Origin of the sequence: Streptomyces sp. NPDC058880 (assembly GCF_042742535.1) — a bacterium.
GTDB lineage: Bacteria > Actinomycetota > Actinomycetes > Streptomycetales > Streptomycetaceae > Streptomyces.
The window spans coordinates 1-49746 of sequence record NZ_JBHYMC010000053.1 but is presented as its reverse complement, the minus strand read 5'-3'; the positions used below and the strand labels follow the sequence as shown (position 1 = coordinate 49746).

Genomic DNA, 49746 nt, shown 5'->3' with positions numbered 1-49746 from the left:
GGCGGGCGGGCAGAAGCCGTCCGTGACGGCATCCTGCCCGCTACACTCCCACCGCTCGACGTTTCCCCAGGTCAAGCCACGAAGTACTGCTGGAGTACTAGGCCAGCCCCAGCGCGAACAGTCCGAAGCCCGCCGCCAGCAGTCCCACCACCGTACGCCGCGCCGCGCTCGGCGGCCGGCCCGGCGCCGGCGGCGCCTCGAACCGCCGCGCGTACCGGGCGATCGCCACCAGCAGTGCCGCGAACACCGGCATCCACGCCATCCGCGCCGCGATCCAGCCCGGACTGTCCGGCGCCGCGGTGAGCCCGGCCACACCACCCGCGAACGACGCCGGCACGGCAGCCGCCAGCATCGCCGTCTGGTGCCAGCACAGGATCGTCATCGCACACAGGTTGACCACCACCACCGGGGCCCACAGGGCGGGCCGGGCCAGCAGCCGGGCCAGCCGGTCGCGCAGCAGGATCGCCGCACCCGACTGCGCCGAGGCCAGGGCGAGCACGAGCAGCGACGGCGGGTGCGAGTTGGTCCGGGCCGCACCCGGCACCCCCACCATCGACGCCGGATAGTGGAAGACCGCCAGCAGCACCGCGAACAGCAGCACCCCGCCGACCAGCAGCAGCCGGGCCCCGCGGCGCCCGATCCGCCGCTCGCCCCAGGCAACGCCCAGCTGGTACGCGAACAGCCAGCCCGGCAGGACGTTCAGCACCGGCAGCCACGACGGCACGGACTGCGCGGTCGGGCCGTAGCGCAGGAGGTCCACCACCGCGACCGAGACCAGCATCGGCGCCGCCGCCCAGCCTCCGAGCCGCTGCGCGGCCCGCGCACAGTACGGGGTCAGTGCGGTGACCACCACGTACACGGCGACGAACCACAGCGGTTGGACGACCAGCGTCGCGCCGGTCCGCAGCGTCGCCTCCGGCACCCCGGCCGCGTACAGCACCGGCGCGGCCAGTCCCCACACCGCGGTGACGCCGAGCACCGGCCGCCCCAGGCGGACGATCCGGCCCTTCAGCCAGGCGCCCGTCGACCCCGAACGGCGCCGGTGGGAGAGCACCGAGGCGTACCCGCCGACGAGGAAGAAGACTCCCAGCATCTGCAGCAGCCAGCTCGCCGGTGCCAGTTCGCCGAAGGACGACAGCGGACTGGAGTTGTGCAGAGCGCCGTCGGCGTCGAGGGTGAAGCCGCCGAGTATCCAGTGGCCGGTCGGTACGGCCAGCAGCGCCAGGGCGCGCAGCCCGTCGACCGCCCGGTCGCGGTGGGCCGGGGTCCGCCGGTCGATCCGCCCGACGGTCCGGCGCAGGGGTGCCAGGACCGTGGCCGGGCTCATCGCGGCTCTCATCGGGCCTCCCCCTTGGCGATCGCCGCGAACGCCGCGAGGGACTGCGTGCCGGGCGCGAAGTAGCCCGCGTGGCCCCGCACATCGGCCGCGGGTACCCGGCGCGCGCCGAAGGCCGCGGAGGTCGGGTCCGCGCCGTGGCCGATCCCGGCGAGGCTGACGTTCGGAACATCCGCGATCCAGTCCGAGGGCCCCCGGGCCGCCCAGACACGGGCGCCGGTGTGCAGGGCGTCCGCGGTGTCCGCCCGCATGCCCGGAGAACCGAAGGCGACGAGGTCGGTCGCGTCGGTGTGCCGGGCTGCCAGTCCGCAGACCACCGAGCCGTAGCTGTGGCAGAACAGCACCGGGTCGGGTGCGCCGACCGCGTCGAGCCCCGCGGTGAAGCGGGTCAGGCGGCTCGCCCCGGCCGCGGCCAGCCGTCCGCCGGCGGCGTCGAGGCCGACGCCGACCGGAGTGGTGTACCCCGTCCACGCGACGACGGCCACCGAACCGCCGGGCGCGGCCCCCTCGGTCGCCGCGCGCAGCGCCCGGGCCATTCCGGCCGGGCCGGTGTGCGGCGCGCGCCGGGCGTCGTAGGAAGCGGCGTCGTTGTCGTTGCCGGGCACGATCACCGACACGTGCGCGGCGTGTTCCAGATCTCCGAAGACCTCGGCGACCTGCCCCCGGCCGCGCGGGTCGAAGGCCAGGATCTGCCGGTCGGGCGCGGCCAGGGACGCGTACCGCGCATCACCCGTGGCGGCCGCGGCGATGCGGTTGGCCTCGTACCGCAGGGGCACCGGAGCCCCGTCGAGATTGCCGACCACCAGCGGATGGGACCGTACGAGCGCCGTGCGCGCCGCCGCGTCGAGCCCTGCGAAGAACCGGGCCACCTCGTGCGGCGTCGCCGTCGCCGGATCGGGCAGCGCCCGGCCGTAGGCCGTGTCGGCACGCCAGGCGGCGCTGCCCGGCGGCGGCCCGGTGACCGCCGACTGGCTGTCGCCCGAGGCCCAACCGGCCGTCCCCCCGGCGGCGGCCACTGCCAGCGCGGCCGTGACCAGTGTCCTTCCCAAGCGGCGCATGCCCCTTCTCCTCTCCTCGTGACGAGGGCGAAGGTAGGAAGACGGCACCTGCGGGCACGTCCGACCGTGGAGCCAAGCCGGATGTCATACCCCGGTAGGGGGTGGAGGAGGACGCGGCCTCGCGCGGACCCGCCGCGGGCCGATGCCCGGCGGACGTCCCGTCCGCTCCGCGCGCCGGGCTGCCCGTCGGCTCAGGCCGAGCCGCCCGGCCGCACCAGGCCCGCCTCGTAGGCGAAGATCACCGCCTGGGCTCGGTCCCGCAGGTCGAGCTTGGCCAGCACCCGCCCGATGTGCGTCTTCACCGTCTGCTCCGCCAGGACCAGGTGACCGGCGATCTCCTGGTTCGACAGCCCCCGCGCGATCAGCTCCAGCACCTCGGTCTCGCGCGGGGTCAGACCGTTGAGCCGTAGCGCCGGGTCCCTGCGCGGCGCGGGCCGCTGCCGGACGAAGTCCGCGATCAGCCGCCGGGTCACCGAGGGCGCCAGAAGTGCCTCGCCCGACGCCACGACGCGTACCGCCGCGATCAGATCGGCCGGCGGGGCGTCCTTCAGCAGGAAGCCCGAGGCCCCGGCGCGCAAGGCCTCGTACACGTAGTCGTCGATGTCGAAGGTGGTCAGCATCAGCACCCGCGGCCGGTGCACCACCCCGGGCGGCGGTTCGAGGATCTCCCTGGCCGCCGTCAGTCCGTCCATCTCCGGCATCCGTACGTCCATCAACACCACGTCGGGATGCATGGAGCGGGACACCTGCACCCCCTGCCGGCCGTCCGGGGCCTCGCCCACCACGTCGATGTCGGCCTGCGCGGACAGCAGCGCGGCAAATCCCGCCCGCACCATGGCCTGGTCGTCGACGATGACCACGCGGATGGTCAACTGCGCTCCTCGTACGTCTCGTTCGCTTCGCACGCCGCGGCGTTCCCGTCACCGCCGCGCACCGGCAGGCGCGCGGCGACCCGGAAGCCCCCGTCGGGCAGTGGCCCGGTGTCCAGCGTCCCCCCGGTCAACCGTACGCGCTCCCGCATCCCCACCAGACCGTGCCCCGTGCCCGGACCCCGCGGCTCCACCAGCGCCTCCCGGTCCGCCGGCCCGTTGACGACGAGCACCAGCACTTCGTCCTCGTCGGCCGTGACCGAGACCCGGGTCGGTGCGCCCGGCGCGTGGCGCACCACGTTGGCGAGTGCCTCCTGCACGATCCGGTACGCCGACAGGTCCACCGCGGGCGGGGCCGCCTGCGCCGCGCCGGCCGCCAGCGACAGTTCCACCGGCTGGCCCGCCCGTACGGTGGCCTCCACCAGCTGCTGGAGCCGGCCGATCCCCGGCTGCGGAGCCCGCTCGCCGGCGGCGGCGCCGTCGCCTCCACCGGGGCCGTCCGCGGGACCCGCCCCGTCGGGGGCCCGCAGGACGCTCAGCAGCCGGCGCATCTCCGCGAGCGATTCCCGCGCGCCGGCCGCGATCGCGGCGAACTCCTGCTGCACCGGTTCCGGCATGCCCGGCAGCCGGTAGGGCGCCGAATCGGCCTGCACAGTGATCACCGACATGTGGTGGGCCACGACGTCGTGCAACTCGCGTGCGATCCGCGCGCGTTCTTCCAGCAGGGTGCGCCGGGACCGTTCGGCCTCGCTGATGACCTCCTGCTCGGCGATCCGCCGGCGCGCGTCGCCCAGCCCGCGCAGGGCGCCCGCCAGCGCCAGCACGACACCGGCGAGCACCAAGAGCAGCGCTGCGCTGTTCATGGTGTGCCGGGGCTGGAAGAAGCCCAGCACCGCACCGACGACGCCCGTCGCCAGCCACACCCCGACCAGGGTCCGGACGGACTCGCGCAGCCCCAGGCAGGCCATCAGCACGAGGTAGCCGACGATGGCCATCGGCGTCCACGGCCAGGGGTGTCCGGCCACCTCGTCGGCCAGGGCCAGCGGGACCGCACCGGCGGTGTCCGCCACCAGGACGAGCAGCCAGGCGGGCAGCGCCCGGGTCACCGCGAGAAGCAGCGGCACCGTCTGCGCCACTGCGAACGCGCCCGCCCAACCCCCGTTCATGCCGTAGTCGTTGGTGAGCACCGATATGGTCGTCGGCAGCAGCGCGACCACGAAGACCCCGGTCACGAGGTAGGGGAGCGCGCGCTGCCAGGCCTTGGGAGCCCGTGCGAACAGCGGCGGGGTCGGAGCGGCGCCGGCGCGCAGGGCCTCGCTGATTCGGGTCCGGGCGCCGGGCCCCCACGGGTCGGCGGTGCGGGCGGGCGCCCCTGCCGGGGGGTGGCTTCCGGTCCGTTCGCGGGCTCTGTCGCTCATGATCGCACCAGCCTATGATCCGCCGGGCCCGCGAGGGCGCCGGGGTACGCTGCACCCGAGCCGATCATGGGGGAGATGTTGGCATGGGCGGGGCGGCCGCGCTGGAGAAACTGGTGCCGGTGCTGCTGGCCTTCGGCGGCGGAGTCCTCCTCGCGCGCCGCAGGGCCGTTCCGGCAGCGGCGTCCAAGGTCTTCTCCGACTACGCCTTCCTCTTCGCGGTGCCGTGCTATCTCTTCGGCAACATCTACACGAGCGACCTCGCCACCCTGTTCGACCGGCGGTCGATCAGCGGCTACGCAGCGGCCGCGACGATCGCCGCGGCGGCCGTCGCGCTGGCGGTGGTCGCCCGGGGGCTGCGGGAGCCCCGCGATGTGGCCTTGCGCGTGATGGCCGCAGTCCAGGTGAACACGGCCTACTTCGCCGTCCCCGTGTTCATCACCGTCTTCGGGACGGCCGCGCCGATCTTCCCGATCCTGCTCTTCCAGGTCTGCGTCCTGTCCCTGGTCGTCATCGCCCTCATGGAGCTGGGCCGGTCCGCCCCCGACGGGGCCGGACCGGGCCGGCGGCTGTACCGGGCCGCCGGCACCTCGCTCACCACCCCGCTGGTCCTCGCCTGCAACACGGGCATCCTGCTCAACCTGTTGTCGGTGCGGGTTCCGGCCGTGCTGCTCGACGGAGCCGCCTTCGTCGGCAACAGCGCCTCGCCGGTGGCCCTGTTCGCCCTCGGTCTGCACCTCGGCGGGGTCGGTCTCCGCCTGCGGGGCACCACGCGCGAGGAACTGGCCCTGATCGGCTTCAAGTGCCTGGCGTTCCCCCTGCTGACGTGGGCGGTCTGCGGGCCGGTCTTCGGTGTGCGGGGCGACTGGCTGGCGTACCTGGTTCTGATCGCCGCGATGCCGACCCAGCAGAACCTGTTCATCTTCGCCCAGCGCTACGGCGTGGGCGTCGACCTCGCCGCCTCGGTCGTGATCAAGACCTCGCTCGTGTCGCTGGTGCTGCTGCCCCTCTGGCTGCGGACGTTCGCCTTCTGAGCGGCCCGCGGTACGAACGGCACCGGTGTTCACGTACCCCCGGGCGGGACCGGCTCGTTGATCCGGCATGGAACTGCCGACCATCGCGGCGCCGGGCGTCGGGGAACGGGCCGACGCCGCGGCCGATGCCGCCTGCCACCTCTACGACAGCGTCGCGCCCTGGGGGTCCGGCGCGCCCGGCGGGTGGAGCCGGACCGCGGCCGAGGACGCCGCCGAGGCGATCGAGACCACCGCGTACGCCCTCGCGTCCGCCGCGCCGGGCGCCGAGGTGGTCCTCGCACCCGTCCACGCGGCCTTGGCCGACCTGCGCCGCCGGCTCGGCCTGGCGCCCGCCGAGCCGCTGACCGGCGACGGGCTGCCGGCGACCCCGCGTTCGGTCGGCAACCCGCGGCGGACGCGGTGGGTACGGGCCCTCACCGCGCCTTCGCCCCGGCAACCGCCTTCTCGTACAACTTCCTGATGTCCGTGCCGAAGGAGGAGCTGTATGACACGTCGGGCGTGTTCCCGCCCGTCTTCCAGCCGCCGATGACGCCGACCACGTCGCCGGTTCCGGTGCGGTCGTTCAGCCGCAGCAGGAAGGGGCCGCCGCTGGTGCCGCCGGGGTAGCCGGTGCAGGCGATCCGCAGGAACGAGCCCGGGATCCGGGCGTCGGTGCTGGTGTACTTCGTCGTCCGGTTCACGCACCGGCGCGGCCGGGCGGCGGTGGACGGGTGCCCGATGAGCGTGACCCGCGCGTGGGTGAAGCCCGCACCGGTGACCAGTCGGTTGCCGCCGACCACGTCCTGCACCCGCCGCCCCTTCGGACCTGGCCCGACCTGGGCGAAGGCCACGTCGAGCGCGGCCGCGCGGTTGACGCCCTGGGTGCGGTAGCGCTGGTCGATCCAGATCTTGGAGCGCCCCGCCGCCGTGCGCACGACCGGGAACATGCCGAAGGGCCGCGGCGTGGCCCGCGTGTACCGCGGGACGAAGGCCACCTGCCGGGTGTCGGCCCCGAGCAGGCAGTGCGCGGCGCTGATGACCAGATTGCGGCCGGGGGAGGCGACCACGCTCGCGGTGCAGAAGTAGGAGCCGCCGCCCTTCACGAGGAACATCCGGCCGACGACCGGAAGACCGCCGAAGTCCTGCCCGACACCGGGGCCGGCGGCGGGGATCCGGGGCTGGGCCGGTCCGGCGGGAGGGGGAGCGGGTGCCGGGAGGGGGACCGGCGCGGTGGGGGAGGGCGGCGGCGTCTCCGGCCGCGTTCCCGCCGGTCCCGCCGGTGGGACCGGTGGGACCGGCGGGACCGGAAGCGGCGGCGCAGGTGCCCCGGGTGGGGCGGGCGACGGCGGTACGACGGGGGGCCCCGGTGCCACGGCCGCCTCCGGCGCAACGGGCGGCAGGGGGCGGGCCACCGCCATCCGCTCGGGCGTCCAGAAGGACTCCGCGTCGTGCGCGCTCCAGCGGCCCGGGGCCACCGCGGCGGCGACCTCCGCCCCGGCCACGGGCAGCGGCCCCGCGGACACCAGCAGGGCGGCCGCGGCCGCGGTCACCGTCAACGTACGTCGCATGCCGGACACTCCCTAAACGGCCTGGGGGAAACGGAAGAGCCGGTCCGGATCGTGGGTACGCCGGACCTCCTCCAGCCGGGCGAGGTTCGAGCCGTAGTAGGCCTCGCGCCAGCCACTGAGCTTCGGGTCGATGTAGTTCTGGTAGGCGCGGCCGCTCGCCCACGGGCGGAGGTCCTGCCACAGCCCGTCGAGCCAGGCCTCGTGCCGGGCCGTGTCGGAGGCGGAAGCGGATTCCGGCCAGTAGACGAGGTACTGGGCGAGGAAGGCGCTGTCGCGGTGCGCGAAGGCGGTGTCGCCGACCGCGACCCGGTTCACGGCGCCGCCGCAGACCCCGTCGAGCTGGACCACGCCGAGCCCGCCGCGAGGAGCGTCGGCCCCGTATCGCCGGACGGCGTCCAGGACCGCGCCGATCGCCGCGTCCGGCAGACCCGCGCCGTCCCAGAAGTCGGAGCGGGCGGCGTACGAGTCCCTGCCGAGGCGCCCCCGGGGATCCCGACCGGGCAGGATGCCGGGCAGCCGGCACTCCGGAGCGCTCAGGTCCAGGCACCCGGACATGGCCCGCAGGGTGTCCCCGTGGCTGCGTACGACGATCCAGCTGTCCTGCGGCACCGCGCCCACCAGGTCGGACAGCCGCGTCAACTGACGTTCCAGTTCCTGGCGTCCGTCGAGGCACACCACCCGGACGGAGGGCGCCACCGCGGTGGCGCCGCGCGGCCCGGACGCCGGCCCGGGTCCGGGTGCGGACCCGGACCCTGCCTCGACCGTGAACTCCACCTGGCTCCAGAACGGGTCCGGCAGACCGCCCAGCCAGCGCTGCCAGCCGCGCAGGACGTCCGCGGAAGCGGCGGCGGGCCAGTGCAGTTCCGCGAAGGCGCAGTCGCCGGCGGGGTGGGTGCGGAAGCGGAACTCGGTCACCACGGCGAAGTTGCCACCGCCACCGCCGCGCAGCGCCCAGAACAGGTCCGGATCCCGGTCCGCCGCGACCTCGCGGACGGTCCCGTCGGCGGTCACCACCCGCGCCCCGGTCAGCCGGTCCGCGGTGGTCCCGTACGCCCGGGAGGCCAGGCCGAGGCCACCGCCGAGCGTGAGCCCGGCGATGCCGACGGACGGGCACAGCCCGGCCGGCACGGCCCGCCCCCGGGCGGCGAGGGCGGTGTGCACGTCGCCGAGCCGGGCGCCCGCCCCGATCCGTACGCGGTCCCCCTCGACGCTCACCGCGGCCATCGCTCCGGTGTCGACGACCAGGGCGCCGGTTCGGGCGGACCAGCCGGCGTAGCTGTGCCCGCCGCCGCGCGGTACCACGGGCACGGCCGAGCGCCGGGCGAAGTCCAGGCAGACGGCGACGTCCCCGGCGTGCGCGGGATAGGCCACCGCGGCCGGCGCGACGGTGTCGTAGCGGGGCTGGAACAGCCGCCGGGCCTCCGGGTAGTCGCGGTCCCCCGGAAGCACCAGCCGCCCGTCGATCCCGCGGGCCAGTGCGCCGAGGTCGGGGCCCCCGGCCGCCGCGCCGACGGTGGCGAGGACGGCCGCGGCCGCACCGCCGAGGACCCGGCGCCGAGGGAGGCTCATGCCTCCTTCCTGCCACCGTCCACCCGGATCCCGGTGCAGGCGGGTCCCACGCGCACCGCGCTGACCCCCGAACGGCGCATCGCGGAGGCGGTTTCCACTCGTCGGGCCCGCGGCCCGGATCGCGCTCGCATGAACGCCCGAACCGACCCCCGCCCGGCGAACCCGCCGCCGTAGGCTGCCCCCCATGAGTCTTGTGGACCTCACAGCGCACGCCGAAGAGTTCAACGCCGACCCGTACCCCTTCTACGAGGCCCTGCGCGCCGCCGGCCCCGTCCACCGGCTGGTGCTGGGCGGTGAACGCGCCTGGTTGGTCGTCGGCCACGAAGAGGCCAGAGAGGCCCTGAACCACCCGGCCCTGTCGAAGAACTGGCTCGGATCCGAGCTGATCGAGGTCACGCAGGTCCCCGCCGTCGCCACCAACATGCTGGACACGGACCCGCCGCACCACACCCGGCTGCGGCGTCTGGTGGCCCGCGAGTTCACCGCCCGCCGGGTCGAGTCCCTGCGGCCCCGGGTCCAACAGATCACCGACGGGCTGCTGGACGCGATGGAGGCCCTGCCCGGACGCCGGGCCGACCTGATCGCCTCCTTCGCCGTACCGCTGCCGATGACCGTCATCTGCGAGCTGCTGGGCGTCCCCAACCTGGACCGCGCCCGTTTCCGCTACTGGTCGGGCGAGATCGTCGCCCCGCTCGACGGCGCCGGCGCGGACCCCCGCGTCCTTGAGGAGATGACCGCCTACCTCTTCGAACTCGTGGCGGCCAAGGCCCAGGAGCCGGGCGAGGACCTGCTCAGCGCCCTGATCCGGACCCGCGACGAGGACGGCGATCAGCTCTCCCCGGACGAGCTCATCGGAATGGCCTTCCTGCTGTTGGTCGCGGGCCACGAGACCACCGTCAACCTGATCGGCAACGGGGTGCGGGCCCTGCTCGCACATCCCGGGCAGCTCGCCGCGCTCCGTGCCGACCCGGACGGGCTGATCGGCAGCGCGGTGGAGGAGATGCTGCGCTACGACGGGCCGGTGCAGCATGCCACGTACCGGTTCGCCGACACCGATCTGGAGCTCGGTGGCGTTTCCATCCCGGCCGGATCCTCCGTCATGGTCGCCCTCGCCGCCGCCGACCGAGATCCGGCGCGGTTCACCGCGCCGGGGCTGCCCGGACCGGAGGTGTTCGACATCCGGCGCACCGGCCAGGGCCACCTGGCCTTCGGCCACGGCATCCACCACTGCCTCGGCGCACCGCTCGCCCGGTTGGAGGGCCGTATCGCGATCCGCTCGCTGCTGGAACGTTTCCCCGGCCTGGCCGAGGACCCGGAGGCCGGACCGCGCGACTGGCTCCCGGGCACCCTGATGCGTGGCGTGACACGGTTGCCCCTGTGCTGGTGACCCGGCGCCTGGATCGGTCCGGGGCGGCGGACCGTGTCGGCACCCGGTCGTGCCCGAGGGGTGCAGGGCGTCAGGGAGCCGGCGTTCAGAGGGGGTGCGGGGCGTCAGGGAGCCGGTGGCCCGAGGGGCGGCAGGCGGCGCTGGAGCAGGCAGAACTCGTTGCCTTCGGGGTCGGCCAGGACGTGCCAGTTCTCCGTGCCGTCCTGGCCGATGTCGACGGGCCGGGCACCGAGGGCGAGCAGCCGTTCCAGCTCTGCGGCCGGGTCCCGGTCAGTGGCGTTGACGTCGATGTGCAGTGGGAGCTTGCCGGTCCGCGGATCGTCGCTCGGGCTGAGGACGAGCGTGGGCTGCGGGCCGCCGAACCCGGCGCCGGGCGGCCCGATCTCGATGCTCCCGTCGTCCTCGCGGCCGAGCTCGACGTAACCGAGGACCTTGCCCCAGAACTCGGCGAGCCGCTCGGGCTCGGCACAGTCCAGGACCAGCTCACTGATGCGGCATGCCATGCCGGGCAGTGTACGGAGCCGCCCCGCCGATCGCCGAGGGCCGGACCGGCCGGGCTGCCGGGCGGGTGGACAGGTGACCACCGGTCCGCCTCGAAGCGTCCTGTGGCCGCGGTTCCGACCGACCGGCAGCGGTGCGCGATCAGGGGCGTCAGCCCCGGCGGCGGGCCGTCGGCCGCCGACCGGCGAGGCCTGCGGCCGGGGGTGGTCCGGGGGTCCCGGACGGGTCCGCGTGCCGGGCGGAAGCGGCGGCCGGCTCCGAGCCCGTCCGTCCCTTGCGGGCCAGCAGGAAGGCCTGCGGGGAGGTTTCGCAGGGGGTCGGTTCGCGGAGGAGGCGGGCGACCTCTGCTAGGCCGGCCCCGGACAGCAGGGCGGCGATGCGGTCCGGCGGTATCCGGTACACGTCCAGGCCGACGGGGTCCCCGGCCGTGCGTTGCGGCCGGGACCGCTCGTCGCCCGGCTCGAAGGCGATCAGGGCGTGACCGCCCGGCGCCAGCACGCGCGCGAACTCCGAGAAGACCGAGGGCAGTTCCGTGGGCGGCGTATGCACCGTGGAATACCAGGCGACGACCCCGCCGAGCACCCCGTCGGCGATGTCCAGCGCGGCCATCGACCCCACCTCGAACCGCAGCCCCGGATACGTCCGGCGGGCCACGGCCACCATCGCCGGGGACAGGTCCACGCCGAAGGCACGCACCCCGATGCCGTCCAGATGTGCCGTCACCCGCCCCGGACCGCAGCCCAGGTCGGCGACCGCGCGGCCAGCCCCGCCGTCCTCGCCGCGCACGCACGCGGCGAATGCGGCCAGCATGGCTCTGTCCAGCGGCTTCCCGGCCAGTTCCGTGCGGTGTCGCCGCGCGTGGTCGACGGCGACGGCGTCGTAGTACGCCCGTACGGAGTGCAAGTACGAGGAAGCTGTCATGCCCCTGAACAGTAGCCCGCCCGGGGCCCCGGATCATCCTCCGCTCAGCGGATTGGGCAATTCCGCCCACTGGTCGCCCGGGACGTCCGGGCTCAGCCGCATGAGGGTGAGGGCCTTGGTGGGCAGCAGGCCCGTGAGCAGGGCCTCGGTGTCGGAGGTGGCCGGCAGGCCGGCCACCTCCGCGAGCACCTCGGCGAAGACTCCGGCCGAGCCCGCCGTGGCGCCGAGCGCCCCGGTCAACAGGGACCCGAAGAGCTTGCGGCGCAGCACGGCCACGTCGTCCGTCACCAGCCTGCCCGACAGCGGCGGCACCGGCAGTCCGTGCGCCCGCAGCCGGGCCGGGCTGATCCGGATGTCGGCGAGGTCGCGGTAGACCAGCCGCAGGGGCGCGCCCGTGGGGGACAGGACGACCAGGAGGTTCTGCCCGTGGGCCTCCAGCGCCACCCCCAGTTCCAGCACCTGCAGGCACACCGACAGCGCGAGGCGGGCGAACCGCGCCCGCCACGCCGCTGACCGGGCGGGCGGATAGCAGGCCAGGGCGGCCACCGGCAGCACGCGCTCACCGGCGGCGGCGTCCGCGTACAGCTCGGGCGGCTCGCGCAGCACGGCCGCGAGGTCAGGGCTGTGCGCGGTCGCCGCTCCCAGCGTGCGGGTGATGTGCAGCCGCCCGTCGAGCCGCTCGGCCAGCCCCTGCGCGAAGCCGGACACGGCCGCCGCCGTCTCGATGGAGTACACCGAGATGTCCCGGACGGAGGAGGTCAGCCGGGCACTCAGCGCGGTCTTCACGTGCGCGCCGTCGTCGGCGGGAGCCAGCGTGCGCAGCGCCATCAGCGGGTGGGCCGCGAAGCCGGACCGCACCCGCTCGCGCCCCACTACGTGCGCCGCCTGCCACGGATGTACCGGGACCAGGATCCGCCCGTCCTCCCGCAGCCGCTCCGGCCAGTTGCCGGTGACCAGACACTCCTCGGCCCGCACGGGGACCAGGCCGAGCTCCACCACCGGCCGGTGCTCGGGTGCGTAGGCCAGCTCCTCGGCGACCGAGAAGCCGGGCCGGGAACGGCAGTTGGGATGGTAGGGATGGCCGTCGACCACCCGCTGCTCCCACTCCCGGGTGCTCTGCGGCACAGAGTCCTGCCCGTCGGACGGCTGTCCGGCCCGGGAGAGGGCCAGGGAGGCCGTACTGGCGTCCAGCTCGGCAGCGAAGTCCTCCCCGTGCGGGATCCCGAGGGCGCGGACGAGCTGTCCGGCCCGGTGGTGGGCCGTGCCGTCCAGCAGCAGCTCCTCCACGTAGGGCCGTGTCGCGTACGGGTCCGGCGGTGGACCCTCCAGCCGGCCGCCCCCCGCCAGCAGCAGCGTCAGCCCGTCCGGCGCCCCCTTCCGGCCCGCGATCCAGGGCAGGGGCTCGAAGGCCAGGGCCCGCCACAGCCGGGTGAGCACGGCCGCCCGGGCGCCGCCCAGCGAGGCGGCGTAGGCGGGCACGAGCGCGGGCCGTACGGCGGCCAGTTCGGCGGCGACGGCTTCTTCGGCCGCGGAGGAGGGAAAGGGCATGCTGGGCTCCGCCTTCGGAATGGCGCTTCGAGTTTCGCTTCGAATGTCGCTTCACGGGATGATCAAGTAATCATTGCGGATACCGACGATCACGGCCGGTGGTCCCGCTCCGCGGACCTCCTGCCCACCGGATGGACCGAATGGAACCAGTGGACCTCAACGCCGCCGCAGACGCCTACGCCGCCACCCCGCTCCTGAACTGCCTGCTCCGCGAGGCGGCCGAGCCCGCGGGGCCGGACGGGCCCGCCGGCACGGCCGTCCACCGGCTGCGGGGCAGCGGGCGGCTGCTCCGCGTGCGTGGCGGCCGCCGCCCCGTGTGCCCCGAACTGCGCACGGCCAGCGGCTGGCACCCGCTCCGCCACACCGAACTGGTCAAACTCGTCTCCGACGAGCTCGGCCGGTTCACGGGCGTCACCAACGACGAACTGCCGGTCGAGATCACCGACAGCCGCGACGCGCTCGCCGCGCTGCTCGCCGCCCGGGCCTGCGCGGAGCCCCCGGCCGACCCGTATCTGCTCTCGGAGCAGTCCCTGGTGATGGGCCACCCGCACCACCCCGCCCCCAAGGCCCGCGGCGGGGCGCCGGCCGGGAGCTGGCTGCCGTACGCACCCGAGGCGCACGCCCGCTTCCCGCTGGTCTTCCTGGGGCTGCGCGAGGACAGCTGCTGGGAGGAGGGGGGCGCGGCCGCGACCGGTGCGATCGACTCCCTCGCCGATCTCCTCGACGGGCCGCGCCCTCCCGCCGGCTACCGGTTGCTGCCCGCCCACCCCTGGCAGCTCCGCCTGGCGGGGGACCGGCCCGCGGTGCGCGAGGCGTTCGCCGACGGGCGGCTGCTGCCGCTCGGTGAGAGCCGGCGGCCGGCCTGGCCCACCGCGTCCATCCGGACCCTCCACGTTCCGGATCCGTCGGCGGACCTGTTCGTGAAGTTCAGCCTCGACGTGCGGATCACCAACGACGTGCGCCGGCTCTGGCGGCACGACCTGCTCAAGCTGCGCCGGACCGACGCGGCCGTGGAGGCCGGGTTCGCCGCACTGCGAGAGGCCGGCTCGGACGCCGCCTGGCTCGCCGACCGCGGATACCGCACCGCCGCCTTCGCCTTCGAGGAGCTCGCGGTCCTCGTACGCGACGGCCTGCGCGCCCACACCGTGCCCGGAGGCACCCCGCTGCTGGCCGCAGCGCTGGCGGAGGGCGGTCCCGGAAGCCCTCCGCCGGGTGCCGGCGACCCGCTGGCGTGGTGGCGGGCCTACCTGCGCCAGGTCGTGCCGCCGGTGCTCGAACTCTTCGCCCGGCACGGCGTCGTACTGGAGGCGCACCTGCAGAACACCCTGGTCGCGGTCGACGCGTCGGGCATGCCCGTGCAGGCCCTCTTCCGGGACGCCGAAGGAGTCAAACTCCTCCCGGACCTGTCGCGCGCGGACGCCTGGCAACGCCTGGTGTACTGCCTGGTGGTCAACAACCTGGCGGAGATCGCGGGGGCGCTCGCCGGCCGGTACCCGGACGTCTCACCGCTCCTGTGGCCCGCCGTACGGGAGGAACTGCTGCGCTACGAGGAACAGCGCGGGCTTCCCGAAATCGCCGCGCTCCTCACCGCCCCCGCGCTGCCCGCGAAGACCAACCTGCTGCTGCGCTGGACCCGCGCCGACGGGGCGGACGCCCGCTACCGCCCCCTGCCGAACCCCCTGCGTACCTAGGGTCTGTCCGTCGCCTCCGTCGCCGGGCGCGCGATCCGGGCGGGTCCGGCCGACGGCCCGCTCCCGGGCGCCGGGCGGTGAGGATAGGTTGGAGGGGTGATCGATTTCCGCCGGGGCGCCCCGGTCGCAGGCAGCCTCGACGTCGTCTGGCACGCGGGCTGGCCCTCCCCGAAGCACGACCCGGCTCCGGAGATCCAGGTCCACGCCTACTCCGAACACACGGTGATTCTGCGGCAGAACAAGTCCGTGCACTTCGAAGCTCCGTTCCTCTTCCTGCTCTTCGGCAACGAACGGGCCCTGCTCCTCGACACGGGCGCCTCCACCGACCCGGCCCACTTCCCCCTGCGGGACACCGTCGACCGGCTCGTCGCTGACTGGTTGGAGCGCCATCCGAGGCCGGGGTACTCGCTGGTGGTCGCCCACACCCACGGGCACGGCGACCACGTCGCGGCGGACGGGCAGTTCACGGACCGGCCGCGCACCACGCTGGTGGGCCCCCGGCTGGCCGAGGTCACGGCCGCTTTCGGTCTCACCGACTGGCCGCACCGCACCGGGACGTTGGACCTGGGAGGTCGGGTCCTCGACCTGATCCCCGGCCCCGGCCACCACCGGGCCGCCCTGGTCTTCCACGACCGCCACACCGGCCTCCTGCTGACGGGCGACTCCCTCTACCCCGGGCGGCTCTACATCGAGGACCGGGAGGCCTACTCGGCCACCGTGGACCGGCTGCTGGACTTCTGCTCCACCCGGCCGGTCCGCCACGTCCTCGGCTGTCACATCGAGATGACCGCCACGCCGGGCGAGGACTATCCCAGGGGCACCACGTACCAGCCGGACGAGCCGCCGCTCCAGCTCACCGCGGACCATCTGCGCGCCCTGCGCAGGGCCCTGGACGAGACGGCGGACCGCCGCGGCACGCACCCCTGCGGGGACTTCGTCCTCGTCTACCGCGATTGACGCTCGGGTCGGGCGGCGCGGGGTCGGGAACCGGCCAAGGTGGGCGACGTGCCCGATCCCCTCTCACTCAAAGGTATAGACCAATGCTAGGTTGGTCGGGCAGACCGCGCAGTCCTTGACCGCCCGTCAGAGGAGAAGCCATGCCCTCCCCTTCACGGGGCGGCGGCCCGGCCGCCGTGCCCAAGTACCAGCGGATCGCCGCAGCGCTGCGCCGCGATCTCGACCGAGCCGCGCGCACCCCCGGCGGAAGGCTGCCCTCGGAGCGCAGCCTGGCCGCCCGCTACCAGGTCAACCGGCAGACCATCAGGGCCGCGCTGCAGCACCTGCGCGAAGGCGGACTGGTCGTGACCGGGCGCCGCGGCTCCCGCCCCGCCGTCACGGCCGAGGTCCTCCCCACGGCGGCCGATCCGGTGGACTTCGGGCCCGCGTCCCCCGCGCCCGGCCCCACTCGGAGCTGGGTCACGGTGGTCACCGTCCCGCCGTCGATCGCCGTGCCGCTCGGCATGTCCGGCGGGGAGCGCACCCTGGTCCATCACCGGCGGGAGCAGGGCCGGGCGGGGGAGACCCTCCGGCACGCCGTCACCTACTTCAGCCCGGACGCCGTCGCGCGCACCCCCGAACTGGCCGCCTGCCGCAACCGGGCGGAGCACTCCCGCGACGCGGACCCGGCTCCTCTCCGGGGCTGGCTGGAGCGGGTCTCGGCGGCCGGGCGGGTCGCCGAGACCATCACCATGACCCGCACGGTCCACCCGCCGGCCCCGGGCCCCGCCTGCGGCCTGACCGTACGCCGTACTGTCCAGGATCCTTCCGGCAGGCTGCTGGCCGTGACCGACCTGGCCTTCCCCACCTGGGACCACCTGACCTTCCATCGCGACCGCCGCCACCCCGCCGTTGCCGGATTCCGCGTCCTGTAGTCCGGCCGCCCGGCCGAGGCGGCGCGGTCGCTATCCGGCCGGGCCGCCGCGCTCAGGGCACCAAGGCGCGTTCGGGCGTCCCGGTCTCCGATGCCGGCTCGGCCGCCGCCGGCCGGGGCTTCGCGGGCCACCACAGAGACCGGCCCAGGAGCACCGCGCACGCCGGGACCAGCACGATCGACAGGACGAAGGCGGAGAGCAGGATCCCGAGGGCCGTCGCGAAGCCGATCTGCTGGGTGGCCGCGACCGGATTGACCGCGAGGCTGCCGAAGGAGGCGGCCAGTACCACCCCGGCCGTCGCGACGGCGGGCGCGGTGTGCCGCACCGCCCGAGCCACCGCCTCCCGGGCCGGACCGGGCCGCTCCATCTCCTCCCGGATCCGGTCGGTCACCAGGATGTTGTAGTCGGTGCCCAGCGCGACCACGAACAGGAACAGCACCAGTGGCAGCGTGAAGGCCACACCCGGCTGGTCCAGCCCGTGCTGGAAGACGAGCGCCGCGGCACCCAGCGTCGCAGCGAATCCCAGACCCACCGCCAGCATCAGGATCAGCGGGGCGAGGAGGCTGCGCAGCAGCAGGAAGAGGATGAGCGCGATCAGGGCCGCCGCGACCGGGAACACCAGCCGCAGGTCCCGGTCCACGGCCGCCGACACGTCGGCGAACACCGCCGCGGTGCCGCCCACGTGGGCCTCGGTGCCGTCCGGCCGGCGCGCGGAGACCGCGTCGCGAACCGTGCCCGATGCCAGGTCGCGGGCCTCCTGGCCGTGCGGGTCGACGTTCGGGAACAGGTCGAGGCGGGCTGCCCGACGGTCCTCGCTGAGCACCGTCGGGGCGACCTGCCCCACCCCCTCCAGCCGGGACAGTGCGCCGGACAGACCCTCGACCCGGCCGACGGTCAGCGGTGCGCCGTCCGACGTCGTGACGTAGACGCTGATCGGGTCCGACACCCCGGCCGGCATCGCCCGGGAGATCTCGGCCGCGGTGGCCGCGGCGGCCGTCGGCTCACCGCCCGCGTCACCCGACCCGTAGTCCATCCGTATGCCGGCCATGCCGGCGGCGAGGGCGCCGAGCAGGAGGACGGAGGCGACGGCCGCCGTGAGGGGACGCCGGGCCAGCCAGGTGCCCAGCCGGGCGGCCGAGCCGCCGCGGGGCTCGCGCCGGTGGGCCTGGGACGGCCAGAACATCCTGCGCCCGGTGACCGCGAGCAGGGCCGGCATGAAGGTGAGACTCCCGAGCAGCATCACCAGCACGGACGCGGCGATGGCCGGACCGAGCACCCGGAACTGTCCGAAGGAGGCCACTCCGAGCGTGGCGAACGCCGCGACGATGGTGAGCGCCGCCGAGGTCACCGCCGTACCCACGCGCCCGGACACCTCGGCCGCGGCGGCCTTGCCCGACTGCTCTGGCCTGCGGCGCAGCTGCTCGCGGAGGCGGAACAGCAGGAAGAGGAAGTAGTCGATGCCGATGCCCACCAGCACGACGTTGATGAGCTGAGGGGTGGACGGGTCGAGGGCGGTACCGGTCAGCATCGCGACACCGACTACCGTGCCCGTCGCGGCGCCGCCGATGACGGACACGGCGATCAGCGGGAGCAGCGCGGCGAGCACGCCGCGGAACACCAGGATGTGCAGCAGGACGATCACACCGAGCATCACGACGCCGATCACCCGGGCCCGGCTCTCCTCGGCGTCGACGCCGTCGACGGCCGAGGCGAGCCCGCCCGTGAAGCCGGTCCGGAACCCGGCCTCCGCGAATCCGGCCCGTGACTGCTCGCGAAAGGCCCGGTAGGTGTCCTGGACTCCTGGGTCCATGGGGTTGCCCTTCAGCTCCACGGACAGGAGCCGGAAGCTGCGGTCGGGAGCCGTCACGAGTCCGGCGACCTCCGGGGTCTGCGAATGGTCCTGGGCGAACGGCACCTCCTTCTCGGGTGTGGGCATGACCACCCGGTGGCGTCCCTGCTCCGCGGCCTCCTCGTCGATGCGCCGCTCGTCGTCGGCGCTCAGCTGCGCCCCGTCCGGTCGAGCCACCAGCACGGTGAGCGTGTTGGCGTCCGGTTCCACCCCGAACCGCTCCTCGGCGACCTTCAGGGCCGCCGCCGAGTCGTAGGACGGAGGCAGGAAACTGCCGGTGCTGCTCTGGGTGGCGCGGAAGACGAACGCCTGGCCGGCGATGGCCAGGGCGATGCCGAGCACGGCCCAGAGGGCTATCACCTTCCACGGATTCCTCGTCGAGAACCCGGTCAGGGCGCGGATCACGGTACTCCTCAGGTTGCGGGCGGACCGGGGGCTCCCGGCCGGTCTCCAGACCATCAGGAGCGGGCGGCCGACACGTCGGCGCACGGGAGGAACCGCACCCGGGAGCAGGGTCCGGGGTCCGGCCCCGACCAGGACCACGGTCCTGGTCCGCGGCAGGCCCACGGGACGACGGCAGCGGTCCGCCGGGCTGCCAGAATGGAACGAGAGGAACCGGCACGAACCGCTCCCCGCACCGGTGGGAGGCCCGCCGGCGGGGAGGACCGGCAGGGATGGACACAGGCGCCGACAGGCTGCGCTGGACGCGCAACGACGCACTGGTGGCCCTCGGGGTCGCCGCGGTGGACCTGTTGGGCTTCTCGCTCGGCATCCGGACAGAGGGGGCGTCCGTGCCCGTTCCGGCCGTCTGCGCGCTGGTGGCGGCGGCCGTGTGCCTGCTCGCCCGCCGCAGCCGCCCGGTCGCCGTGCTCGCGGCGGTGCTGCTCCTGGGGGTCGTGCCCAACTTCGCCGTCCCGGATGCCGCACCGCACATCCCGCTCGGCCTCGCCGTTGCCCTGTACTCGGTGGTCCGGTTCAGCAGACCCGCGGTCGCCGCGTCGGCCGCCGTCCTCACCGTGCCGCTGGCCACGGTGGGCCAGGGCGGCCGGCTGGTACCGGCCGGCTGGACGCTCGTCGCCGGCGCTGCGGCCACGGCCCTGGTCGCCGGCGCTGCCCTGGTCGTCAACCGCTGGCATCGGGAGGCCGCAGCCGACCACGCCCGCCGGGCCGAGCGCGCGGTTGCCGAGGAACGCCGCCGGATCGCCCGCGAACTCCACGACATCGTCGCCCACTACATCACCGCCATGCAGCTGATGGCGGGCGGCGCCCGGGCCAATCTGGCACACGACACCGAGGCGGCCCGCGAGGCCCTCGTCAGCCTGGAGGACTCCGGCCGCACCGCCCTGCGCGAGATGCGCCAACTCCTCGACGTGCTGCGCGCCGGAGAGGAACCGGACGACACCCCTCCGGCGCCCCAGCCGGGCGCCGCCGACCTGGAGCGGATCGTCACCGAGTCACGGCTGGCGGGCACCGAGACGGACTTCACCGTGGGCGGCACCGTGCGCCCGCTGCCGCCCAGCGTCGGCCTCACGGTCTTCCGCATCGTGCAGGAGGCGCTCACCAACACCCGCAAGCACGCCGATCAGGCCCGGGCCCGGGTGCGGCTGACCTACGGACGGGACGAGATCTGTGTGGAGGTGTGCGACGACGGGGCCGGTGTGTCCCCGCCGCCCGCCCGGCCCGCAGCGGCCACCGGGTACGGTCTGATCGGTATGCACGAACGCGTAGCACTCCAGGGCGGAACCCTGGAGGCGGCCGCACGGGACGGCGGCGGATTCCGGGTGGCGGCCTGCCTTCCGGCACCGTCGGGGCGGGGCGGCGAGGGCGGGGAGCCACACCGATGATCCGCGTGCTCATAGCCGACGACCAGCCGCTGGTCCGGCGGGGTCTCGCCCTGATCCTCGGCCCCGACCCCGAGATCGAGGTGGTCGGCGAGGCCGAGGACGGCGCCCAAGCCGTCACCCTCGCCGGGGAGCTGCGGCCCGACGTGGTGGTCATGGACATCCGGATGCCCGTCCTCGACGGCGTCCGGGCCACAACGGAGCTGGCACGGACCCTCCCCGACGTCCGCGTCCTGGCGCTCAGCACCTTCGACATGGACGAGTACGTCGTTTCCGCCCTGCGCGCGGGAGCGTACGGCTTCCTCCCGAAGGACGTCTCCCCGGAGGAACTCTCCGCCGCGGTCCGCACCGTGTACGACGGCGAGGCGGTCGTCGCACCCCGGCTGCTCACCCGGCTGCTCTCCGCCTACGTACGCACCCCCGCGCCGGCCCGCCCGGCCGCGGCCGCCGTGGCGTCCGTCCCACCCGGGATGACTCCGCGCGAACGGGAGATCTGGCGGCTCCTGGCCACCGGCCTCGACAATACGGAGATCGCCGCGGAACTGGACATCAGCGTTTCCACGGTCAAGAACCACATCACCGGCGTCTTCGGCAAGCTGGGCGTCCGCGACCGTGCTCAGGCGGTCATCGCGGCCTACGAATCGGGCCTGGTGGAGGCAGGTTGCGGGAGCGGTTGATCACCAAGTGCCCGCAAGAGGATCGGAATCCTCCTGGTGTCCCTACCTCTGACCAGCCGGAACACTGGATGATTCGCCCGTGCGGAGGAGGCCTCGGCCATGGCACAGTGCGATCAGCCCGCCCGCACGACCAGGGAGCCACCATGCGCGATCCGCACGTCACGCCGCTCGCGGCCGCCCCCGGCTGCCTGCCCGGGGCCGGTCCGCTGCCGTGCTGTCCGGTGTGTGGCGGAGTGCCGGAGCGCATCTCCTGGCGCCAGCGACCGGCACAGCCGGTACGGCTGGTCTTCGACCCCTGCGGTCACCACTGGAGCACCCCCGCTCCGCCCGTCCTCGCGGTCACCCCACCACGGGCGCACGGTCACGCCGACGCCGGCTGAGCCGACGGATGCGCGTGCCTCGTACCCGCCCGGGAGCACCTGAGCGACCCGGTCGCCGCCGACCGCGATGCCGGCCCTGGTGGAGTCGCGTTTCCAGGTGCTGCCGGACGCCGGACGGTGCGGGGGCACAGCCGGGCCGGGCGCGCCGGGCCCGACGGGGAAGGCCGCGGGGGAGCCCGCCGGGGCGGTCATGAGCTCCTGAGGACGACGAGCCGGCGGGTCGCGCGGGTCATGGCGACGTACCGGTCCACGGCTCCCTCGATCCCCTGGCCGAACCGATCCGGGTCGACGAGGACGACCAGGTCGAATTCGAGCCCCTTCGACAGCGACGGCGTCAGCGAACGGACGCGCGGGGTCGGCCGGAACGCCGGGTCGCCGATGACACAGGCGATCCCCCCGCGGTGCGTGCTGAGCCAGCTCTCCAGGAGCGGTTCCAGGTCGGTGACGGATCCGTGGACGACGGGGATGCCGCTGCTGCGGATGGACGTCGGTACGTTGGCATCGGGGAGCACGGCCCGGATGGCGGGCTCGGCCTCGGCCATGACCTCCTCCGGGGTGCGGTAGTTGATGCTCAGGGAGGCCACCGTGATCCGGTCGAAGCCGACGCGTTCGAGTCGATCCGTCCAGGACTCCGCGAACCCGTGCCGTGCCTGGGCCCGGTCGCCGACGACCGTGAAGCTCCGCGATGGGCAACGGGCCAGCAGCATCTGCCATTCGGCGTCGGTCAGCTCCTGCGCCTCGTCCACGACGACGTGCGCGAACGGGCCGGCCAGGAGGTCCGGTTCGGCACCGGGCAGCGCGCTCCGGTCGACCAGGGCCTCCTGGAGGTCGCGACCGTGCAGCATCCCCATCGCGCCCTCGCTCTCGTCGATCTCGACGTTCTGCAGCAGACTGTCGATGACGTCGGCCCTGCGTGCGCGCTCGGCGGCCGCGGCCGCCTCGTGCCGGCGCCGGCGCACGGATGCCTCCGCGTCCCCCAGCCGCTGCCGGGCCGCGTCCAGGAACGGCAGGTCGGACACCGTCCAGGCTTGGGCCTCCGCCCGCTGCAACCTGGCCACGTCCTCGGGCCCCAGCCAGGGCGCGCACCTGCGCAGGTAGGCCGGCACCGACCACAGGTCCCCGACGACGTCGGTCGCCTCCAGCATCGGCCACGCCCGGTTGAGGGCCCTGGTGAACTCCCTGTCCTGCAATAGGGACCGCCGCAGCAGCTCCGGCGGGACGTCGTGGCCCTCGCCGCCGTCCTCGTGCCGGGCCATGAGGACCGTGAGCAGTTCCTCCAGGATCTGCTCACGGGCCTCGTTGTGCGGGGTTCCCGGCTCCACCGCGTCGAACGCCGCCGCCCAGTCGTCCGCGCTCAGCCAGACGTCGGACCAGTGACTGGAGACGGTCATCCCCCGGGTCGGCGGTTCCTCGTGGACGCGGACGGCCGCGTCGATCGCCTTCACCAGGTCCGCCGAGGACTTGAGCCGGGCCACGGCCGGGTCGCGCTCTTCCGCCGCCCCGGCGCCCTCCGCCACCAGGTCGCGCAGCGTGCAGGTCTGTACGCCCTCTTCGCCGAGGCTGGGCAGCACGTCGGCGACGTAGGCCAGGTAGGGCTGGTGCGGGCCGACGAACAGGACGCCGCCGCGGCGGTGGCCGAGGCGGGGGTCGGAGTAGAGGAGATGGGCCGCGCGGTGCAGTGCGACGACGGTCTTGCCCGTACCGGGTCCGCCGTCGACGACGAGGGCGCCGCGGGAGCCCGCCCGGATGACGGCGTCCTGGTCGGCCTGGATGGTGGAGAGCACGTCGCGCATCCGGGGCGACCGGTCACCGCCCAGGCTGGCGATGAACGCGGACTGGTCGTCCAGAGCAGCGTGGCCCTCGAGCGCGTCGGTGCTGAACACCTCGTCCCAGTAGTCGCTGATCCGGCCACTGGTCCAGCGGTAGCGGCGGCGGCTCGCCAGCCCCATCGGGTCGGCGTGGGTCGCCGCGAAGAACGGCTCGGCCGCCGGGGCGCGCCAGTCGAGCAGCAGCCGGCGCCCCGCGCTGTCGGTGAGGCCGAGCCGCCCCACGTACACGGGCTCCCGGCCGTCGGCCGGGACGATGCGTCCCAGGCACAGGTCGAGTCCGAAGCGGCGCAGGGTGCGCAGGCGCGCGGTCAGGCGGTGGATCTCCGCGTCCCGGTCCATTGCCTCACGGCCGATGCGTCCGGGTGCCCTGCGTTCGGCGTCGAGGCGCGCGGAGAGTTCGGCGATGGACTGGGCGAGGCTCTCCGAAACGGCCGCGAAGTGCTGTTCGTCGCCGTCGGTCAGGGCCGGGTCGGCCTTGGGGGAGAGGTGGTCGGGAAGGTCGAACGCGCTGCGGGTCCGCGGGGCGGCCGGAACCGGCTTGACGTCGCCGCACGATGGGTGAACCGGCAAGAACGCATGCACTTCGTGAATCTCCCATTTCTGCAGCTTCTGGTTTCGGTGCGCGATTTTGCCCCGCCGACGGGGCCTTGCCGCAAGCCCCCCGGTGCGCTATAAGTTGAGAGTGGCAAGGAGTGGGTTCACCTCCTTGACTCTTCTCGTCGACCTTCTCGTCGACCTTCTCGTCCGCTCAGGACGCTTCCCGCAGCCCCGTCCGTCGCGCCTCGACGCCTGCCCACTGCTGCCCGGCACCGCTGCACCGACCCTTGCCGCGTGCGGTTTCCGGGCACCCGCACATGTCTGATGGATGCTCAAAGATGCTTGAGCGGAAGCCATTTCGAGCAGAATTCTTCAAGCGGGCGGCCCTGAACGCTATCTTGCCGGGTGCATGCCAAAGAGCTGTGTCCGTCTCCGGACCGCACGAGGAGCTGCCCCATGAGACTGCCAAGCTTCAGCAGGAGCCGACGGGTCCCCTTATCCGGACGGCCGCGCACACCACGGCGACGGGGCCCCCGCACCCCGGGCACCGCCCTGCTCGCCGCCGCCCTCGCCGTCGCGGGACTGGCCGCCGCCGGACCACTCGTCGCACCCGCCACCGCCGTCCCCTCGGGGGCCACGGCCACCGCGGGCGATGTCACCGGCTTCACCCGGTCCGGCAACACCTTCACCATCACAGCCTCCAGTGGTGCCAAGGCCCGCGTGGTCGTCGCCCGCGCCGACATCTTCCGCCTCTGGCTCTCGCCCGATGGGACCTTCACCGACGACCCGGCAGGCTCCGACCTCGCCGTCACCACCGATTTCGGCTCGGTGGCGGCAACCCACAGTGACGCGGGCGCGTACCACCGGATCAGCACGGGCTCCCTCTCGATCAGGGTCGACAAGTCGCCGCTGCGCTTTTCCGTCTACCGCGCGGACGACACCACCCCCGTCTGGCAGGAGACCCGGCCCACCAGCTGGACCGGCAACCGCACCACACAGCACCTCGCCCGCGGCGCGGACGAGCAGTTCTACGGCACCGGCCTGCGCCTCGGCGCGTGGGCGCTGCGCGGCCGCACCGTCCCCATCGCCGTCGACAACAAGTGGCGCGAGAACGACAACGCGAGCCCCGCCCCCTTCTACATGTCCACCAACGGCTACGGCGTGATGCGCAACACCTGGGCCCCGGGCTCCTACGGCTTCAACGCCCCCACCACCCTCACCCACGACGAAAGGCGCTTCGACGCCTGGTACTTCACGGGCGACTCGCCGAAATCCGTGCTCGACGCCTACACCGACGTCAGCGGAAAACCCTTCCTGGCGCCGCTGTGGGGCTTCGAGCTCGGCAACGCCGACTGCTTCAACGCCTCCAACCCCGACTACCAGGGCGACCACGGCCGCCCCCGCCACCAGAGCACCCCCGACGTCGTCGGCTACGCGTCGGACGCCCGCGCCGCCGACATGCCCTCGGGCTGGTTCCTTCCCAACGACGGCTACGGCTGCGGCTACACCGCACCACTGAAGCCGACCGTCGACGCCCTCAGGGCCAAGGGCTTCCAGACCGGCCTGTGGACCTCCACCGGCCTCGGGGCCATCACCGACGAGGTGGGAACCGCCGGCAGCCGTGCTGTGAAGACCGACGTCGCATGGATCGGAAGCGGCTACAAACACGCCTTCGACGGCGTGCGGCAGGCCGTCGAAGGAATCGAGAAGAACTCCGACGCCCGCCGCTTCGTCTGGACCGTCGACGGCTGGGCGGGCACCCAGCGCAACGCCGTCGTCTGGACCGGCGACACCTACGGCACCTGGGACGACATGCGCTGGCACGTCCCCGCCATCACCGGCGCGGGCCTCTCCGGCCTCAACTACGCCGCCGGCGACATCGACGGGATCTTCGGCGGCAGCCCGAAGACGTACACCCGCGACCTCCAGTGGAAGGCCTTCACCCCCGCCTTCATGACCATGTCGGGCTGGGGAGCGGTCAACCCGTCCGCCAGCTACCGCGACAAGCAGCCGTGGCGCTTCGCCGAGCCGTACCTGTCCGTCAACCGCAAGTACCTGCAGCTGAAGATGCGACTGATGCCCTACCTCTACACGATGAGCCGCGTCGCCCACGAGACCGGCGTTCCCAGCACCCGTGCCATGGTGCTGGAGTATCCCGACGACCCGGTCGCCCGCGGCAACGCCACCAGCGGCCAGTTCATGGCGGGCGACTCCCTCCTCGTCGCCCCCGTCGTCTCCGACACCGAGGTCCGCGACGGCATCTACCTGCCCGCCGGCACCTGGACCGACTACTGGACGGGCCGCACGTACGCGGGCCCCGGCTGGCTCGACGGGTACCCGGCCCCCCTCGATATCCTCCCGCTGTTCGTCAAGGGCGGCGGCATCGTGCCGATGTGGCCGCAGATGAACTACACGGGGGAGAAGCCGGTCTCCACCCTCACCTACGACATCCACCCACGTGGCGCCTCCTCCTTCAGCCTCTACGAGGACGACGGCCGCACCCGCGCCCACGAGTCCGGCGCCTACGCCCACCAGCGGGTCGACGTCACCGCGCCGACGACGGGCACCGGCACGGTCACCGTCTCCGTCGGCGCCCCCACGGGCAGCTACGCAGGCAAACCGGCGGCCCGCGGCTACGAGTTCACCCTCCACGTGTCCGCCGCGCCCACCGCCGTCACGGTGGACCGGGCCGCCGTGCCGCGCCTGGCCTCCTCCTCCGCCTACGACTCCGCCGCCACCGGCTGGTTCTTCGATCCGGCCGACCGTGAGGGCGTCCTGCGGGTCAAGACCCGCACCACGTCCGGTGCCTTCACCGTTTCGGCTGCCGGCACCGCCGTCCCCGCCGCCGAGCCCCTGCCCTCCTCCGCCCCGATCGACCGGGCGGGTTGGTCCCTGATCCACGCCGACAGCCAGGAGACGGCCGCCGAGAACGGCGCCGCCGTCGGTGCCTTCGACGGCGACCCCGCGACGATGTGGCACACCGCCTGGTCCTCCGGTACGCCCGCGGCGCTCCCGCACGAGATCCGGATCGACCTCGGCGCCCGCTACACCCTCGACTCCCTCGGCTACCTCCCGCGCCAGGACGGCGGGGTCAACGGCCGCATCGGCGGCTACGAGGTCTACGTCCGCGACACCGGCGCCGACTGGGGTGCGCCGGTGGCGAGCGGCACCTTCGCCGACACCGCCGCCGCCAAGACCACCGTCCTCGCCCCGAAGACCGGCCGCCACCTCCTCCTCAGAGCCTTGACCGAGGCCGGCGGCCGCGGCCCCTGGACCAGTGCCGCCGAGATCACCCTCACCGGCCGGGCCGCCGGGCCCCCGGAGCGAGCCGCCCCCGACCACTGACCCCTGGCCGCCGCCGAGCACGGCCCGGCACTCCCGCCGGGCCGTGCTCCCGCAGCCATGCGGCCGTGCTGTCCGACACGGAACCTCCCGGGAACCGACTTCGGGGTGGTGGGTCGGCACCCGTCCGCACCTCTCGCCGGGGGTCCGGACCCCGTGGCGAAGGCGGGGACGGGTTGCCGCCCGGGCCCTGCACCGATCCTGATGCACCCCAAAACCCAAGTCAATCCTCTGGTTTGCTCCCCACATCCAAGGAATACCTTGGGTCTCATGACCCTCGACGACCTCCGCGTGTTCGTGGCCGTCTGCCGCGCCGGCAGCCTCAGTGCCGTCGCCCGCGACCTCGGCTGCACCCAGTCCGCCGTCAGCCAGCACGTCCGCCGTCTGGAGAAGGAAACCGGTACCGGCCTGCTGGAGCGGCACGCCCGCGGCGTCGTGCCGACCGAGGCCGGCCGTATCGTGCAAGCGGCCGCAGCCGACGGCATCGCCGGCCTCGACGGCGCCCTGCGTCGCGTGGAGGACCTGGTACGGGGCGGCGGCGGCAGCGTGCGTGTCACCACGGGCGCGACGACCGTGCGGCACTTCATGTCCGAGGCCGTCGTCTCCTTCCGTCGCAGTCACCCCGGGGTGAGCCTGGAGTTCCAGACCGAGAACTCCAGCAGCGGCTGCTTCGACGCCCTCGCCTCCGGCGACCTCGACCTCGCCTGGATCACCATCGGCGGCCCCGTCCGCGGCATCGAGCAGCGCCCCGTGATGGAACTGCCCTGGGTGCTCGCGGTCGGCGCCGACGACCCCCTCGCCCGACGGGACGCACTCACCCCGGCCGACCTCGCCGGGATCCGTCACATCCGGCTGCCCCGGAACTCCGCCTCCCGGGCCCACCTCGACGCCGCCTTCGCCGAGTCCGGCATCCACGTGCGCTCCGACACCAGCGTGGCGGACTGGGACACCGCCCTGCTGCTCGCCGAACTAGGCCTGGGCCATGCCGTGGTGCCGGCCCTGCCCGGCTGGCAGGTCCCCGGCTCCGACGGCCCGCTGCGCCTGGTGCCGGTCCCCGCCCTGCCGCCGCTCGCCGTCGGCTGGGCCGTCCGCCGCTGGGCGGCCCTCGCCCCGCCGGCCCTCGTCTTCGCCGACGAGGTGGCCCGCAGCTGCCGGGCGCGCGCGGCCGGGCAGCCGTGAGGCCGCCGCCAGACCGGCCGCCGCCAGCACGGCCAGGGCCGTCAGCGACGGCCCCCGCACCCCGGTGCCCGCGGCCACCGCGATGCCCAGGGCCGGGCCCACGTTCATGGCGGTCTGCTTCAGCCCGCCGACGACCCCGGCGTATTCGGCCGGGGCCTCGCCGACCACCGCGCCGGTGGCGGTGACCATGACGGTGGCGAAGCCGGCGCCGAGCACCGCGAAGGCGGGCCCCGAGGCGGAGCCCAGCCCGGCGATCCCGGCGGCGACCAGCGCCGTACCGGTCAACGCGGTCCGGCGCGCCCCGAACCGCCGCAGTGCCATCCCCGCCGCCGGAGCACCGGCGATGATCGCCACCGTCAGCGGCAGCACCCGCAGTCCGGTGTCCAGCGGGCCCAGCCCGTAGACGTCCTGGAGCCGGAACGTCGCCGTGAACAAGGCCCCGAACATGCCTGCGGAGACCACCAGCAGCAAGGCCATCGAGGCCGTGACCGCTCGGGCCCGGGCCACGGCCGGGGGGAGCAGCGGCCGCGCCGAGCGCCGCTCACGGCGTACGAACAAGGCTGCGAGCCCGGCGGCACCCGCGAACCCGAGCAGCGTCGACGTCGCCGTCCATCCGTGCTCGGGCACGCCCACCAGCGCGTGCACGAAGATCGCGAGGGCCGTGGCGAGCAGAGCCGCGCCACCGAGTTCCCACCGTCGCGCCCGCGCACCCGCCGGCGGCGCGGGGGTCCGAACGGCGAGCGTCAGCGCGGCGGTCAGCACGGCGACGGGCACGTTGAGTACGAACACGGCCCGCCAGTCCCACCAGGCCGCCAGCAGACCGCCCAGCAGTGGACCGGCGGCCGCGGCCGCCCCGATCGCGCTGGTCCGTAGGGCCACCGGCGTGGCCAGCCGCTCGGGCGGATACGCCAGCCTCAGCAGCGCCAGCGTCGCCGGCTGGAGCAGCGCACCGAACAGGCCCTGCACGGCGCGCAGTGCGATCACCCAGCCCACGCCCGGCGCTGACACGATGCCCGCCGAGGCCGCGGCGAACCCGAGCACGCCGACGAACAGCAGCCGGGCGTGCCCGTACCGGTCACCGAGCCGCCCGGCGGGCACCAGGAACGCGGCCACCGCCAGTAGGTAGGCGGTACTGGTCCACTGGACCTGCGCGACGCTTGCCCCGAGGTCGCGGCCCAGGCTCGGCTGCGCCACCGCCAACACGGTGCCGTCGAGCGCGACGAGCATCGCTCCGGTCACACTGACCAGCAGGGTGGTCCGCTGCCTCACGCGGGAGTACCCCCGAGGTGCGCGTCGACGGCCGCGTCGACCAGCCGGTCCGCACCCACGGCCGGGTCCTCGCCCAGGGCCAGGGGCAGGCTGCCCCAGCGCCACAGCTGTGCCACGCCGTGCAGGTTGGCCCACAGCGCGGCGGCGGTGAGGGACGGCTCGGCCGCCCCGCATCGCGCGACGAGCGTGACGAGAAGGGTGAACAGCGGCAGGGTCGACTCCCGCAGCCGCGGCTCGTCCGACGGGTCCCGGCCCGTACTGTCGAGCAGGTCGTGGCGGAACATCAGCTCGAACATTCCGGGGTTCTCCCGTGCGTAGCCGACGTAAGTGCGCCCGATCGCCCGCACCCGTTCTCGCGGCGGTGCCTGCCCCGCCGCGGCCTCCAGCGCGCCGACCTGCTCGCCGAGATCGGCGAAGCCGCGCCGGGCGATCGCCGACAGCAGGGAGTGGTGGCTGGGGAAGTACCGCCGCGGCGCCCCGTGCGAGACCCCCGCCCGTCGGGCGATCTCCCGCAGTCCGAGGGCTGAGGTGCCCTCGCTCGCAACGAGCTCGGCGCCGGCGTCGATCAGTCGTTCCCGCAGATGTCTCTCCTGGTTCATGGACTCTTGTCTACCAGCGGGAGTAGACAGTGTCTACCGCTCGCGCCGGGGGTCGGGCCGGAGCGGCGGCCGCTGACGGGACGCGCGGCGCGGCGCGGAGGATGATGGTGGGGCGGGGGCCCGAGGAGGAGGTGCACCTGCCATGACGGAGCACGACGGCGGTCCGTCGGCACGCACGTTGGAGGAGGGCCGGCTGCTCAAGGAGCTGGAGGCCATCCACCGCACGCGCCACGAGACCCTCTTGTACGGGTCCGACGACGCCCTGGTCACGCACACGAAGCGGATGAACGAACTGGAGCACGAGTACGTGCGCCGCCATCCGCAGCGAGCCCAGACCGCCGCGCGCACCCGATCGGGAGCCCGCGCCCGCACCGACGGCGAGCGCAGGGAACGGCCCATGTGATCAGGGTTCGTCCCGTTCGGCCGCCCGCGGGACGACCGCTTCGTGACGTGCTGCCGAGGTGTCGTCGTGGGCCCTGTTGGGCCGCCCGCGGGACGACTCCTCGGTGAACCGGCGCGACGGCACGTGTGTGCCGCCGTCCCGGCGGCGCCCCCTGTCCCGCCCTGCCTGTCCCGCCCCGCCTGTCCCCCTATCCCTGCCTGCCGTTCCGCGCCCGGCCCGGCGCTGGTGGCGGCGACGCGGACCGGTCGAGGAGGGCGGTGGGAGAGGAATCGCCGGCGGAGGCCCCTTCGGTCCACCAGTTATGGGTCGCCTTTGGCTCGAATGAGACATTCTTGTATCGTTCGAGGCGAAGGAGGCTCGATATGGCGCACGAAGAAGAACCGCTGAACGGCGCGGCACGCGTCCTCGCCGGCGACCACAGCTCCTCGATGGTGCGGATCGCCGCCGGAGCCGGCACCCGCCGCGCCGCGCCCGGCCGTCGCCGCGCGCCCCGCGAAGCCCGGCCGGCGACCGCCGCAGGCCGGCCGGTCGAGGTGGTCGACTCACGCGACGTCACCGTGCGCGCCCGCCCCGGCTCCTGGGCGGAGCGGACCGCCGGCCCCGGAGGGCCCTCGCCTTCCCCGGCCCCGGCGGGCGGCCGGGACGGCTGCGGGCCACCCGCCCGCCGCACTGGATCCGGTACGCCCTGCCAGGACCTCGCGACGCAGTTCCCGAGCGTGCACGGGACGGGCACCTCGCCACCCGGCAGTGCGGCCGTCCGGATCTGACCCCCTTCCTCGGCGGACGCAGCCCCTCGCGCCGCCTTCCCCGCCGGCCCTGCACCCCGACCCGCCCGTCACCCCGTACAGACCCCGAACGGAAGCCCATGCACACCCCCACGCCGGACCCCCGCAGGTGGATCGTCCTGGCGATACTCTCGGGCAGTCTCCTGCTCATCTCCATGGACACCACGATCCTCAACGTGGCTTTCCCCTCGCTCGTCGGCGACCTCCGGCCCAGCGCCGTGCAGCAGCTGTGGATCATCGACGTCTACGCGCTCGCCCTGTCCGGCCTGCTCGTCACCGCGGGTGCCCTCGGTGACCGCTGGGGCCGCAAGCGGCTGCTCATGGCCGGCTTCGGTATCTTCTCGGCAGCCTCGCTCATGGCCGTGTGCGCCACCGAGGCGTGGCACCTGATCGCGGCCCGAGCCCTGCTCGGCATCGGCGGCGCGGCCATCATGCCCGCCACCGTCTCGATCCTGCGCACCGTCTTCACCGACGCCCGGGAACGCGCCTTCGCCCTCGCCGTCTGGGCCGCCGTGTTCGGTGGCGGCATGGCCTTCGGACCGGTCGTCGGCGGCCTCCTGGTCCAGGAGCACGGCTGGCACTCGGCCTTCCTCCTCAACCTGCCCGTCGCCTCCGTCATCGTCGCGGCCGGCCTGCGCTACCTGCCCGAATCGCGTTCCCCGCGCAGCACCGGCGCGTGGGACTGGTGGGGTGTCGGGCAGTCCGTCGTCGGCATGCTCGCCCTGGCCGGCGGCATCAAGCAGCTCGGCAAGGGCGGGGTCGCCGACCCCCTGCCCTGGGCCCTGCTGCTCGTCGCGGCCGTCGCGCTGACCGTCTTCGTCCGCCGCCAGACCAGGATCGACAACCCCCTGCTCCAGGTGCGGCTCTTCACCGAGCCCGCCTTCAGCGTGGCCGCCACCGCGATCTTCCTGCCCATGGTGGGCATGGGCGCGATCCTGTTCCTGGTCACCCAATGGTTCCAGTACGGCGAGGGCTACGCCCCGTTGGAGGCCGGTCTGCGCCTACTGCCGGCTCCGCTCGCCCTGATCGCCGCCTCCATGGTCGCGCCCGCGCTGATGCAGCGCTTCGCGATCCGCCACGTGCTCGGTGCCGGACTCGTCGTCCTGGCCGCGGGCATGGCCCTGCCGTGGACCCTGCAGCAGTTCACCGACCTCGGCTACCCGGCCTTCGCGGCCGCTCTGACCGTCATGGGACTGGGCGCCGGCCTCGCCACGACCGTGGCCTCGGTGACGCTGGTCTCCGCCGCCCCGGCCGCCGAGGTCTCCAGCGCCGCCGCCATCGAGGAGACGTGCTACGAGCTCGGCTCCGCGATGGGGGTCGCCGTCCTCGGTTCCACCGCGGCCGCGCTCTACCGCGGCAACCTGCCCGACCTCGCACTGGACGGCCCGACCGCGGCCGCCGCACGGGACTCCGTCGGTGAGGCGGCGCACATCGCCGAACGGCTGGGGGGCGTCGTCGGACAGGCCCTGCTCGAGACCGCCTCGCACGCCTACACCCTCGCCATCACCCCGGCGTTCCTGATGGCGGGCGGTCTCGCTGTCGCCGCGGCTGCCACGACCTGGACGCTCATTCCCCGCGATCTGCGGCCCACCGAGAACCACTGATCCGACCGGGCCGGAACGCGGCCGCGGGCGCTGGGCCCAGGGTGGTGGTGCCCGGCGCCGCCCGGTGCCCCAGGCCCGTGCGGTAGGCGTCCAGGGCCGCCTCGACCCGGCCCGTGCGCCGCAGCAGGTCGCCCAGCAGCCGGCACAGGTCGGCGAGGTCGCCCGTGGCCCCGCTGCGCTCCAGCAGCGCCAGCGCCTGTACGTAGTGCTCCTCAGCGGATTCCGTCTCACCACGCTCCTCGGCCATCAGGCCGAGGAGCCGGTGCGCGCCGCCGGCGTGCACGGCCCCGTGGCTGTTGCCCAGCTCCAGCAGCGCCGCGAGGAGCCGGACGGCCTCCTCGGTCCGGCCCAGGCGGCGCAGTACGTCCGCCAGCTCCACCTCCACCTGGGCCGTGTAGAGGCCGGCGCGCCGGGCCGACAGCATGTCCCGGGCCGTGCGCAGCTCCCGCTCGGCCGGGCCGAGTTCCCCGTTCTGCGCCAGGACGTAGCCGCGCATCCAGTGGCAGTGCGCCAGGTCCGTGCTCAGCTGCAGCCTGCCGTAGATCGCCTGTGCCTGCGCCAGCGAGGCGTCCGCTTCGGCCACCCGCCCTTCGGCGAGGAAGGTCCGGGCCACCTGCCGGTGCATGCCCGCCACCAGCGCCGGATCGCTGGCCCGGGGGGCCAGGGCGAGTGCGAGCTCGGCCGAGCGGGCCGCCCGCGCGTGGGCGCCCATGTCCATGTAGGGACCGATGACCGCGGCGTGCAGCAGGACCAGCGCGTCGGGATCGGCCAGCCCGCTCGCGCCCAGCTCGTCGATGGCGGACTCCAGCAGGTAACAGGCGTAGCGGAGCTCGCCGGCGAGCAGGTGCGCCACGGCCCGGCCGCGCAGCGGGCGGACGCGGTGCGTCAGCGGCTCGTCGGCCAGGAGGCGCTCGGCCTCCTCGAAGTGCTCGATGGCAGACTGGAGTTCACCGGACTCCAGGGCGCACTCGCCGAGCCCGAGCCGTGCCTGTGCCTGTTCGGGGACCAGCCCGAGCTCCGCCGCCTCGGTGAGCAGGCGGCGGTAGCGTACGGCGGCCTCGTCGGCCGCGCCGGTGGTGAGCGTGCGCTGCGCGTCGGTGAGGGCGAGACGCAGTTCGGTGGCCAGGTGGGCGGGGCGGCCGGTGGCCAGCTCCTCGTACGACGTGCCCAGGCGGCCGGCAAGAAAGCGCAGCGCGGTCTCGGAGGGGCGGACCTTGCCCGACTCCAGCGTGGAGACGTAGGCCGAGGTGTACGACGGGTGTGCCAACTGCTTCTGGGTCAGACCACGTTCGAGGCGCATGCGCTGGACCCGACGGCCGATCTCGCCCGGTTCGTCCATGAAGTACCCCCTGGTTGCTCGAAGTCCCCAGTATTCAGCCGGAGTACGCCATTGCGCACCTCCCGCGCCCCGCCTAGTTTAAGCAGCCGATTCAACACGCTTATCCATCTGCTTAACTTCCTGTCCCGGGGGAGGACTTCATGGATCCGGTCACTGGCGGGGCCATCGGACGGGCGGCCCGCCGCCCGGTCGGGCGCCCGACGCTGCGGACGCTGCTCGCGATCCTCTGCGTGAGCGCCGCGCTCGCGGCCGCGGGCCCGGCGGACGCGGCGGCCGACCCGGCCGGGCTCCGGGTGGAGGTCGAGATCCCCGGGCCCGAACAGGGCGGTGACGCCGGATCCGGGCATGCCCTGGTGCCCGCTGCCGACAGCCCGGCGAAGAGCGCGGGACGGCTCACGGAGGCCGAGCGGTCGGCCGACGGCGAGCTCACCAAGATCATCGACAACGGCTCCACCGCGGACCGCCTCGACGTCGTCGTCATCGGGGACGGCTACACCGCGGCCGAACTGCCGCAGTTCCACGCGGACGCCGAGCAGAAATGGGCCGAGGTGGCCGCAGTCCAGCCGTACACCACCTACCGAAGCCTCTTCAACGTCTGGACCGTCGACGCGGTCTCCCGCGAGTCGGGCGTCTCCGGCGACCCCGACCCGGAGACCGTCCGCGACACCGCCCTCGGCTCGTACTTCTGGTGCGAGGGCATCGAACGGCTGCTCTGCATCGATCAGCCCAGGGTCGACGCGTACGTGGCGAAGGCGCCGGAGGCCGACCTGGTCATCGTGCTGGCGAACAGCGCGAAGTACGGCGGAGCGGGCTACAACGAGCCCAGCGCCACCCTCGGCTACGAGGGGATATCCACCGCCTCGGCCGGCCATCCGAAGTCCGGCCAGGTCGCCATCCACGAGACCGGCCACTCGCTGGGCAAGCTCGCCGACGAGTACTTCTACCCTGGCGTGCCGGACTACGAGAAGTACACCGGCCCCGAACCCGCCGAGTCCAACAGCTCGGGCCTGACCGCCGACCGGATGGCCTCCCGGCGCGCCAAGTGGTACCGCTGGCTCGGCGAGGAGTCCCCCGACGGGGGCGAGGTCGGGGCGTACGAGGGCGGCAACTACTACGCGACGGGGCTGTACCGGCCCACGGACAGCTCCCTCATGCGGACCCTGGGCAAGCCCTTCAACCTGCCCGGAGTCGAGGCGATGATCGCCGGCTTCCACCGGCACGCGCGGATCGCCACGGCGGTCACGCCGACGGACCGAACCCTGAGGCTGCGCAACACGGCCAGAGTGACTGTCCCGAGGCTCTCCGGAGCGGACGGCCGGCAGCTCGTGGTCCGCTGGTACCTGGACGGCAGGGAGCTGGCGAGGTTCGCGGGGCGCACCGAGGTGTCGGTGGCGGAACTGTGGCTCTTCGACCTGCGGACCCACCGCCTGTCGGTGACGGCCGAGGACCGCACGCCGTCGGTCCGCGACCCGAAGACCATCCGCGCCCTGCGCTCCACGGTGGAATGGCAGGTCAGGCTCTAGGCGCGCCGGGCCGTCCCCGGCCGCGCACGGCCTCGTGCCCGGCTCACCGGGTGCCGGGCGCGGCGGCCCGTCCCGGAGGGTGCGCGTGCATGCGCCGAGGGGTCAGCGCGGCGACCAGTGGGCGTCCCGCCCGGTGAACGCAAGGAGCTTCTCCGCGCGACTCGCCCCCTCCGGAACGGTCAGCGGCGGTGCGTACTTGCCGAAGGAGTCCCGGACGAAGTCGACGATCCTCGCCGCGATGTCCTCCAGGGCCTCGGCCATCTCCTCGGTCAGCGGCAGGTCCTGCCCGGTGGCCCGGGCGATGTCCCAGGCGTGGATGCCGGCGTCGAGTGCCGCGGCGGCCGTGCCGGCATCGGCCGGCATCGGTCCCATCGGGGTGGGAACGCTTTCGTCGCCCCTCCTTGACTCCCACGCCGCCAGCGTCTCCTTCAGCACGGCCGCCAGTTCCGCGACCGGGTCACCGCTGGTCGTGTCGGGGGGCTCGAAGGGGTCGGTCGCGGGCGCGACGCCCGTGATCTGCATGACCAGAGCTTGCTGGTCCAGGCGTGCGTGGTTGAGCACCTGACGCACCGTCCACCCGGTGCACGGCGTCGGATCCCCCCATGCCGCGGTGGGAACACCGCGGACGGCGGCGAGCAGGTAGTCGTGTGCGTCAGCGAGCAGTGTGAAACCGTCGACGGCCATCCGTCGCCCTCCCGTGTTCCGGCATCGGACCGCCACCATAGATCGCTGCCGGACAGGACGCCCGGCCTTTCGCCGAGTGGCGGGGCGCCGGTCCGCCATGACGGGCGTCCACCCGGCGGGGCGGGTGCGCCCCGCCGGACGGCGGTGGGACCGGTCGTTCCCGCCGGGCCGGGCCCGCGGCACCGGCTGCACGGCGGCCGGTGCCGCGGCGACGGGGGATCGCGGCGGACACCGGCCGATGCGCGGTCCCGCGGGGTGGGACTCGGGACTACTGAAACTCCGGACCAGTGAGGCTCGGACTACATGGGGTCCATGCCCCGGTCGTCCATCCGGCTCTCCTGCTCGCTCTGCTCCTGGAGGCGGCGGGCCTTCTCCTTCAGCCGGCGGCGCTCCTCCGGGTCGGTGGACCGCTCGGCGGCCTCGTTCAGCTCCTTGGCCTTCGTGCGCATCTGCTGGGACCGGCCGCGGGACTCGCCTGAAACGCTCATGATCGCTCCTTGTGTCCGTGGGGGAGAGCGGGCGGAATCAGCGAACCAGCACTGCGGTACGCCCGCATCTCGAAGCGTCACCGACGGTGATCCGCCGCGCCCGACCTGCCCATGGACGCCGGACCCCGGGCCGCGGTTGAACACGCGGTGGTGAGCCGAACGGACCCCGTCGCGGCCCCACACCCGCCAACGGCGCGCCCTCGCCCGGACGCGCGCCGGAGCGGCCACCGCGCAGGTCCGAGGGGGACGTACGCCCGGCGGGTGCGCGTCCGTCGCGCGAGCCGCCTTTCGCCCCCTACCGGGCCCCGGCCGCCTTCGGACATCCGGCGCCGCCGCGCCTGCGGCCGGTACGGGCCCGTGCGATCGGGTACGGGCCCGTGCGGTCGGGTACCGGCCCGTCCCGTCAGTACAGGCCGGGCCGGGCGAGGTCCTCGTCCGAATCCGCCCCGAGGCCGGTGGTGAGTGTGAAGAGCGCCCCGTCCGGGTCGCGGAGGGTCACCCACCGCTCCGTGGCGTTCGAGGTGATGTCCGAGACCATGCGGCCGCCGAGCACGACGGCCGCCTCGATCGCCGGCCGGAGCCTGGGCACGCGGAAGTGCACGTGCCACCGCGGCCGGGTGTACGGGGAGTAGGCGGCGAGCTCGACCGGACCGCTGTTGAGGCGGGCGACCGGCTCGCCGTTCTGCCGCAGGACGACCTGGTCCTCCTCGTAGGAGACCGTGCAGCAGCCCGGCCGGTCGGTGGCCCATTCCAGTACCGCGCCGTAGAACATCGCGGCGTCGAGGGCATTCCTGGTGCGCAGTTCCAGCCAGGCCGGCAGTGGACCCTTGCCGGCCCGCCAGTCCGCGGCCACATCGCCTTCCCAGATCCCGAAGACCGCGCCGTCCGGATCGGCGACGAGCGCCGCGCGGCCGCCGGACTCGAAGGACACCGGGCCGACCGCGATGGTGCCGGTCCGTTCCCGGATGCGGTCCACCGCGACGTCGGCGTCGTCCACCGCGAAGTACGGGGTCCATGCCGCCGCGACCCCCAGATCCGCGGCCAGCGCCCCGATGCCCGCCACCGGGACCCGGTTCAGGAACGCCACCGAGAACGCGTCACCGAGGCGGGCCGGCCGGAACCGCCACCCGGCCACCGCGCCGTAGAAGCGCTGTGCGGTCTCGAGGTCCCGCGTCATCAGGCTCACCCAGCACGGTGCCCCGAAGACCTCCCGTGTCGAAATCTCCACCGCATGCTCCGTCCCTGAGGCACCCGTCGTACCATTCTGGTCCTTATCGTGACGATCATCGCGGCCCGCGGCCGTCGAAGCGCACACAAAGTGGCCGAGAACCACGTTCCGTGTCGTTCCGTGTCGAGCCCCTCCGGTCCTGAGCGGCGATAGCCTCGGTACCGGACACCACCGCGCGGCGTCGGAAGGCAGGTCTCCCATGGCCGGATCCCAGGTACCCGTGATCGACCTCGGGCGGTGGCGGTCCGGCGGGCCGCAGGCGCGGGCCCGGACTGCTGCCCGCGTCGACGAGGCCCTGCAGGTGGCCGGGTTCCTGCTGGTCACCGGCCACGGGGTGGACCCCTCGCTGCCGGAACGGATCCGGGAGGCCGCCCGGACGTTCTTCCGGTTGCCGGCCGCCCTGAAGGAGCCGTACACCGTCACGGTCGGCGGCCGGGGCTGGCTGGGCCCGGGAGCGGAGGCCAACAGCTACGCCGAAGGCACCGCCTCGCCGCCCGACCTCAAGGAGTCGTGGTCCTTCGCGGCCGACGAACCGACCGGGGACCCGGCCGTGGACGTCGAGTGGTTCCGGCCCAACACCTGGCCGGAGGAGGCGCCGGAGCTGCGGCCGTTGGTGACCGACTACCTGACCGGGATGCGGGCTCTCTGCGACGAGCTGCTCGAACTCCTCGCCACCGCCCTCGGGCTCGCCGAGGACCGCTTCACGCGCCACACGGGGCACCCCACCTGGGGGTTCAACCTCAACTGGTACCCCGGGACCGAGACCGTCGGCGCGCCCCTGCCGGGCCAGTTCCGCATCGGCGCCCACACCGACTTCGGCACGGTCACCGTCCTCGACCGGCAGCCGGGCTCCGGCGGCCTCCAGATCCACACCGACGCCGACGGCTGGCAGGACGCCCCTTACGACCCGGCCGCGCTCACCGTCAACATCGGCGACCTGATGGCCCGCTGGACCGGCGACCGCTGGCGCGCCGGCCGCCACCGCGTACTGCCCCCACCGGCCGACGCCCCCGCCGAGGAGCTGATCTCGCTCGTCTACTTCTACGAATGCGACGCGCACACCCGGGTGGAGTCCCTCCCCGCCCCCATCGGCCGCGTGCTGCACGACCCCGTCGACTCGCACACGTACCTGCGGGAGAAGCTCCGGGCCATCACCGTTCCGACCGGAACGAGTCCCACGGACTGACGCCGCCCGAAGCCCCCCAGGGGGCGAGAGAGGTGCCCGATCCACCTGTGGGGTGACGACCCGCCGGGGTGCCGTGCGCGCGGGGCGTCACCGCCAGGCCCCGACATCGATTGCCGCAGCCGCCGCCCCGCCCCTGCCGATCCCGCCCGCCGCCCACGGTACCGCCGCGAGGGCGCCGCCCGCGGGAGCACGAGTACGGCCGGACGCGGGCCCGTGGTCCGGCCTCGAAGGCCGATTACCGCTGGTCCGGGGAATTTCGGCAGGATGAGGCACATGACCGAGATCCGTACCCCCCGCCTCCTCCTCCGCCTCTGGACCGACGACGACCTCGTCCCCCTTGCCGAGATCCACGCCGACCCGGAGGTGATGCGCTGGGTCGGCGACGGATCCACCCTCGGTCTCGACGAGACGGCCGAGACGATCGAGCGCTGGCAGGAGGAGTGGGACGAGGAGGGCTTCGGGCTCTTCGCCGTCGAGCTCCTCGGCTCCGGCGAGCTCGTCGGAGCCGTCGGCCTCTCGGTCATCGAGGGCCTGCCGGACGCCCGGGCCGACGTGCAGATCAGCTGGCTGCTCGGCCGCCAGTACTGGGGTCAGGGCTATGCCTCCGAAGCCGCCCACGCCACCCTGGAGTTCGCCCTCCAGGACCGCGGCCTGGACCGCGTCGTCGCCGTCAACCGGCTCGGCGACACCGCCTCCGAGAACGTGATCCGCAAGCTCGACATGGTGCGGGAACGCGAGACCACCGACCCCCGCCACGGCCACCCCGTCCACATTCACGGCATCGACCTCACCGAGTACGAGGCCTGATCCGGGGCCCCGCAACAGTGCACCGGGCACAGAGAGTGATCGTCAAAAGCCGCAGGGTCGCAGGGCGCCAACAGGGGGTCAAGGGCGCCCTATCCGGACCTTAAGGGACGTATAACAGCTGCCCGGCAGCCCGTCGGAGGCCCGGTCGCGGCGCGAACCGCGCTTAGGGTCACGGGTGTTGACCGAGGCACTTCCGATACCGCCGCTGCACCGGCGGATCGGCTCTACCAAGAGGTTTCTGATGTCCCGAAAGCGAATTGCCCTGGCCTGTGCGGCCGTGGTCGTGGGGATCGGCTCCGTCGTCGTCCCCGTGGCCGCCAACGCGGGAGAGGAGGACAACGGCCTCAACGCCGCCTGCCGCGTCGCTGACCAGGCCACCGTGTGGTGGGCCACCGGCGAGGTCTCCCTGGCGAACAAGGGGGACCGGCCCGTACGCGACTGGACCACCGAGTTCGACGTGTCGCAGGGGCAGGTCACCCTGGACAACCCCTGGGCGTACGAACTCCGCCAGACCGGCCGGCACGTCACCGTCAAGCCGGTCGCCGACCGCGCCGACCTGGCCGGGAGCGGCAACCGGGTGGTCAAGGTCGGTATCAACCCCGCCGGCAAGGGCATACCCAAGATCACCGGATGCAAGGTGAACGGCCCTTCGGGCAGCGGCAGCGGCAGCGGCGGCGACACCGGCACGAACGCGGCCGTCCCCGCGGACGGCGGCTCCTTCGTCAAGGACGACACCGCCGTCCACCTGATGTGGAAGCCGCCCGCCGGTGGCGCCGAGATCGTGCGCTACGAGGTCTTCCAGGACGGCAAGCAGATCAAGACCGTCAAGGACACGATGACCGACATCGAGCGGCTGGCTCCCGCCACCCGCTACGCCTTCACGGTCCGCGCCGTCCGCGCCGACGGCCGCACCACCGGCTTCAGCAAGGACATCGTGCTCACCACGCACGCGGCGCCCGGCCAGGACAGGGCGAAGCCGGTCATCCCCGCGGACCTGGAGGCGGCGGCCTCCGGCCCGTACCAGGCCGCCCTGCGGTGGCGCGCGGCGACCGACGATGTCGCCGTCACCGGCTACCGGATCTACCGCAACGGTGCCAAGGTCCAGGAGGCGGACGCCAAGGCCACCTCGGCCACCGTCTCCGGCCTGACCGCGAGCACCGCCTACCGCTTCAAGGTCACCGCCGTGGACTCCTCCGGCAAGGAGTCCGACCCGACCCGCGAAGCCCAGGTGACGACCACCGCGGCCCCCGACGGCAACGGCGGCACCGCCGCCCCCGGCGACCTCGCCGCCACCACCGCCACGAAGCAGGACGGCGCCGTCACCCAGCACTACCTGAACCTCACCTGGTCCGTCCCGCAGGGCGTCGGCCAGATCACCACCTACCAGGTCTACCTGAACGGCAAGCCGGCCCAGACCTTCATGTGGGGCACCGGCGACCCGGTGCTGCCCGTACCGACGACGAGGGGTTCGCGCGAGGTGCTCGTCGGCGCCCATCCCGGCACGACGTACACCGTGAAGATCCGGGCGCGGCTCGGCGACGGCACATGGGGCGCGTTCTCCCGCGAGCTGACCGTGAAGACAGCCGGCTGACCGGCCGCCGACCACCGACCCACGCGCACGACCGACTCATGACCAGGAGCGTCCCCCTCATGACCACGGCCCGCCCCGCCACCAGCACTCCCGACCAGGCACGGCTCCCGGCCCGCCGGACCGCCTTCCTGCGCCTCACCGCGCTCGTGGCCCTCCCCCTCGCCGTGACCGCCCTCGGCTCCGCGCCCGCCTCCGCGCACGGATCCACCGCCGACCCGGTCAGCCGCAGCGTGGCCTGCACCAAGAACCCGAAGGTCGGCGAGGCCTGCCGACTCGCCCTCGCCCAGAGCCCCGGCATCCCCGGCGACTGGAAGTCGATCGTCCAGGGCCGCGCCATCGACCACAGCACCCCCACCTCCTCGCCGCAGCACCGCGCCCGCATACCCGACGGCAAGCTGTGCAGCGCCGGCAACGCACAGTTCTCCGGCCTCGACCTGGCCCGGGACGACTTCCCCTCGACGACGCTGCCCGGCGGCGCCGAGTACGACCTCCGCTACGACATCAGCGCGCTGCACAACCCGTACCGCATGGAGATGTACGTCACCAAGGACGGCTACGACCCGAAGAAGCCGCTGAAGTGGTCCGACCTGGAGGACACGCCCTTCCTCAGCGCCGACAACACCGCGGCCACAGCGGCCCCCTCGGGATTCCTCGGCGCGAAGGCGTTCACGTTCCGGGCGGTGCTCCCCGAGAAGAAGGGCAAGCACCTGATCTACACGATCTGGCACGGGCTGAAGCGGCCCGACGGCTCCTTCCAGAGCGAGGAAGCGTTCTACTCCTGCTCGGACGTCACCTTCCGGTAGGCGGAAGCCGCCTGGCCCCGCCCCCTCCGGAGCCGGCGGCGGGCGCCTCGGCCGCGCCGCCCGCGCGGATCGCGGCCAGGGCCGCGGCGTGCAGGGCGGCCGGGGCACCGTGGTGGGGTCGGGGGCTGCCGGTGAGTGTGTACCACTCGTCGGCGTCCTTGTACTGGACGTCGAACCGGACCGTGCCCCCGGCGGCGGCCGTGGTGCGCAGGGTGAGCGGGCCGGTGACGACGCCGACCTCGTCGGTCATGGCTCCGCCCGGTCCGGCGAGCACGTCATCCTGCCAGTGCTCCGCCCCCGTCATGAGGTGCAGGTGTCCAGCATCGTGGTGAGCATCTTCTTCTCCGGTTCGGTGACGGTCAGCCCGTAGGTGGATTTGACGGTGGTCCAGGCCCGTCCGTACTGGCACCAGCTGGAGCGGTCCGGCGGCTGCCACAGGTCGGGGCTCTGATCGCCCTTCGACCGGTTGGAGGACGCGCTGACCGCCAGCAGCTGAGGGTGAATCAGGTCGTTGGCGAAGGCCTTGCGCCGGGCGGCGTCCCAGCCGGACGCGCCGGAGCGCCAGCCCTCGGCGAGCGGCACGATGTGGTCGATGTCCATCTTGGACGCGTCGTTGACGACCACCCCGTCGTACAGGCTCGTCCAGGTGCCGGACACGGCCCGGCACTCGCCGTCCTGCGTCACCTCGGTACCGTCCCGCTTGAGCACCGTCTCGCGCGTGTCGCACTTGTTGCCCTGCTCGGCCCAGTGCGTGAACTTCGCCCGGCTGTAGCCGGCCATCGTGCCCACCGGAGCCACCTTCAGCTCGGCCAGTTGGCCACGGGCCACCGCAGTGGTGACCATGCCGGGCAGCACGTCCCCGGCGGCCGGCGCGCCCGCCGGCGGCGCGGCCCGCGAGGCGGACGGCTGCGGCTTCGGGTCCCCGCCGCCCGGCGTGCCCGGATCCGAGCAGCCGGCCGCGGCCGTCAGCAGAAGGGCCGCCACCAGCGCACCCGGTACATGTATCTGACGTCCCATAACCCCACCACGAGCCGATACCGCTCCGCCACTGTCCGGGAAAGACTACCCAGAACCGGACAACCACCTCCGCGTGCCCCTCCGACGGCATCAATGTCAGTGGCCCTCGCTAGTCTCCCGACATCCGCAGCTCAGGGGGTTCGCACCCCCCTGCCAGGGCTGCGCGCACACGTACGGACAGGCGGAGGGGCACGGTCTGATGGCATGGCTGGCGGCGGGCGAGGGGTACGAGATCGCCCTGGTGGAGGGGCGGGTGGCGGCGAGGTCCGTCACCGGCCGGGCGGCGGGACGGCAGTTGAAGACACTGCCGAAGGCGCTGAAGGACCATCCCGAGGTCGACCGGCTGCGCCGGCTCGCCGAATGGCTCGACCGGCACGAGGCGGCCTGCGTCGCCCAGGTCGACGCCTGGATGGTCTCCTCGCTGCCCGTGCCGACCGAACTGCTCGCCCGGGTCTGGCCCGACGAGGCCTGGCAGAAGGCCCTGCGCGACCTGGCGGTCGTCGGCGACGACCCCGGCGAGGTGGGCTTCCTGCGGGACGCCACCGCGGCCGGTGAGCTGAAGGTGGTCAACCTGGACGGCGAGACCGTCCGGCTCTCCCCGCGCACCGTGACCCTGCCCCACCCCGTACTGCTGCCCGACCTCGACGACGTACGGGAGTTCGCGGCCGAGCTGGGCATCGTGCAGCAGGTCGAGCAGATCCACCGCGCCACCTGGCGCAAGCCCCACGACGTCGCCGCCACGGCCACGGAGGTCCGCGACTACGCGGGCGGGGCCTTCCCCACCCGCTTCAGCCTCGCCGCCCGCGCCACCGCCCTCGGCTACCGGGTCTCCGGCGGCTACGCCACCTGCGGCGTCCGCGACGCCGGAGCCGGCACCGGCACGGAGGCGACGGTCTGGATCGGCGAGCCCTACTACGACGACGAGACCACCACCGGCGCCCTGAGTTGGCACGACGCGGACGGCCGGGCGCTGCCGCTGACCAAGGTCGGACCGGTGGCCTGGTCCGAGGGCATGCGCATGGCCGCGGCACTCTACGCCGGGCGCAAGATCGAGGAGGGCGGGGACGCATGAGCAGGAACCTGAAGGACACCGCGGCGAACGAGACCGAACTGCTGCTGCAGGCCGGCGCGGTCCTCCCCCACGGCACCACCGGGGCGGGCGCCGGAGCCGTCGACCTGACCGCTCGCACCTACCGGCACCCGGGCCTCGACGAGGGCCGCGTCGTCGTCCGGCTCGCCGCCGCCGAACTCGGCACGGCCGAGGACCTCGCCGCAGGCTTCCTGGGCCTGGTACGCGACGAGGCCGAGCCGCCCGTCGTGGGCCTGAGCCGCCGCCAGGCACTCGGCTTCCCCGAATGGATCCTCGTGCACCACCCCGAGGACGGACACCACGCCCTCGCCGTCGTCCCCGAACTCGACCGGATCGCCCGCCAGGCCAAGACCAAGCCCAAGGCCGCGCTCGACGCGTGCACCGAACTGGCCGACCGCCTCGCCGCGTCCGTGCCGCACTTCCTGCCCCTCTTCCACGAGCAGGCCGCGCGCGTCTTCCTCGGCGTCGAGAACACCACCTACGCCGCCCAGTTGTTCGGCCGCGCCCGTACCGCCGAGGCCCGCTACGGCCTGGCCGTCGACGAGGACCGCCTCGACTCCGTCTTCCTCGAATTCGCGCTGGCCGGCGCCCTGCCGGTGAAGGTGCTCGCCGGCTACGGCAAGGCCCTGGCGGGCCGGGTCAGTCCCGCCGAGGCCTACGAGCGCTTCCGCCGCCTGTGCGTACGCCGCACCGCGGGCGGCCTGCCGCCCTCCGCCCAGGCCGCCGTCGAGCTGCGCCGCCTGGCCCGCAACGCCGGCCTGACCGGAACCGAGCCCGAACAGGACTACCTCGCCGAACTGCTGCCCCTGCCCGCCACCCTGCGCGCCGCGCTGGGCTGGTGGAAGGCCCACCGCGGCGCCCTCGTCGCACTCGCCCGCCGCATCCCCGCCGTACGCGGCACACTTCTGGCACTGACGCCGCCCGGCGGCGACGTCGACCTCACCGACCTGTGGCTGGACGTCCTGGAGGAGTCCGGGGCCACCGCCGGCCTGGCCGACGCCACCCTGCCCGACGAGGAGCGCTGCACCGACGGCACCTCCGGCTGGCTGGAGCGCTTCCACGCCGCCCGCCACTCCGGCTGGGGCCGCCGCCCCTCGCACCCGGCCCTCCTCGACGTCGTCGAGCGCTGCGCCCCGCAGCTGCGCGCCGAACTCGCCCGGCCCGAGCGGGAGGGCGGCCTGCGCATCGGCGTCCAGGACGCCGACCTCCTCGACCTGCTTCTCACCCTCGACGTCCCGGTTGCCGCACCCGAGGACCACACCACCCGGCACCGCCACGACGCGCTGAACCTGTCGGACTGGTCCGACCGCGACGAGCGCCGCGACCTGGCCGCGGTGGCGGCGGACCCGCGCTTCCAGCCGGCCTTCCGCCGGGCGCTGAACAGCCTGGGCAGCGGCTGCACCGACGTCGTCCGCCGCGTGGCCGCCTCGCCGGGCGCCCGCCGGCTGCTGGCCGAGTGGACGGGCGAGGTCGCCCGCGCCTCCGTCGCCGCAGGCCTGCCCGCGGTCCCCGACGCCATCGACCGGCTGACCTGGCTGCCCGCCGAGGCCCTGCTGCTGGCCCGCGAAGAGGTCGCCGCCGCGGCCGCCACCGACCTGGGAGAAACCCTCGCACGCACCCTGCGCGGCGGCCTCTTCGAGGAACTGGCCTGGCCTGCCTGGGAGAGCGCCGTCAGCGAACTGACCCCCGGCAGGGACCGCCACGGCCTCACCGTCGTGGAGGCCTGGCCGTACCTGATCGTCGCCAACGCGGCCCAGGTCCGCGTCATCGACGCCGACTCGACCGTCCTCACGCACGACCTGCGCATCCCGGCTGGATCCCACCGCCGCACGGGGTTCCATTACGTCGACGGCGAGCTGCTCGTCTTCTGGGCCGACTGGAGCTCGCACCGGATAGAGGGCTACTGGCACTCCTCGCCCGCCACCGTCTTCACCCTGGACGCCGACCGGATCTACTGGTCCCTGCGCAGCGACCACATCTCCCTCCCGCTGCCCGGCGGCGGACGCACCACCGGTGGCGGAGTCCTGTACCGCGGCGACACCCGGCTGCCCGACGAGCGGCCGGTCCTGTCCGACGGGACCTCGTACTGGGTGTGGCGGCAGCGCGACCACGACAACGACGGCGGCTGGTTCGAGTACGACCCGGCGAGCGGCGCCTGTGGACGCTCCTCCATGCCCGCGTTCTTCGCCGACACCGCGAGGGCGTACGGCGGGAGCGCTTCGTCCGGCCACTCCAGCCGACTGCTTCCCGCGCCCACCGTGGCGGGCTCCGTGCTCGGCGCGCCCGCCGACGGCCTCCTGGGCTGGCACGCCGTACGCCTCCCCGGCAACGGCTGGGTCGGCACCGACACGGCCGGACGTACCGTCACCGTCCCCGAAGACGGCAACAAGCCGGTGGCCGCCCTCACCTTCCCGGGCGACGACCGGCCGCGCGCCCTCTCGCACAGCTGGCGCGAACTGGCTCTCACCGACCCCGAAGGCGTCGTCACCGCCAAGACCCGCCAGGACCGCCACGACACCCCCTTCGGCACGGGCAGCGTCGACCTCCCGCCGCTCTCCCACTGGTACGCGCTGCGTCCCCGCGACCCGCAGGGCTCGGCCGCGCTCCGCACGGCCGACCGCGAGACCGTCGGAGCCCTCCTGAAGGCGGCCGCCGCCGCGGCCAGGGCCGACGACCTGCCGGACCTGGTGAGCGCCGCCCTGCCGCAGGTCACCGATCCGAAGCTGATCGGCGGCATCGTCGAGGTCCTGCGCTTCGCCCTGACCCAGCAGAAGGCCCTGGACGGCATCGCCGCCCGGCTCGCCGCGGACACCGCACCCGCAGCGGACCGCGAGCCCGGACCCGCCGACCGACTGCTCGGCGAAGCCCTCAGCGGGCTGCTGGAGCACACCCACCACCACTACGCCGGTGACACCGACGGCACTCACCACACCTTGACCCTCCTCGGCGCCGCGCGCGCCGGGACCGACGCCGCTGTGGTGCCCGGACTGCTCCACTTCGACACGCCCGGCCTGCCGTACTACGACTTCGTCTGGACGCCGCTGCTCGACCGGCCCGCGGCCGCCGCCTACCGGGCCGTCGCCGCGACGACCACCGACGTACAGCGGGCCGCCCTCCTCACCGTCCTCGGCGAGGTGGACACGCTCGGCATGGCCTCGGCACAGGGCTCGGCCGGCGCCTGGCGCCAGGTCCGGGCCCACCTCGACCAGGCCCACCTGCGCGGCCCCGACGGCCTCGACCGCAACCTCCACCACCGCAGCCTGCTGCCGCTCGGCGGCGGAGCCGTCCTCGCGGTGACCGGGTACGGCACCTCCCTGCCCGACGGGCACGAGTTCGGCGCCCTCCTCCACGACCCCACCGGCCGCTTCACCCTCCCCGGCCCCTACACCGTGCGCGGCACGGCGCCCCTCGGCGACCCCGACCGGGACCCCGGCTGGCTCACCGCCTTCCTCGGCGCAGCCGCCGAGCACGGCCCGGCGCCCTTCCGACCGGAGGCAGCGGAGGAGTTCTCCCGGCTCACCGGGGTCTCCGGCGCCCTCGCCCGCCTGGTGATCGCGGGACTCCCGCACATCGACAGCTACGACCGCAACTTCCTGCCCGCGCAGGTGCGCGCCGCCCTCGGCGTCAAGGCCGCCGACGCCGCCCGTGCCCGCGACGAGCTCAAGGCCCTCGGCGCGGACGTCCGGCGCGCCGTGGTCGCGGCCCTGCTGCCCGCCGATCCGGTACGCCTGTGGAGCGAGGGCCCCGACGCGGCCGCCGCCGCGGAGGTGTGGAACCGGCACGTCGGCCGCCGTACCCCCGTCCCCGACTGGCTGGCCACCGAGGCGGCACGCGCCGTCCGCGGCGGACGGCCCGCCCACCGCGTGCTGGCGGCGCTGCTCGCCCCCGACGCCGCGCGCGAGCTCTCCGTCGACGTGCCGTGGATCGTCAAGGGCGACCACGTGGAGCCCGCCGTCGCCGCCACCGACCCCTTCGACGCGCAGGTCCTGATGGCGACCCTGGCCATGAGCGTGTGGCTGGCCCACCGGCTGCCCGCCGGCGACCCGGTGCGGGCGGTCCTGCCGCCCGCACTGACCGCCGTGCGGCAGCGCCTCGCCTCGCCCGAACTGCTCCTGGAGATCGCGCACTACACGAGCCTTCCGCACTTCCGGAAGGTCGCCGGCGCCCCGACCGAGACCGGCGAGGGCTACGAGCGCTACGGCGCGGTCGTCATGGCCACCCACGACGACCAGCCCAGGCCCGCGGTACGGACGGCGCTGCTGGACTCCACCGGCTCCGACCCCTACCTGCCGGCACTGCGCGGCGAGGACCAGCAGCCCACCGCGGCCGAGACGGCCCTGCGGACCGCCCACGACCCGCGCTTCGCGGCACTCCTCGCCGACCCCGGCGCGCCCGCGGCCGGCGAGACCGACCCGGCCGGCACCTGGTGGCCGCAGGACCCGAGCCGCTCGGTGCCCGAGCTGGTGGAGGAGGTCCGCGCCGCGTACGGACTGGGCGCGGACGCGGCCGCCCTGTACCTGGCCCTGCTCGCCATGCCCGACCCGACCGACCGCAACACCGCCCGGTGGACGGGCTGGAAGCCGGCCCGGCTCAAGGCCGCCCGAGCCGAACTGGCCGCCACCGACCTGGTGGTGTCCGCCGACCGCAGCCGCGCCGGACGCTCGCTGTTCCTGCCCGGCGCCTGGACCGACCTGGCCTCCCCGGCCCTGCCGGTGGAGCAGTGGAAGCTCCCGATGTACGACCTCACCCCCGCCGGCCGGCCGCTCCTGGGCGTACTGGCACCCGCCGAACCGGCCGCGGCGCTCTACCGCCGGGCCTGGCGGCGGGTCCGTGAGGGCGACGTCCCGCGCCTGCAGGAGCTCAAGGTGAAGCGCACCCGTACCCGCCGCCGCTGACCCGACCGGCCCGGAACCCCCGGTGCCGGCGGGGCCCACCGGACGCCGGTGGGC

Annotated in this window: 39 protein-coding genes and 1 pseudogene; 21 read left to right on the top strand and 19 right to left on the bottom strand. The window is 74.2% G+C overall.

Annotated features, from left to right (window positions below; genetic code table 11):
* Positions 1–97: 97 nt before the first annotated feature.
* From ACFW2G_RS25265 to ACFW2G_RS25250, 4 genes are all read right to left on the bottom strand, one after another.
* Positions 98–1327 (bottom strand): acyltransferase, encoded by a 1230-nt coding sequence (locus ACFW2G_RS25265; protein ID WP_384583996.1) that lies wholly within the window; start codon positions 1325–1327, stop codon positions 98–100.
* 8 nt (positions 1328–1335) lie between these two features.
* A complete protein-coding gene (locus ACFW2G_RS25260) occupies positions 1336–2394 on the bottom strand; it encodes an alpha/beta hydrolase (protein WP_384453290.1) in 1059 nt (352 codons plus the stop codon).
* Positions 2395–2585: 191 nt separating this feature from the next.
* Positions 2586–3266, bottom strand: coding sequence for a response regulator (locus ACFW2G_RS25255; protein WP_384453287.1), 681 nt, complete (start codon positions 3264–3266; stop codon positions 2586–2588).
* Entirely contained in the window at positions 3263–4681 is a 1419-nt protein-coding gene (locus ACFW2G_RS25250) for a sensor histidine kinase (RefSeq protein ID WP_384453284.1), read from the bottom strand. Before ACFW2G_RS25250 ends, ACFW2G_RS25255 begins: the two co-directional genes overlap by 4 nt.
* Before the next feature lie 83 nt (positions 4682–4764).
* On the opposite strand from ACFW2G_RS25250, the gene ACFW2G_RS25245 reads away from it, so the two are divergent.
* Both ACFW2G_RS25245 and ACFW2G_RS25240 read left to right on the top strand, forming a co-directional pair.
* Entirely contained in the window at positions 4765–5712 is a 948-nt protein-coding gene (locus ACFW2G_RS25245) for an AEC family transporter (RefSeq protein ID WP_384583993.1), read from the top strand.
* A gap of 67 nt (positions 5713–5779) precedes the next feature.
* Entirely contained in the window at positions 5780–6172 is a 393-nt protein-coding gene (locus tag ACFW2G_RS25240; RefSeq protein WP_384453279.1) for a hypothetical protein, read from the top strand.
* Here ACFW2G_RS25240 and ACFW2G_RS25235 read toward each other — a convergent pair.
* Positions 6126–7259, bottom strand: a complete 1134-nt coding sequence (locus ACFW2G_RS25235; protein WP_384583990.1) for a hypothetical protein — start codon at positions 7257–7259, stop codon at positions 6126–6128. The genes ACFW2G_RS25240 and ACFW2G_RS25235 overlap by 47 nt on opposite strands.
* 12 nt (positions 7260–7271) lie before the next feature.
* Positions 7272–8828, bottom strand: a complete 1557-nt coding sequence (locus ACFW2G_RS25230; protein WP_384453273.1) for an FAD-binding oxidoreductase — start codon at positions 8826–8828, stop codon at positions 7272–7274.
* A 184-nt stretch (positions 8829–9012) separates the two neighbouring features.
* Between ACFW2G_RS25230 and ACFW2G_RS25225 the strand changes: the two genes are divergently transcribed.
* Positions 9013–10215: a cytochrome P450 gene (locus ACFW2G_RS25225; protein WP_384583987.1), complete on the top strand. Its 1203-nt coding sequence runs from the start codon at positions 9013–9015 to the stop codon at positions 10213–10215.
* A 104-nt stretch (positions 10216–10319) separates the two neighbouring features.
* Here the strand turns inward: ACFW2G_RS25225 and ACFW2G_RS25220 are convergent, their stop codons facing one another.
* The 3 genes from ACFW2G_RS25220 to ACFW2G_RS25210 form a co-directional block, all read right to left on the bottom strand.
* A complete protein-coding gene (locus tag ACFW2G_RS25220) occupies positions 10320–10718 on the bottom strand; it encodes a VOC family protein (RefSeq protein ID WP_384583984.1) in 399 nt (132 codons plus the stop codon).
* 148 nt (positions 10719–10866) lie between these two features.
* On the bottom strand, positions 10867–11637 hold the full coding sequence (locus tag ACFW2G_RS25215; RefSeq protein ID WP_384583981.1) for a class I SAM-dependent DNA methyltransferase: 771 nt from the start codon (positions 11635–11637) through the stop codon (positions 10867–10869).
* Positions 11638–11670: 33 nt separating this feature from the next.
* On the bottom strand, positions 11671–13185 hold the full coding sequence (locus ACFW2G_RS25210; RefSeq protein ID WP_384583978.1) for an IucA/IucC family protein: 1515 nt from the start codon (positions 13183–13185) through the stop codon (positions 11671–11673).
* 131 nt (positions 13186–13316) lie between these two features.
* Between ACFW2G_RS25210 and ACFW2G_RS25205 the strand changes: the two genes are divergently transcribed.
* The 3 genes from ACFW2G_RS25205 to ACFW2G_RS25195 all read left to right on the top strand — a co-directional run bounded on the left by ACFW2G_RS25205 (position 13317) and on the right by ACFW2G_RS25195 (position 16747).
* Positions 13317–14876 (top strand): IucA/IucC family protein, encoded by a 1560-nt coding sequence (locus ACFW2G_RS25205; protein WP_384453259.1) that lies wholly within the window; start codon positions 13317–13319, stop codon positions 14874–14876.
* 96 nt (positions 14877–14972) lie between these two features.
* Positions 14973–15833: an MBL fold metallo-hydrolase gene (locus tag ACFW2G_RS25200; RefSeq protein ID WP_384453256.1), complete on the top strand. Its 861-nt coding sequence runs from the start codon at positions 14973–14975 to the stop codon at positions 15831–15833.
* A 140-nt stretch (positions 15834–15973) separates the two neighbouring features.
* Positions 15974–16747: a GntR family transcriptional regulator gene (locus ACFW2G_RS25195; protein WP_384453253.1), complete on the top strand. Its 774-nt coding sequence runs from the start codon at positions 15974–15976 to the stop codon at positions 16745–16747.
* A gap of 52 nt (positions 16748–16799) precedes the next feature.
* Here the strand turns inward: ACFW2G_RS25195 and ACFW2G_RS25190 are convergent, their stop codons facing one another.
* Positions 16800–19001: an MMPL family transporter gene (locus ACFW2G_RS25190; RefSeq protein WP_384583975.1), complete on the bottom strand. Its 2202-nt coding sequence runs from the start codon at positions 18999–19001 to the stop codon at positions 16800–16802.
* A 269-nt stretch (positions 19002–19270) separates the two neighbouring features.
* Between ACFW2G_RS25190 and ACFW2G_RS25185 the strand changes: the two genes are divergently transcribed.
* The 3 genes from ACFW2G_RS25185 (at position 19271) to ACFW2G_RS25175 (ending at position 21494) form a co-directional block, all read left to right on the top strand.
* Positions 19271–20440 carry a sensor histidine kinase gene (locus ACFW2G_RS25185; protein WP_384583972.1) on the top strand — a complete coding sequence of 390 codons (1170 nt, stop codon included), beginning with the start codon at positions 19271–19273 and terminating at the stop codon, positions 20438–20440.
* Positions 20437–21114 (top strand): response regulator, encoded by a 678-nt coding sequence (locus tag ACFW2G_RS25180; RefSeq protein WP_384453245.1) that lies wholly within the window; start codon positions 20437–20439, stop codon positions 21112–21114. Before ACFW2G_RS25185 ends, ACFW2G_RS25180 begins: the two co-directional genes overlap by 4 nt.
* A 143-nt stretch (positions 21115–21257) precedes the next feature.
* Positions 21258–21494 carry a hypothetical protein gene (locus ACFW2G_RS25175; RefSeq protein WP_384453242.1) on the top strand — a complete coding sequence of 79 codons (237 nt, stop codon included), beginning with the start codon at positions 21258–21260 and terminating at the stop codon, positions 21492–21494.
* A 188-nt stretch (positions 21495–21682) separates the two neighbouring features.
* On the opposite strand, the gene helR is transcribed toward ACFW2G_RS25175, so the two are convergent.
* On the bottom strand, positions 21683–23893 hold the full coding sequence (helR, locus tag ACFW2G_RS25170; protein ID WP_384583969.1) for an RNA polymerase recycling motor ATPase HelR: 2211 nt from the start codon (positions 23891–23893) through the stop codon (positions 21683–21685).
* A gap of 423 nt (positions 23894–24316) precedes the next feature.
* Between helR and ACFW2G_RS25165 the strand changes: the two genes are divergently transcribed.
* Entirely contained in the window at positions 24317–27205 is a 2889-nt protein-coding gene (locus tag ACFW2G_RS25165; RefSeq protein WP_384583966.1) for a TIM-barrel domain-containing protein, read from the top strand.
* Positions 27206–27472: 267 nt separating this feature from the next.
* Positions 27473–28381: a LysR family transcriptional regulator gene (locus tag ACFW2G_RS25160; RefSeq protein WP_037917311.1), complete on the top strand. Its 909-nt coding sequence runs from the start codon at positions 27473–27475 to the stop codon at positions 28379–28381.
* Here ACFW2G_RS25160 and ACFW2G_RS25155 read toward each other — a convergent pair.
* Positions 28331–29608 (bottom strand): annotated as a pseudogene (locus tag ACFW2G_RS25155) (MFS transporter); the annotation flags it as partial. The gene ACFW2G_RS25160 and the pseudogene ACFW2G_RS25155 sit on opposite strands and share 51 nt — an antisense overlap.
* 38 nt (positions 29609–29646) lie before the next feature.
* A complete protein-coding gene (locus ACFW2G_RS25150) occupies positions 29647–30249 on the bottom strand; it encodes a TetR/AcrR family transcriptional regulator (protein ID WP_384583963.1) in 603 nt (200 codons plus the stop codon).
* Between the two features lie 142 nt (positions 30250–30391).
* Here ACFW2G_RS25150 and ACFW2G_RS25145 point away from each other — a divergent pair, with 142 nt between their 5' ends.
* From ACFW2G_RS25145 to ACFW2G_RS25135, 3 genes are all read left to right on the top strand, one after another.
* A complete protein-coding gene (locus ACFW2G_RS25145; RefSeq protein WP_037917315.1) occupies positions 30392–30652 on the top strand; it encodes a DUF6158 family protein in 261 nt (86 codons plus the stop codon).
* A 362-nt stretch (positions 30653–31014) separates the two neighbouring features.
* Positions 31015–31419: a hypothetical protein gene (locus tag ACFW2G_RS25140; protein ID WP_384583960.1), complete on the top strand. Its 405-nt coding sequence runs from the start codon at positions 31015–31017 to the stop codon at positions 31417–31419.
* Between the two features lie 98 nt (positions 31420–31517).
* Positions 31518–33041 carry an MFS transporter gene (locus tag ACFW2G_RS25135; protein ID WP_384453227.1) on the top strand — a complete coding sequence of 508 codons (1524 nt, stop codon included), beginning with the start codon at positions 31518–31520 and terminating at the stop codon, positions 33039–33041.
* On the opposite strand, the gene ACFW2G_RS25130 is transcribed toward ACFW2G_RS25135, so the two are convergent.
* Positions 33004–34380: a tetratricopeptide repeat protein gene (locus ACFW2G_RS25130; protein WP_384583957.1), complete on the bottom strand. Its 1377-nt coding sequence runs from the start codon at positions 34378–34380 to the stop codon at positions 33004–33006. The genes ACFW2G_RS25135 and ACFW2G_RS25130 overlap by 38 nt on opposite strands.
* Before the next feature lie 140 nt (positions 34381–34520).
* On the opposite strand from ACFW2G_RS25130, the gene ACFW2G_RS25125 reads away from it, so the two are divergent.
* Positions 34521–35903 (top strand): M64 family metallopeptidase, encoded by a 1383-nt coding sequence (locus tag ACFW2G_RS25125; RefSeq protein ID WP_384583954.1) that lies wholly within the window; start codon positions 34521–34523, stop codon positions 35901–35903.
* 102 nt (positions 35904–36005) lie between these two features.
* On the opposite strand, the gene ACFW2G_RS25120 is transcribed toward ACFW2G_RS25125, so the two are convergent.
* The 3 genes from ACFW2G_RS25120 to ACFW2G_RS25110 all read right to left on the bottom strand — a co-directional run bounded on the left by ACFW2G_RS25120 (position 36006) and on the right by ACFW2G_RS25110 (position 38252).
* The gene (locus tag ACFW2G_RS25120; RefSeq protein ID WP_384453218.1) at positions 36006–36587 is read right to left on the bottom strand and encodes a TIGR03086 family metal-binding protein; all 582 of its coding nucleotides are present in this window, start codon (positions 36585–36587) and stop codon (positions 36006–36008) included.
* 299 nt (positions 36588–36886) lie between these two features.
* Positions 36887–37075 carry a DUF6381 family protein gene (locus ACFW2G_RS25115; protein WP_030657858.1) on the bottom strand — a complete coding sequence of 63 codons (189 nt, stop codon included), beginning with the start codon at positions 37073–37075 and terminating at the stop codon, positions 36887–36889.
* 403 nt (positions 37076–37478) lie between these two features.
* Entirely contained in the window at positions 37479–38252 is a 774-nt protein-coding gene (locus ACFW2G_RS25110) for a VOC family protein (RefSeq protein ID WP_037918455.1), read from the bottom strand.
* A gap of 250 nt (positions 38253–38502) precedes the next feature.
* On the opposite strand from ACFW2G_RS25110, the gene ACFW2G_RS25105 reads away from it, so the two are divergent.
* From ACFW2G_RS25105 to ACFW2G_RS25090, 4 genes are all read left to right on the top strand, one after another.
* Positions 38503–39489, top strand: a complete 987-nt coding sequence (locus tag ACFW2G_RS25105; protein WP_384583951.1) for an isopenicillin N synthase family dioxygenase — start codon at positions 38503–38505, stop codon at positions 39487–39489.
* Between the two features lie 273 nt (positions 39490–39762).
* On the top strand, positions 39763–40296 hold the full coding sequence (locus ACFW2G_RS25100) for a GNAT family N-acetyltransferase (protein ID WP_037917325.1): 534 nt from the start codon (positions 39763–39765) through the stop codon (positions 40294–40296).
* Between the two features lie 241 nt (positions 40297–40537).
* On the top strand, positions 40538–41887 hold the full coding sequence (locus ACFW2G_RS25095) for a fibronectin type III domain-containing protein (protein ID WP_384583948.1): 1350 nt from the start codon (positions 40538–40540) through the stop codon (positions 41885–41887).
* Positions 41888–41946: 59 nt separating this feature from the next.
* On the top strand, positions 41947–42690 hold the full coding sequence (locus ACFW2G_RS25090; protein WP_384456153.1) for a lytic polysaccharide monooxygenase: 744 nt from the start codon (positions 41947–41949) through the stop codon (positions 42688–42690).
* On the opposite strand, the gene ACFW2G_RS25085 is transcribed toward ACFW2G_RS25090, so the two are convergent.
* Positions 42677–42994, bottom strand: a complete 318-nt coding sequence (locus tag ACFW2G_RS25085; protein ID WP_052030156.1) for a hypothetical protein — start codon at positions 42992–42994, stop codon at positions 42677–42679. The genes ACFW2G_RS25090 and ACFW2G_RS25085 overlap by 14 nt on opposite strands.
* Positions 42991–43707 carry an HNH endonuclease family protein gene (locus ACFW2G_RS25080; RefSeq protein WP_384583945.1) on the bottom strand — a complete coding sequence of 239 codons (717 nt, stop codon included), beginning with the start codon at positions 43705–43707 and terminating at the stop codon, positions 42991–42993. The genes ACFW2G_RS25085 and ACFW2G_RS25080 overlap by 4 nt, the downstream gene beginning before the upstream one ends.
* 199 nt (positions 43708–43906) lie before the next feature.
* Here ACFW2G_RS25080 and ACFW2G_RS25075 point away from each other — a divergent pair, with 199 nt between their 5' ends.
* Positions 43907–44779: a DUF4132 domain-containing protein gene (locus tag ACFW2G_RS25075; protein WP_384583942.1), complete on the top strand. Its 873-nt coding sequence runs from the start codon at positions 43907–43909 to the stop codon at positions 44777–44779.
* Positions 44776–49692, top strand: a complete 4917-nt coding sequence (locus tag ACFW2G_RS25070; RefSeq protein WP_384583939.1) for a DNA-binding protein — start codon at positions 44776–44778, stop codon at positions 49690–49692. Before ACFW2G_RS25075 ends, ACFW2G_RS25070 begins: the two co-directional genes overlap by 4 nt.
* Positions 49693–49746 lie beyond the last annotated feature (54 nt).

What these genes read in the sequence shown, in the direction of transcription:
- ACFW2G_RS25095 (WP_384583948.1), top strand. Translation starts at nt 40,538, where the DNA reads ATGTCCCGAAAGCGAATTGCCCTGGCCTGTGCGGCCGTGGTCGTGGGG.
- ACFW2G_RS25080 (WP_384583945.1), bottom strand. Translation starts at nt 43,707, where the DNA reads ATGGGACGTCAGATACATGTACCGGGTGCGCTGGTGGCGGCCCTTCTG.
- ACFW2G_RS25145 (WP_037917315.1), top strand. Translation starts at nt 30,392, where the DNA reads ATGACGGAGCACGACGGCGGTCCGTCGGCACGCACGTTGGAGGAGGGC.
- ACFW2G_RS25230 (WP_384453273.1), bottom strand. Translation starts at nt 8,828, where the DNA reads ATGAGCCTCCCTCGGCGCCGGGTCCTCGGCGGTGCGGCCGCGGCCGTC.
- ACFW2G_RS25110 (WP_037918455.1), bottom strand. Translation starts at nt 38,252, where the DNA reads ATGACGCGGGACCTCGAGACCGCACAGCGCTTCTACGGCGCGGTGGCC.
- ACFW2G_RS25115 (WP_030657858.1), bottom strand. Translation starts at nt 37,075, where the DNA reads ATGAGCGTTTCAGGCGAGTCCCGCGGCCGGTCCCAGCAGATGCGCACG.
- ACFW2G_RS25265 (WP_384583996.1), bottom strand. Translation starts at nt 1,327, where the DNA reads ATGAGCCCGGCCACGGTCCTGGCACCCCTGCGCCGGACCGTCGGGCGG.
- ACFW2G_RS25220 (WP_384583984.1), bottom strand. Translation starts at nt 10,718, where the DNA reads ATGGCATGCCGCATCAGTGAGCTGGTCCTGGACTGTGCCGAGCCCGAG.
- ACFW2G_RS25250 (WP_384453284.1), bottom strand. Translation starts at nt 4,681, where the DNA reads ATGAGCGACAGAGCCCGCGAACGGACCGGAAGCCACCCCCCGGCAGGG.
- ACFW2G_RS25225 (WP_384583987.1), top strand. Translation starts at nt 9,013, where the DNA reads ATGAGTCTTGTGGACCTCACAGCGCACGCCGAAGAGTTCAACGCCGAC.
- ACFW2G_RS25150 (WP_384583963.1), bottom strand. Translation starts at nt 30,249, where the DNA reads ATGAACCAGGAGAGACATCTGCGGGAACGACTGATCGACGCCGGCGCC.
- ACFW2G_RS25185 (WP_384583972.1), top strand. Translation starts at nt 19,271, where the DNA reads ATGGACACAGGCGCCGACAGGCTGCGCTGGACGCGCAACGACGCACTG.
- ACFW2G_RS25070 (WP_384583939.1), top strand. Translation starts at nt 44,776, where the DNA reads ATGAGCAGGAACCTGAAGGACACCGCGGCGAACGAGACCGAACTGCTG.
- ACFW2G_RS25135 (WP_384453227.1), top strand. Translation starts at nt 31,518, where the DNA reads ATGCACACCCCCACGCCGGACCCCCGCAGGTGGATCGTCCTGGCGATA.
- ACFW2G_RS25175 (WP_384453242.1), top strand. Translation starts at nt 21,258, where the DNA reads ATGCGCGATCCGCACGTCACGCCGCTCGCGGCCGCCCCCGGCTGCCTG.
- ACFW2G_RS25205 (WP_384453259.1), top strand. Translation starts at nt 13,317, where the DNA reads ATGGACCGAATGGAACCAGTGGACCTCAACGCCGCCGCAGACGCCTAC.
- ACFW2G_RS25100 (WP_037917325.1), top strand. Translation starts at nt 39,763, where the DNA reads ATGACCGAGATCCGTACCCCCCGCCTCCTCCTCCGCCTCTGGACCGAC.
- ACFW2G_RS25215 (WP_384583981.1), bottom strand. Translation starts at nt 11,637, where the DNA reads ATGACAGCTTCCTCGTACTTGCACTCCGTACGGGCGTACTACGACGCC.
- ACFW2G_RS25130 (WP_384583957.1), bottom strand. Translation starts at nt 34,380, where the DNA reads ATGGACGAACCGGGCGAGATCGGCCGTCGGGTCCAGCGCATGCGCCTC.
- ACFW2G_RS25180 (WP_384453245.1), top strand. Translation starts at nt 20,437, where the DNA reads ATGATCCGCGTGCTCATAGCCGACGACCAGCCGCTGGTCCGGCGGGGT.
- ACFW2G_RS25235 (WP_384583990.1), bottom strand. Translation starts at nt 7,259, where the DNA reads ATGCGACGTACGTTGACGGTGACCGCGGCCGCGGCCGCCCTGCTGGTG.
- ACFW2G_RS25075 (WP_384583942.1), top strand. Translation starts at nt 43,907, where the DNA reads ATGGCATGGCTGGCGGCGGGCGAGGGGTACGAGATCGCCCTGGTGGAG.
- ACFW2G_RS25260 (WP_384453290.1), bottom strand. Translation starts at nt 2,394, where the DNA reads ATGCGCCGCTTGGGAAGGACACTGGTCACGGCCGCGCTGGCAGTGGCC.
- ACFW2G_RS25090 (WP_384456153.1), top strand. Translation starts at nt 41,947, where the DNA reads ATGACCACGGCCCGCCCCGCCACCAGCACTCCCGACCAGGCACGGCTC.
- ACFW2G_RS25245 (WP_384583993.1), top strand. Translation starts at nt 4,765, where the DNA reads ATGGGCGGGGCGGCCGCGCTGGAGAAACTGGTGCCGGTGCTGCTGGCC.
- ACFW2G_RS25140 (WP_384583960.1), top strand. Translation starts at nt 31,015, where the DNA reads ATGGCGCACGAAGAAGAACCGCTGAACGGCGCGGCACGCGTCCTCGCC.
- ACFW2G_RS25210 (WP_384583978.1), bottom strand. Translation starts at nt 13,185, where the DNA reads ATGCCCTTTCCCTCCTCCGCGGCCGAAGAAGCCGTCGCCGCCGAACTG.
- ACFW2G_RS25240 (WP_384453279.1), top strand. Translation starts at nt 5,780, where the DNA reads ATGGAACTGCCGACCATCGCGGCGCCGGGCGTCGGGGAACGGGCCGAC.
- ACFW2G_RS25105 (WP_384583951.1), top strand. Translation starts at nt 38,503, where the DNA reads ATGGCCGGATCCCAGGTACCCGTGATCGACCTCGGGCGGTGGCGGTCC.
- ACFW2G_RS25085 (WP_052030156.1), bottom strand. Translation starts at nt 42,994, where the DNA reads ATGACGGGGGCGGAGCACTGGCAGGATGACGTGCTCGCCGGACCGGGC.
- ACFW2G_RS25125 (WP_384583954.1), top strand. Translation starts at nt 34,521, where the DNA reads ATGGATCCGGTCACTGGCGGGGCCATCGGACGGGCGGCCCGCCGCCCG.
- ACFW2G_RS25120 (WP_384453218.1), bottom strand. Translation starts at nt 36,587, where the DNA reads ATGGCCGTCGACGGTTTCACACTGCTCGCTGACGCACACGACTACCTG.
- ACFW2G_RS25160 (WP_037917311.1), top strand. Translation starts at nt 27,473, where the DNA reads ATGACCCTCGACGACCTCCGCGTGTTCGTGGCCGTCTGCCGCGCCGGC.
- ACFW2G_RS25165 (WP_384583966.1), top strand. Translation starts at nt 24,317, where the DNA reads ATGAGACTGCCAAGCTTCAGCAGGAGCCGACGGGTCCCCTTATCCGGA.
- ACFW2G_RS25195 (WP_384453253.1), top strand. Translation starts at nt 15,974, where the DNA reads ATGCCCTCCCCTTCACGGGGCGGCGGCCCGGCCGCCGTGCCCAAGTAC.